This is a genomic window from Paenisporosarcina sp. (assembly GCF_049671445.1).
Classification (GTDB): domain Bacteria; phylum Bacillota; class Bacilli; order Bacillales_A; family Planococcaceae; genus Paenisporosarcina.
In genome coordinates this window covers 1-57,671 of record NZ_JBATUX010000028.1, presented here as the reverse complement: position 1 = coordinate 57,671, position 57,671 = coordinate 1, and the positions used below count along the sequence as shown (strand labels likewise).

Below are 57,671 nucleotides of genomic sequence, written 5' to 3'. Positions count from 1 at the left end.
TTCCTGCGAAGAACTTCTACAGGCCTACTTAAAAGAACGTCAGGATGATCTGCCGTTTGTCTTTTTGAATGCAGGAGGGACAGGTCCAATTAATATTCATTATGTTAAAAATAATTTTAGAAAGTATAGAAAGGAACTGGGTATCCATCTATCCCCCCATACATTAAGTCACACGTTTGCGGCGCACTTAGCCCTTAAAGGGATGCCTTTAGTCGGCATACAAGCTCCTTAGGCCATGTTAAACAGCAAGATACACAGCGGTATGCGCGATTATTCAATCATGCACGAAAAAGATGTATGATGATTGGATGTGAACAATTTTTTGTAGGTAAGGGATAGTGCGCAAAACTACGTTTAACTATACAAATCATCTGTTAATAAAACGGCTAAAACCCTTGATACTAAGGATTTAGCCGTTTTTTTATTTTTTTATGAAGGTACGGAAAGAAGGATTAACGCAAAAAGGTGGGGAAATCCAGCAAAATCAACGGAAGTGATATTAAAGGGCATATTCTAAATAAGAATGTGCCCTTTAATATTATCTTTGGCCTACAGGAATTCTAAATGTCATTACTTTATAATCCAACGAAAAAGATTGTATACCGCGCTTTAATCAACTTGAATTCACTTTCGTTAAACAATACCTTATTTGTGGAATCATGTAATAAAATAACAACGATTTCAAATGGCATTAATTAAAGAAAGGCCCCATCGAAAGAAACCGAAAGGATTGCTAGTAGCAAAGCCTTTTTATTTATTCAATCTTTTAGCAATATAACTAAATAATTCATCATTTTCTTTAATATTAATATTATTATTCCTTATTTGATTTGGATGCACATACCCTTTAGTGGTAATTAAATCAGCGTGACCTAATAACTGTTGAACCTCAGTAATCTGTGCTCCCGATTCGACCATCATAGTTGCAAAAGAATGTCTTAATGAATGAACACTTACTTTAGGTAAATTTGCTTTCTTTAGATACAGATAGAATAACTGTCTTACCTGAGATGAACTAAGACCAAAGAGGGAGCATTCACAGATACTCTTGTTCTTAGTACAATAGACCTTGATAGAGTTTGATAATCCCTCACGTAGTGGGATTATTTTTCCTTTATTGGGCTTAGTTCTAGGAAGGAATATTGAATTGTCTTCGTAGTAAATATCTTTTTCTTTAATGTTTGTAATCTCGGACAAGCGCATTCCTGTTGTCAAAAATAACGTAAATAATAATACATCACGTTCAACATTTTCACTTTCTGAAACAATAAAATGAAAAAATTTCAAAATATCATGTGTGCTTAATATAGGAACTTGGATATTCTTTGGTTTAAAAGATCTTATATTGATATTTACTTCATTCACGATATTAGGGAAGTCATAATTCCTATTTAAGTAATTAAAAAAAGAACCTAATGCATCTCTGTTATCTTTTAATGCGTAATAACCTCCTCGGGTGATAAAAGAAGTAAAGTAAGCATTAATAAATTCTGAGTTTAGGGGTTTATAATTAATGAAATTTCCGTTAATATCATAGGTTTCATAAATTTTTTGTAAATTTAATTCCTCGATTTCAGTGTCGCTATATTCCGCTAGTACTTTTGCGAAATTAAGTAACTTATTTTTATATTTGATTTTTGTTTGCCCAGAGTACGTTGAGTTATTTATAAAAGTGTTAATTTCAATAAGTAGGTTTTCCATCAGTCATTTCCCTCATTTAAAATTTGTTGGATTAATTTTTCTAAAGGGAAAGGGTACTTTTCGTCCACTACTTGTTGCAAATCTCTTGGTAATAATTGAGTATATACTGCTGTTGATGCAGGACTGCTGTGACCTAATATTTGACACAAATATATAGGTTGCATATTCGCTTTTAAACAGTTAACAGCAAAAGTATGTCTAAATGAATGTACAGAAAAGTGATTTTCTAATTGAAGCTTTTCTGTGATTTTTTGAAAGTTGTTTTGAATACATCTAATAGAAATTGGTTTTTTTCGATTATGGCCATACGTTTTACTAAATAAATATTCATCTTTAGCCAAATTTAAATTATTTACTCCAGTTGTTTCTAAATAACTCATTACAGCTTGTTTAACACTTGGATATATGGGGACATATCTTTCTTTTTTTCCTTTCCCTAAAGTGAAAATCAATTTTGTTTCAATATCAAAGTCTTTTATTTTTAACCCCGCTAATTCATGAATTCTTAATCCTGTGCCTAGAAATGTAATAAAAATTGTTCTCCAAAGATGTGGATTTTTCAGTTTGTTAATTTCTATAAAAATGACCGTTAGCTGATTTTTGCTAAAATAACGAGGAAGTGTAGAAGTTCTTAATAGATTAAATCTAAAATTAATATTCTTTGAAATTAAATTTTCTTCAGCTGCAAAAGAACAAAGTCTTCTTACGATTGCAATATAGGTATTAATTGAACCATGAGAAATCTTAATATTTTTATTAATATTTATATCATTAATAAAATCATTAAAAACAACTTCATTAAATTGAGAAAATAACAAATCTTTATTTCTAATGTTAATGAATTGTTTTAACCTGGTTAAAAAGCTTAAGTAATATTTAGTAGTATTTTTAGATTTAATTTGAAGTAAATCATTTTGTTTTAAAACACTAATGTATCTATCAATAACATAAATTAAAGTATTTTGGTCTTTATCTTCAATTATGGATTCATTAGGTTTTTCGGATTTACTATCGATATAAGAGATAAAGTCTGAATAATCTATTCCATTTTCTTTTAATACTTCTTTAATATCATAGGTAGAGGTAATTTTTATGGCCATTTTAATAATCCCCCTCAAGATATTTCATTGGATCGAAACCAATAGTATTTAATATGAGTCTTTTTTTACTCCGATGTAAATAGTGATGTGTAGACACCCAATGTCTATGTCCAACAGCTTCCGATATTTCTTTAAAATCATTTCTATTTTCAATGGCGTTAGTTATATAGGTATGTCTAAGTCCAGTAGCATTGATAACACACTTTCCAAAAGCTTGTTTATTCATTTTTGCAATTAAGTATGTCAAATGTTTTGAAGTGGCAGGTTTACCATTGGAAGTGATAAATAAAGAATCACATTTAGGTGTAAGGAATTCTCTTACTTTGATATACCTTTTTAAAACCTTAATTACCATATCACTTAATACCAAAGTTCTTTTTCCAGATTTAACACAGTATAATGAAACTTTTTTTTCTGTTAAATTTAAATCCCTAAGTTTTACATTACTAGCTTCAATTGGGCGACAGCCAGTATCAATAAATAATAAAAGTAAAGCTAAATTTTTATACTTTAGGTCAGTCGGTTCATTTAATACGCTATTAATTATTTCTATTAGCATTTCCTTTGATATAAATGAGTTTGATCTAGTAGGTTGGACTAAGAATTTCCTAGGGATCTTGTATTTAAAATCAATAACTTTTTTATAAGACAAGAATTGTAGGAACAACCTTACATTCTTAATACAGCTATACGCAGTTTCTTCTTTAATTTCTTTTTTAGTAATGCGTCTTAATAAATAATTTTCGTATATTATTAAGTCTTCTTGATTAAGGTTATTAAAACTATCTACATTATAATAATCCAATCTAAATAATTCGCTCATATTCGTACAAAATTGCTTTGTTCTGGTTAAACATGCGGAAATCGTCGTTAACGAATAATTTCTATGCAAAAGATATTCTCCATATTCCTCTATAAATTGCAAATTTGTTTTTTTCCTTTTTCTTTCAGATGATTTTTTTTTCACATCAATTTTTACTGATTCACGTGGGGGAAAATATTCCTTTTTCTTAGCAATAGCCAATTTTCTTCCTCCTAAAAAGTTGTTGTTTACATCTAATTGAAATCTTAATATAATGAAGATAAGAAAAATTTCTTTTTTTTTTGCTACCTAGTTAAGGTCAGCGGTAATGACTAATTTTTAGCCTTTGGGCTGAATGCGTTTTCACACAACCCGTGTGCGAATACATCAGTTTGAAGGCTTTTTTGTCTTTAACTGGAGTCCTTTCCTACTAGTCACCACTTTATTCAAAATTTGCGTATTTATTTTTAACGTATTATTTGGGTAATACACCCTTTAGTAATACGCATTTTATTTGATAAATGGTCGAGAAAAATCTTAATTTTAACCAAACAAATAAAATCATAAGTATTGTTAAAAGGGGGGGGCTTTCTATTTCTAAATTAAACGTTTTGCAGCTAATTTACGTTGATGTCTATTTGTTCTATAAAAGTCCTTGTATAGTGGTGTAGAAGAATTAATGATCATCTTTTATAGAGCGATACTGGCAATAGACAATGTCGGAAAAAAAGAAAACCATTATAAAAAGTAAACACACTTATTATAGAGACATTGATTTTAATGAGAGAAAAAGTAAAAGAAGCAAATTCACTTTAAAACAACCAAAGATGTTTAAAGAAGTAAGACAAAAGAAGTCTGAGACTATTCTTAGCTCCTTAAATGCATGTCCGAAATATCGGACCTATGACATATCAACTAATAAAAGCTTTAGTATCTTTATCGGAGGTCGATTTAGATGCTAAAGCCCCATAAAGCTAATGAAGAACTGCAAAAAATTGATCCAAATATAAAGTTTTATTTTGAACTAGCTGAGAAACTGAGAAAAGATGAAGTTACAATAGAAGAATATTTCAGTGAGAGAGACATGACACCAAGAACAAAATTAGTTGAATTGGAATTACTATTAAAAGATGAAATAAGATTTAATTTGTTTTTAGATAAATTAACTGTTGGTTCTCGTTGTATAGTAATGAAAAATACTTTCGGGCTATCAACATCACAATTAACTAAAATTACCAAAGTTGCTAGAAGCACTATAAGCGATTTTATTAAAGATTCATTAGTAGTCAGTCAACCAATGGAAGCTAAAAGAAATTATAATGTGCATCTGATATATTACTTAGCAATCATATTTGACATCCCATACAAATACTTGATGTTTAATAAAATTAATGACAAAGACAACAGTGGGTTTGATGAGTATGAACTTGGTGAGAGTGAAACAACTGTGTTAGTTGATCTTGTACAACGTACAAAAACATTAAAGGAAGATTTACGTAATGGAGAACGTAATATTTTTGGGGCGAGAGTATATAATCAATTTTTTGTTGAAGAAAAAAAATACCTATATACAAGAGTGGATATTAAAGAAAGAGACTGGATTATAATTGAATTTTATATTTCAAATCCGTTAAGTTTTAGCCAAGAAGCTCTAATGAAATTAAAAAGTACGTTAAAGGAACAAACTAAAATATTTATACGCAAAGCGTTTTTACGTGATGGGTATAAATTAGTCTTATTAATTACAAAAGAAACATCCAGAGACATCATCAAGGAATATGCCTATCTAAATAAAAATTTAATGTTATAGAATTAATTCTTCGTCCAATTTTTCGGACATTCGAATTAATAATCATATATTAGAGACCCTCTTAAAGATAAATCTTTAGGAGGGTTTTTTATGATTAATAAACAAAAAATTCAACAAAATAAAAATCGTGAAGAAGCTTATCTACTAATTAATTCATGGGAAAAGGAATTGGGGGTAGAAGAAAAAGATATTGGAATAAAAATAAATGATAAAATATCGGATTGCATTGCGAAAGAAAAAAATGAGATGGATTCTTATCCTTTAGTTTTAACTGCAGTTGAAATTAGCGAAATTCTAAAAGTATCAAAACCAAGTGCATATGAGTTGATGAATGGAGCGGACTTTCCATTAATCAAAATCGGAAGATGTAAGAGGGTGTTAAGAGACCAATTCTTTTTGTGGCTAAATACTAAAAAGTAAATTGATCTTCTGAACTTACAATATAAAAAATCGATTTAACCTTAACAAATCTTGTTCAATTTTCATTTTGTTTATTTAATTCATATTATAAAAGAGTAACCAAGTGGTGAGACTGTTAAATGACCACTTGTTTACTCTTTTGTGTGCATTAGAAGAATACTTTGGAGGTAACCATGAATGGCGCACATTAGAAAAAGAGGAAAAACCTATTCTTATACTATTGATATTGAAAGAAATCCAATTTCAGGAAGACGTAAACAAATAAATAAAGGAGGATTCACTCGAAAGAAGGATGCAGAGGCTGCGGCGAGAAAGATTGAATTAGAAATGGATGAAAATCGCTTTATTGAACCAAGCAAAGAAATCTTTAAGACATTTATGGAAAATTGGTTTACAACGCATTATCAAAATCGGATAAAACAGACGACTGTTACAAGTAGAAGGTATATTTTAGAGAAACATTTACTTCATGAAAATCCATTTGCAAATAAGGAGATTTCAAAGATTACGACTGAAGATATTGATGCGTTTTATAATTTAAAGATAAACGGGGATTATAGTTCAAGTTACATTAGAAAAATGCATCAAATGTTAATGCAGGCATTCAATCAAGCAGTGAAATGGAAGAAAATATCGGGTAATCCGTTGGTAGATGCTGATCCTCCACCTGTAAAGACTGGAGAGATGTCCATTTGGTCACTTGAGGATGTTCAAGCATTTCTAAATACGGTTAAAGGGGACCGACATTACCTGACATTCATACTTGCAATTTACACAGGAATGAGAAGAGGAGAAATATTAGGATTAAAGTGGTGTGACATTGACTTCGAGAGAAAATGCATTCATGTAAACAGATCTTTAGCTTATATTCCAAAGAATGGTTATATATTTACGTCATTGAAAACGAAAAAGTCAAAACGACAAATTCCCATTTCCCAATTTGTACTAAATGAGCTTTGTACACATAAAAAATTACAAGAAGATTGGAAAGAACTTGTAGGAGTACTTTATGAAAATCAAGATTTAGTGATTTGTACAAATACTGGAACCATACAAGATCCGCGTAACGTTAACCGTGTGATGAAGCGAATAGTGAAGAGCGCAAATGTAATAAATATTAGATTTCATGATATTCGACATACGCATGCATCAATCCTTATATCTGAAGGTGTTGATATTGTTAAAATCTCTAATAGACTTGGACATTCGAATCCCAAGATTACCTATGAATTTTATGCACATCTCTTACCGAACTTAGATAATGATGTTGCAGACATATTGCATAATGCGATTCAAGGTAGAAGTGGCGGACAAATGGCGGACAAATGATGAATTATTGGTAATTAAGAGGGAAATCCCGACAAAAAAGATAAAAGAAAAAAGCCTGTAAATCGTTAATATATCAACGTTTACAAGCTTTTTAAAAGTATGATCCCGACTGGGCTCGAACCAGCGACCTCCACCCTGTCAAGGTGGCGCTCTCCCAGCTGAGCTACAAGATCGTTTTTCTAGGACAAATTCTATTATAACTCTCACAGAATAATAGTCAATATCCTAGAAAGGAATATGGATATTTTACTGAAGGAAGTGGGTCCATTCAGTTTGAGCACGTCCGTTTATAACAGTCCAACATTCGAGAGCAACGGCTTTTCCGATAACCGGTTCGAAAGCTAAGGCTGCACGTTGGAACAATGGTCCCCAGACTGTCAAAGGGACATTATTAATCAAGGTTGAATGTGGTACCCATTTCCCAGGTAAGTATGGGGAAATTTCATTTGTATGTAAATCCATAATGAGAGAAAACAATTCTCGATGAAACGTTTCTATTTCTTTGGTAACCACAGGCGCAACAAAAAAGGTGCCTTTCTGTTTGAAAAATCCTAGAGAAGATAAGGAAATAGTAAGTTGTTTTTGAGTGTCGCTCCATTTTTCCACACGCTCATTTAAAGTTAAGGGATTGGTTTGTTCGAATGAAAATAAACTAATATGAGGCGGAAGAGGTGTTTCATTGCTTCTACTGGAAGCTAGATGTAAGTCATTACTATCTTGTTCTAATTTTGTTGACAATTTATAGTCAAAGCGTAAAACGAGTACTTGCATGAAAAATGCCCCTTTCTTTATTCGCCAGATATTTTAAATCCAGCATCTAACGCTTGTTGCTCTGTACAAAACCATTTCTCTGGTTTCGTTTGATCATAATATTTTCCAGAGGGAATGTGATAGATTTTTTTATTTTCTCTATTAATATTACCCTTTATTAAGCATTTCTCATTGGTTTTCGTCTCGGAAGTTTTAACTTCCTTAACCTTTGTTTTATCAAATCCACGTTTTGTTACATATTGTTCGTATTGCCAAATGTTTAAGTCAGCTTGACGAGCAATCGTCTCAGCTTCTTCGAAAGAACCTAAATGACGCGTATTAGGTGCGAAAACATAAGCAACACGCGCTAATCCTTCTTGTAACAGTACTTGCTGGACAGATTCGCCATCTGCATAAACATATGCCAACAAACGACCAAAGTCATCGTATCGATCACCTACGTCGAATTCAAGAGAAACTGTTGCATCTTCTAACAATTGTTTATTGCGTGAACTTGCTTCATCACCTAAAGGCTGGTTTCCAAGAGTTTGATGTCTAACTTCAGGTGTATCTATTAATAAATACCGAATCGTTTCTGTCTTACCGTTATACTTTACTTTGATGGTATCGCCATCGATGACATTTAAAAGTTCAACTTCAATTAAATCCTCAGTTCCACCGGTAGAGGTAGGTGGATTCTCTTCAACACAGCCTGAGGAAAGAAAAACAATCAATCCAAGCAACCAAAACCATTTTTTCATTTGTCATCACCTCGATATATCGTATCATAATAGTAAACTCAAATATAACCGAATAGGGAGAATATAACCATGATCAAAACAATCAATTTAGATTTCCTATACGATTTCGAGCGTGTACTCGATCGACTGTCAATGGATCCGTTGATTTCTTTAAATAAAGAAGAACGTTATGTTCTTGTACCTACAGATGAGCAAGTAGTTTATAAAGTTCAAGCTTCCGGAACAACTGAATCGCCGACATTTAAAATAGAAGGACCAAAAAATGAACAACAGCTACAAAAAATCAAAGAGATTTTCCATTTTGATCGTTCACTTGAACCAATTCATAGCCATTTCGCTGAAACTAATTTAGCGTCCATTTTTATAGAACATCGAGGGACGCCCATCATACGAGAGTTTTCGTTATACGCAACGTTAATGAAAAGTATTATTCATCAACAATTAAATCTATCATTTGCCCATACTCTTACGACTCGCTTTGTGCATACATTTGGTGAGCAAATAGATGGTGTTTGGTTTTACCCGAAACCTGAAATCATTGGAAAACTTCAAGTAGAAAATTTACGAGAACTACAATTTAGTACAAGAAAAGCAGAATATGTTATCGGTGTGTCTCAAGCGATTGCAAGTGGCGAACTCAATCTTGAAGCCCTTGATCTTCTAGACGATGAAACAATTATTCAAACACTAGTGAAATATCGAGGAATTGGACCATGGACGGCGGGGAGCTTTCTATTGTTCGGTTTAGGTAGACCAAATCTATTCCCGCTTGCGGATATCGGATTACAAAATGCTTTGAAAAAGCTTTGGACAACTGCTGAAAAACCAAAGGCACATGAAATTTCAAGTCACTTTCCTCAGTGGTCACCTTATTTAAGTTACGCGTCTCTGTATTTATGGAGAAGTATTGAATAATCTCAGACTAAATATGTATGTCAAACTAACTAGTTCGAGTGTTACAATAATATGGTAAATATAAGATAAGCAGCATGGGGAGCAAACATCATGAGAATTAGAGATTGGGATAAAAGTTTAAAAGCAAGGTTAATTGGTGAAGCGTTTATGAATATTACGTTCTGGATGTTTTTCCCGTTCCTTGCCATTTATTTTGCTGAAGAGTTCGGTAAAACGACAGCTGGATTGCTACTTATTGTGTCGCAAGTTTTTTCAGTTGCAGCCAATTTAGTTGGTGGTTATTGTGCAGACCAATTTGGTCGACGTACGATGATGGTTTTGTCCTCTTTTGGACAAGGAGCTGCATTTTTCTTATTTGCATTGGCAAACTCGCCAATCTTAGATTCTCCAAGTTTAGGATTTATTGCGTTTTCGATCGCAAGTGTATTTGGTTCTTTGTATTGGCCTGCTAGTCAAGCAATGGTGGCTGATGTGGTTGCTGAAGAACATAGAAGTGAAGTCTTTGCGGTTTTTTATACTTCGATGAACATTGCAGTAGTTATTGGACCGATACTTGGTGGGATTTTCTTCTTCAGCTATCGATTTGGATTAATGATAACTGCAGGATTGGTCTGTATTTTATTAGCTTGGATACTGATTAAGTTTACCAAGGAAACAAATCCAGCTAATTCCGACACCTCTATAAACAATACGTCAAAAGGATTTATGTACGCCATTCAATCTCAAGTAAAAGATTATGGCCTGATCTTAAAAGATAAACTGTTTTTACTTTTCATCATTGCAGGAATTTTAGGTGCTCAAACGTTTATGCAATTGGATTTGTTGTTGCCTATTTACGTAAAAGAAGTAATCGGAAATCAATCCCTAGGTACTTGGTTCGGTAGCGAAGTGAAACTAACTGGGGAGCTTGCTTTTAGTATTTTGATCTCAGAGAACGGATTGCTTGTTGCTTTATTGACGGTTGCTGTTACAAAATTCGTTGTGTCATTCAAAGAGAAAAATACATTCTTTGTATCATCGGTTTTATATGCTCTTGCAATGGTGGTTTTTTCATTGTTTGATTCGTTCTGGATTTTCATTTTGGCAATGGCGATTTTTACGTTTGGTGAATTAATGACTGTAGGTATACAACAGAGCTTTATTTCGAAGTTAGCACCTGAACATATGCGTGGCCAATACTTTGCAGCAGCTAGTCTTAGATACACAGTGGGACGCATGATTGCACCGATTTCCATTCCTATGACGGTTTGGTTTGGATTCTTTTGGACATTTACGATAATTGCGTTATTAGCATTGGTAAGTGCTTTTGTGTATTACCTCATGTTTTATTTATTTGAACAAAAAAAGACAGCTTCTCCTAGACTTTAAAGGGAGAGCTGTTTTTATGTTGGATATCGTTTTATTTTTTTTTTCAAAGTTATTGTTCCTGTGGTTCGATTTCTTCAGTATCATTAAAGTAAATGAAGGATTCTTCTTCTAATTCAGCTAAACGCTCTTTGTTTAGTCCTAAGCTTAAATGACCTGAAAATATAGGTTCCCACCATGTTTCTGTTTTCGTCATGTTTGTATCCTCCTTTAAAATTCTCTTAATTATTTGTAAGTTCTTTACCCTTCAAAGGTACACCTTGAAACAAATATTTTCAAGATTTAAATTAATAAGTTTTTATTTATTTAGAAAATCCAAATCAAATTAAGGAAGTGTGTATTATGAATCAAACAACCTTTGCAATAATTGGAACTGGAATTGTCGGAGAACGTATTATTCAACAACTTTTGGCTAATAATAATTGTAAGATTATTGGGATATTTGATGAAAATAAACAACGTTTACAAGAAATATCTGATAAATATGTGTTACCTATTGCGTCTTCGTTAGAGGAATTATTCAACACCCAACCACACTGGGTCTATATCGGAACACCTCCTAATAGTCATGCACATTTAACTTTGGAAGCTGCCAAAAAAGGATGTAAGGTATTGTCAGAAAAGCCCCTTGCCCACGATGTGGAAAGTGGAAAGTTAATGGTTGATAGCACGAAACAAGCGAATATTTTAACGGCAATGCATTTTCCACTCATGTATAGCCCAGCTATTCAAACTCTTATGAGTGAAGTTCGGAACCATAACCTTGGTGACATACTGCGAGTGGAACTTCATACATATTTTCCACATTGGCCAAGGAAGTGGCAACAAAATCCCTGGATTGGATCAAGAGCTCAAGGTGGCTTTATAAGAGAAGTATTTCCACATTACTTTCAAATCATGTACCGACTTTTCGGTAATTTCTCTTTTTCAGCACATCAAACCAATTATCCGAAAGATCAACAATTATCAGAAATTGGATCATCGGCAATCGGCAAAACTGACACGGGTATTCCTTTAGTTATCAATGGTTTATGTGGAATGGGTCAACAAGAAATCCTGTTATTTAAAGTGTTTGGAACTAAAAAGGTAATGACAATAAAAAACTGGTCAGAGCTATGGGTGAGTGAATGTGATCAACCTGAAATAAAAGTCGAGTTAAAGGACCATCCTACAACGTTATGGGATGCATGCCATGATGCACAAAATGGACGTGAAGCAACTCTCGTATCATTTGAAGAAGGCTTGATCGTGCAACAATGGATTGATGAGTTATTAACTTAAAAAGCTTATTATGTGTAAATTTTTAAAATCTAAACATAAATAATTGGAGAAAAAACCTAGACACCGATTTTTAGGTGTCTATTTTTGCATGGCAAGATACATCTCGTTACAATAAAGAAATAAATGACAGGAGTGATGACATGAATTTCACGTCTCAAGATGTTGAACAGATGATTCGATTGCAGCATGATTTTTATTACACGGGTGCCACAAAATCAGCATCATTTAGAAAACAACAATTAGCTAAATTAAAACATGCGATTCAACTACATGAAGAAGAAATCATGCAAGCTCTCTATAAAGATTTACGTAAAAGTGGATTTGAAGCATACGCAACTGAAGTAGGGTTTGTGCTTGATAGTATCGGCTTTATGACCAAGCATCTAGATGACTGGATGAAGCCAGAAGCAGTTAAAACTGCTATTCATTTACAACCCGCAAAAAGTTTTATTGTTCGAGAACCATACGGATCTGCATTGATTATTGGACCGTTTAACTATCCATTCCAACTCGTCATGGAACCACTTATTGGGGCTATTATCGGAGGGAATTGTGCCATTGTGAAACCTTCAGAATCAGCAGTCCATACGGCTGCAGTCATTCGGAAAGTGCTCGAATCAGCGTTCACATACGAATATATTCGTGTTGTAGAAGGAGAACGGGAAGAAACTACCGCACTTATCCATGCACCGTTTGATACTATTTTCTTTACAGGCAGTGTTGCCGTTGGAAAAGTGGTGATGAAAGCTGCATCTGAGAGATTGACACCTGTTACGTTGGAACTTGGCGGTAAAAGCCCAGCAATTATTGATCATACAGCGAATTTAGAAGTTGCAGCAAAACGTATTGCTTGGGGCAAGTTTGTAAATGCAGGTCAAACTTGTGTAGCACCTGATTATTTACTTGTCCATCACGAAGTTAAGGATTATTTTATTAAATTATTAAAACAAACGCTTAAAGATTTTTACGGGAAAGACGTACAATCTAGTCCGGATTATGGACGGATCATTAATGCCAAACAATTTGATCGTTTAGAGCAATTAATTTGCCAAGAAGGTCATCATATCGTTGCTGGTGGCCATATGGATAAAGAAGATCTCTATATTGAGCCGACTATACTTGAAGGAGTTTCATGGAATAGTCCATCGATGGAAGATGAAATATTTGGACCTATTTTACCGATATTATCGTATGATCGTTTAGAAACGGCAATTCGCCAAATTCGTAAACTACCTAAGCCGCTATCAGCCTATTTATTTAGTGAAAACGACAATGCGATTCAATACTTTTTAGAAGAATTACCATTTGGCGGTGGCTGTATAAACGATACGGTTTCTCATGTAGGCAGTGCTCATATGCCATTTGGCGGAGTTGGTTCTTCAGGAATGAATGGGTATCATGGGAAGTATAGTTTTGAAGCATTTACACATGCCAAGTCAATTTTAAAGAAAAGTACAAAACTGCCACTTAATCTCGTATTTCCTCCATATAAAAATAAAGTTAAACTTGTAAAGTCGCTACTCCGTTAAGGAGAGCGACTTTTTTGAAAAAGATAATAAAGTATGTAATTTTAGTTTCATAAATTCAGTGTTTCAGGTGTTTTGGACAAAAAGATTGATTCATTTATATTGATAATTTCCGTTTCAACGCCCTTTCATGTTTCGAAGCTAGCGTAGCGATGCAGAAAACAGGCGGACACTTTCCGCGGGGCGGGCGGTGAGCCTCCTCGGTCGCTTCGCGATCTGCGGGGTCTCACCTGTCCCGCTAATCCCGCTGGAAAGATATTGGAGGAACTGTAATTCGTCCAATATCTTTGCGACGAGTAACCGCAGGAGCACATGTTTTCTCACCGCCTTCCACTACAATCCATGAAGTGAGTAGTAACCCAACAAGAAAATCTATCAATTGCTTATTGCTAAGACACGAATGATTCTAAGTTAAGCGAGAGATAGAACCAACCTATAATCGTAGTTGCCGTCTATATCAGTTGACTGGAGCGCAGGTGGCGACTTCTGCGGGAATAGCATGAGCTGAAGGCCCCGCAGGAACGCAGTGACGAGGAGACTGAAGCCATGCCCGCGAAAAGCGTCCACCGTAGCGGAAATCAACAGGCTACTATGGTTACTCTTCTTAAAAGGACCGGGCAAACTTTGCCAGGATTTTCTTAGCTTTTTTGATAGAATGAAGGAAAAATTTGGAGGAGAACACACAATGAGTGAACGAATCTTAATTATTGAAGACGAAGAGAATATCGCCCGTGTTCTCCAGCTGGAGTTAGAGTTTGAAGGGTACATAACGGGCATAGCTTATTCTGGTACGGATGGGTTAATCACCTATCGTGAGCAGGAGTGGGATTTAGTGTTACTTGACTTAATGCTACCAGGTTTGCCTGGACTTGATGTACTTCGCCGTATTCGAGCAGACGATAGGGCAGTTCCGGTCATTTTGTTAACTGCTAAAAATAGTGTTGAGGATAAAGTGGCGGGTCTTGATTTAGGGGCAAATGATTACGTAACAAAGCCTTTTCAAATGGAAGAATTACTCGCGCGTATTCGGGCTAACTTGCGGATGAAAAAACACGAACACAATCATGAAGTGGAAGAAGTAGACGACAAGTTTAACCATCTTTATAGAGACTTAACTCTTCATGAACAAACACGTGAAGTGAAAAGGAAAGAACGTAAGATTGATTTAACCCCAAGAGAATTTGATTTATTGCTCCATTTAATGAAACATCCCAATCAAGTATTGTCGCGTGAACAGCTTCTGGACTCGGTATGGGGCTACCATTATTACGGGGAAACGAATGTAGTAGACGTCTATATACGTTATTTGCGTAAGAAAATTGATTTTAATGAAACTCACAAATATATTCAAACTGTTCGAGGAGTAGGCTATGTATTAAAGGAGCAAATAGATGAAGTTAAGAACTAAAATACATCTCTACTCGACACTATTAATGTTGTTAGTTTTGAGCATTACGAACGTTGGAATATATTTAATTTATAGCCAAAATACGTACGAAACAGAGCTCCAACAACTAACAACGGAATCTGAGAGTTTAATACATGCCTTAAGTCAAATGAACGAATCTACAAACCCTGCGACGATTTTACGTGCTTATTCTCCAGGTAATGGAGGAGTTAGAATTGTAAATACTTCGGGTGAAATAGAAGTTGCAGTAAATACCACAGATCGCATTAATGAAGTGAAAGTCGAATCAGTCACCAAAGAAAAACACGAAGTAAATACCATTAATGGTTCAAAAATGTTGACCATCTCCATCCCATTCATTGACTCAACAGGTTCAATTTCACAATTACAAGTTATTCAAGTATTAACTGATGTTGAACGAAATTTGAGTGAATTAAAGCTGATTTTAATTAGCATAACGCTAGTCGGGGCTATCCCAATCCTAATCTCGAGTATGGTACTTGGAAGAATTGTTATCCAACCCATCCAACATTTAATTGGAGCTATGAAACGGATTCAAAATAGTGGAAACTACGAACAAATCAAAACGACAGAACATCGTAAAGATGAACTTGCACAACTAGAACATACGTTTAACGATACGATGACCTTGTTGGAACGAAATTATAAAAAACAAGAACAGTTCGTGTCAGATGCATCGCATGAATTAAAGACACCATTAACAGTGATTGAAAGCTATGCAAGTCTTGTTAATCGTCGAGGGATTAGTGATCCTAAGATCATCCATGAAGCTACTGAAGCTATCCTACAAGAATCGGTTCGAATGCGTGATATGATTGAACAAATGTTGCAACTTGCTCGTTATGACGAGGAAATGGTATTTAATCGAGAGGAAACAGATCTAGTAACAGTAATAGAACAGACGTTGCGTTCAATGAAGCAAGCGTACCATCGTGAAATTAATTTAATCATAGAATCAACTTTTGAAACTCACATCTACAATACAGATGAGAAAAAGTTGAAGCAATTGTTGTTTATTTTACTTGATAATGCTCGGAAATATAGTGAGGACGAAATAGATATAACTATTACAGAGGCTCCCAGCTTGATAAAAATTTCAATTATAGATAGAGGCATTGGTATTCCTAGTGATTCCATCCCTAAAGTATTTGATCGTTTTTATAGAGTAGATGAAGCACGTAATCGTAAAACGGGTGGTACAGGATTAGGTTTATCATTAGCCAAAGAAATGGCAGAAGGTCTTGGTATTAAGCTAGATATTAATAGTGTTTTGCATGTTGGAACCACTATAACGCTTGAATTGCCTAAAAAATAATCCCTTTTCTCATTCAATTTTAATGTTCATCCATTATCCTTAAAGGAAAGGAGGCGTACTTATGACATTTTTCGGGAAAGCTTGGTTTTTCCCGCTCGTAATCACACTAATTATATTTGTAGTCGGTAGTATATTTGTGATGAAACTGACGAGTGGAGAAGAAACAGTATCCAAGGAAGACATACAGTCTCGTATCGTAGAAATGTATGGAGGGTCCGTCTCTAATCTGATTCAAAAAAATAGCCAGTATATTGCAAAGTTAGAACGTCCAGGTGGCTTATATGAGGTAGTTGCAGATTCGAATGGCAATATTATATCAATTACAATACTAGAACAAACTGCCAATCAACAACTTCCGATTAAGTCTAAGGAGTCTATTCAAGCGATTATTTCTAAAGAATATAAAGGGACGATTGAACGAATCGTTTTGAGTAGTGATTCTGAGAAACCGCTTTATTCAGTTGACATTGCAAAAGACGAAACGCTAATCACTCTTAGTGTTGACGCTATAACAGGGACTATTTTAGATAGCCAAGAAAAGCAAAGCACCGCTGAGCAAGCTTTAATAAAAAAGCAACAAGCAATAACGATTGCAAAAACACAGTTAAATGGAGAAGTACAATACACCACTTATGAAGAAACAGCGGATGGTGGTTATTATTTAATTGAAATCGAATCGGAAGATGACAGGGAAGCCGTCATCCAGGTACATGGTGTTTCTGGTGAAATTTTATCCGTTACATGGGATGATCAAGACGACGATGATGATGATTCGGATGACGATTAAATTTCTCATCAATTTCTCATAATTCTCTCCGAGTTCTCTCATGTTGGTCATATAACATGAAAGTATCAAACAAAGGAGGAATTATTAATGAAAAACAAATGGATGACTGTCCCAATCGTCGCAGGAGCTTTGGTACTTGGAAGTGTTGCAATGGTAGCAGGAGCAAATCAGAATTTAGATCAAGCAAGTGTCAATGGAAAAGAGAAAACCAGCATATTAACAAATGAAGAAATAACAGAAAAAGCCTTAGCAAAAGTTGACGGTACTGTGACCGAAGTTGAACTTGAAAGAAAATTATCAGGTTCTGTTTATGAAGTCGAGATTAAAAAAGATGGATATGAATATGATTTAGACTTGGATGCCGTTACAGGGGAAGTAATAAAGGAAGATAAATCAAAAGATGATGACGAAGCAGGTCTTGATGATAACAGTACGAAAAGTGATTCAAGTGATGTAGCTATTACTCATGAAGCAGCAATTGAAATAGCACTAAAAGAAGCAGCTGGAACTGTAACCGAAATTGAACTTGAAAGAGACAATGGTCGAACGTATTATGAAATAGAACTTGAAGAAGGCAATAAAGAAGTAGATATTGAAGTAGACGCGAATTCCGGAGCTGTGTTATCAGTTGTTAAAGATGATGACGACGATAGTGATGATGATAACGAAGAATGATAATAGAAAAATCAGCGTCTCCATTTAAATGGACGACGCTGATTTTTTTGGTGATTTATAGGGTAATAATATAGATACTAGAGTTCCATTATTTAAGCGACTATTTATCATGATTTTTCCACCATGCTCTTGGATGATTTTCTGGGAAATCATCATGCCAAGACCTGTTCCAGTTGTTTTGGTAGTGAAAAAAGGTTCAAAGATTTGTTTTTGTACTTCTTTCGTCATACCAGGTCCATTGTCTCGAATGTGAATGCCTATAAAACCATCATTTTCAAGTTTTGAAGATATATGAAGTGAACCTTCTTTTTCTAATGCCTCCACAGCATTTTTAACTATATTAATAAACACTTGTTTAATTTGGTTTTGTTCACCAGCCACCACAACATTGGATGCATTCCAAGACTCTGTTAACAAGATTCCTCTCATATTCAGTTCTGGAGTATACAATAACACAACATCTTGGATGATTTTCTCCAAATCGAATTCTTTTATTGTCGTAACATGAGGTTTTGCAAGAATTAAAAACTCACTAATAATCAAATTAATTCGTTCAAGTTCAGATTCAATTAATTTTGTGTAGGATTGATAAGGGTGATTATTATCCTCATTCATCATTTGAATGAAACCTGAAATCACTGTCATTGGATTTCTTATTTCATGCGCAACGCCTGCTGCGATTTCTCCTGCTAACTTTAATTTTTCTGCTTGAATGATGAGTTTTTCTGCTTCTTTTCGATACGAAATGTCTCGCGTAATGACGGACATCGCGACCATATCACCACATTTATTGAAAATTGGACTAAGTGTTAACTGAGCATCGAAGAAAGTACCATCTTTCTTCATATCTTTTGTCTCAAATGAATAGAAACTTTCACCACTTAAGATTTTTTTCATACGGTCTTTAGCTGCTTCAGAGTTTTCAGGTGGAACAAGTGGAACGCGGTTGCCAATACATTCTTCACGACTCCATCCATATAATAATTCAAATGCTGGGTTAACTTCTATGATACGAGCATCTAAATCAAAAACAGCTATGCCATCCTTTGCATTTTCAAAAAACATGTGTAAATAACCTTCTTTAGAATCAAGAGCTCGTTCTAGAGAAATCTGTTGTTCCTCTAAATTAGACCAGGTTTTTCGGACTAATAGAGAATGGAAAATTGCTGTTACACTAATTAAGATAACGATTAACAAGACAACATATAAATCAACAAATTCAATTGTTTTTTTAAACTGATCAAAGTAAGTGAAAAATAAAAAAAGAATTTCCATAATTGTTATCGGTAAAAGAATCAAACTTGCTGTAATTGAATGGTATAATGAAGCTACAATTAAAGGGAAAACAAAGAGCATAATATGTATATAGTAAGGTGTATCAATGATTATATATAAGATGTATCCGTTCAAGCCAGCTATTAAAAGTATTTGCAACAATTGACTGTTAATTTTTAGCTTTAAAAGAATAAATAACGAGATACAAAATAGAATAGCGATAATGGGTACAGAAGTTGCGTGTTCATAAGGGATAAATAAACTTAATAACGTATGAAATAATAAACCAATTGCAAATAATTGTATAAACAATCGATTCCTTTTATGTAGGAGAAGCGTTTTGTCCATTTTTCACCTCAGTCGGAAAGTTATCGTACTTATATCATACATGATTTGTCAGTGTCGCAACATGCTGAATTTTGGTATGATATTTATCATATAGGGGGTTTACTATGTCAAGCACATTTAAAGAGAAAGAAACAGTGCAGCTACTTAAAGAACTTGTAGAAATTGCAAGTCCTTCAGGATATACCAAAGAAATTATGAAATACATGGCTTCAATTTTGGATAAATTGAATGTACCTTATATACAAACCAATAAAGGGGCATTAATTGCAACTATAGCTGGCAACGATACAACTAAACATAGACTATTAACAGCGCATACCGATACACTGGGTGCAATGGTAAAAGACGTAAAAGGAAGCGGTCGTCTTAAGTTATCTATGGTTGGCGGTTTTAACTGGAATTCTGTTGAAGGTGAGTATTGTTATATACATACAGCTTCTGGTAAGAAAGTTCGCGGAACCATTCTTATGCACCAAACAACTGTTCATGTATACAAAAATGCCAGTGCTCTAGAGCGCAATGTAGAAAATATAGAAGTTCGTTTAGATGAAAAAGTTATGAATTCGGAGGAAACAAGAGCTCTAGGGATAGAAGTAGGAGATTTTGTATCTTTTGATCCTAGATTTGAACAAACGGATTCAGGCTTTATTAAATCTCGTCATTTAGATGACAAAGCAAGTACGGCATTATTATTACAACTAATCTCTTCAATAATAGATAATAAACTTAAGCTCCCACACACGACTCATTTTTATATTTCGAACAATGAAGAAATTGGTTTTGGAGGAAATTCAAATATTCCTTCAGAAGTTGTAGAATATATAGCAGTAGATATGGGTGCTATCGGGGATGGACAAACATCTGATGAATATACCGTATCGATTTGTGCGAAAGATTCTTCTGGTCCATACCACTATGATTTAACACGTAAGTTGGTTGACTTAGCAAAAGACAATAATATTGCATATAAATTGGATATTTATCCTTACTACGGATCAGATGCTTCAGCTGCAATACGAGCAGGTTTTGATGTTAAACATGCCTTATTCGGTCCTGGTATCGAATCATCACATTCTTTAGAACGAACACATATTGATTCATTGAAACATTCTGCAGCACTATTAGAAGCATATGTGCTCTCTCCAATGGAGACGGAATAGGAGGAAAGCAAATGCAGTCATCTGATTTAATTAGTTGCTTGCCTATTAAAAAAATTCACGGAACACTTCCGATAGAAATTTACGATATCGCGATTGACTCACGAAGCGTGCAACCCGAAAGTGTTTTTATCTGTATAAAAGGATATACCGTGGATGGACATGATTACGCATTGCAGGCAATTGAAAGTGGAGCGAAAATAATAGTTACAGAAAAATATCTTGAATTAGATTACAGTCGTGTAGCTTGTATTATTGTTGACGATACGTCACGAGCAGTTGGATTATTAGCTTCGAAATTTTATGATTTCCCTTCAAAAGACATGACGATGATCGGGGTCACTGGAACGAATGGTAAAACAAGTGTAAGTGGAATTTTACAAAACATGCTACAAGGTTTACAAGTGAAATCCGCATTGACGGGTACAATAGGTTTTAATTTAAATGGCGTACTTTATGATTCTGCAAATACTACAAGTGATGCACTTAGTACACAACAAATGATTCAGCGAGCAAAAAATGAAGGCTGTAAGTCAATGATAATGGAAGTATCTTCTCATGGTTTGGTTCTTGGTCGTTTAACAGGGGTGGATTTCGACATAGCTATCTTTACTAATTTGACACATGATCATTTAGATTTCCACGGGACAATGGAACAGTATGGACAAGCAAAAGGTTTATTATTTTCCCAACTCGGTCAAGATTTACAACGTGCAAAACATGCTGTTGTTAATTCAGATGATAAGTGGTCTAACCGTCTTAAAGAAATGACCGGTTATCCTGTTTGGACATATGCTATTCACCAAGATGCTCATTTCCAAGGACTAAATATTCAACTGCAAGCAGAGTGTACACAGTTTGACATGAAGACTCCTGAAGGGACCTTTTCAGTGCGAATGAATTTGCTTGGAGAGTTCAATGTCTATAATGCATTAGCAGCAACAACTGCTCTATATACACAAGGTTATACAGTTCATCAAATCCTGGAACAACTTGAAAAAATTCCTCCAGTAAAAGGAAGAATGGAAAAGTTGGATAGTGAATTACCGATATCCATATTTATTGATTATGCACATACTCCTGATGCCATTGAAAAGGCTATTTCGTCTGTGTTACCTTACAAGACACAACGACTAATCTTTTTGGTAGGAACAGGCGGAAATAGAGATCGCTCTAAACGTCCTTCTATGGCCGAAAAGGCTTCGGTTGCTGATTATGTAATACTGACGACAGACGACCCTCGTGATGAGCCTTATGAATCAATTCTAAGCGATTTAGAAAAGGGCATGCTTCATGACAGTTATGCTTGTATTGGGGATCGTGAAGAGGCTGTTAAGCATGCTATAGCAATGGCTGAACCAGGAGATATTATTATTTTTGCAGGAAAAGGGCACGAAGATTATCAAATCATTGGACGCAAAAAATATCCACATAGTGATGGGGATATTGCCTTAGTAGCTGGTAAGTTGAAATTTCAAGATTCGCCATCTCGCTCATAATCTAGAAATAATGAAATGATGAAATTTAACATACAACACTTTATTTAAACTGAATTAATACATCTTTTTTTAAACAAAGAACCGATCACAATTTGGCGATCGGTTCTTTCGACTTTTACCGCACTTGTAATTTATTCGAAAAATCCATATGATAGTAAAGGAAAAACGAAGGAGAATACCTATTTATGACTACTCAAATTCAAGATCAAATACAAGCAAGAAGAACGTTTGCTATCATTTCACATCCAGATGCTGGTAAAACAACAATGACAGAAAAACTATTGTTTTTTGGCGGTGCCATTCGCGATGCTGGTACTGTTAAAGCGAAAAAAACAGGTAAATTCGCTACATCTGACTGGATGGAAATTGAAAAGCAACGTGGGATATCAGTTACTTCATCAGTAATGCAATTTGATTACGATGACTGTCGCATTAATATTTTAGATACACCTGGTCACCAAGATTTCAGTGAAGATACGTACCGTACATTGATGGCTGTTGATAGTGCAGTGATGATTGTGGATGCTGCAAAAGGTATAGAAGCCCAAACAATTAAATTATTTAAAGTATGTCGCTTACGTGGTATACCTATCTTTACTTTTATTAATAAATTAGACCGTCAAGGGAAAGAGCCACTTGAGCTAATGGAAGAATTAGAAGAAGTACTTGGCATTGAATCATATGCGATGAATTGGCCGATTGGTATGGGGAAAGAGTTTTTAGGAATCTATGATCGGTTTAATAACCGTATCGAGCAATTCCGTAAAGATGGAGCTGACCGCTTTTTACCATTGAATGAAGATGGCGGATTAGCAGTTGATCACTCGATGATAAAGACTTCTTACTACACACAAGCATTAGAAGATATTATGTTACTGAATGAAGCGGGCAATGATTTTGATCATGAAAAAGTGAAAAATGGTAAAATGACACCCGTGTTTTTCGGAAGTGCTTTAACCAATTTTGGTGTACAAACATTTTTGGAAACCTATCTACAATTTGCACCGACTCCGCAACCACGTAAAACAGATGCGGATGTTGAAATTAATCCTGTTACAGATGAATTTTCTGGATTTATTTTTAAAATTCAAGCGAATATGAATCCTGCCCACCGTGACCGTATTGCCTTTGTGCGTATTGTTTCAGGGAAATTCGAGCGAGGAATGACCGTGACGTTAGCTCGTACAGGAAAGACTTTTAAATTAACTCAATCAACACAGTTCCTAGCTGACGAACGTGAAACAGTCGAGATTGCAGTAGCTGGTGACATTATTGGTCTGCACGACACAGGAAGTTATCAAATCGGCGACACAATTGTGGGTGGTAAGAAAACGTTCAACTATGAGAAATTGCCACAATTTACTCCTGAATTATTTGTCCGTGTTACAGCGAAGAATGTCATGAAGTCAAAGCATTTTAATAAAGGTATTATGCAATTGGTGCAAGAAGGTGCCATTCAATATTACAAAACTTTGCATACTGAAGACGTGATATTAGGTGCAGTTGGTCAACTTCAGTTCGAAGTGTTTGAGCACCGGATGAAAAATGAATATAACGTTGAAGTACGTATGGAATCAATCGGCAACAAAATTGCTCGTTGGATTCAAAATGAAGGTGATGTAAAAGAATCCATGTCAAGCCCACGAAGCATGCTTGTGCGTGATCGATATGATCGCTATGTCTTCTTGTTTGAAAATGATTTTGCGATGCGTTGGTTCCAAGATAAAAATGATAATATCGAACTGTATAGTTTGTTATAAGGAAAGAGGGGCTGTCCTAGATGTCATAAAATATGACTAAGGGCAGTTCCCTTTTTTTATTAAGTAGAGGTTGATTTCCTCTTCAAACGGAAGCTTTCAGCGGGCGAGGTCGAGCTATTCCCGCTGGAGTCGCCGTCTTCCACTTCAATCAACTATTTTCTTTATAAAGATTTTTACAAAGAAGTGGTGCTTTTTGCAATACAGTTGTGTATCGGACATTTCCTCATGTTCTGTATGAGCCAACAAGTTTGAAAATCACTTAGTTGTTGGCTCATTTCACGCTCTTGAGACATGCTAGGAGCAAATGCACTCTTTGTAAGTTCAACAATATAAACAGTATTCTTTAATATGACTCATTCTTAATAGTGGTTGGAAATAAATGAAGCAGGAAGAGACCGAAATAGTATCTTCGGTCGAATATCTACTTAAAGAAACCTCCTAATCTTTAATAAACCAAAGCAATATTACTGTGGATTTACAGGTTGCAAGAGCGCGAAGGATGCACATCCGCCGCACGATAATCTATAAAAAGAGGATGGGCGAGTGACGTAGTCACAAGCCCATCCTCTTTATTCTCTAGATTATGTTGCATTAGGTATCGTCCATAGCGAACTGAAAACCATTCTATCCTCTGCGACGAGAATCAAGTATTCGTGTCTAAAACCATTTGCGCTGCCTAACGTATTGCATGTACCAACAAGAATGAAAATTACTCGAGATCCACGTAATTGCGATATTCTAGGTGCAAATGTTTACTTTGTATATTATTCAATATCATAAGCATTCTTTATTTATTTTAAGAAACAATTGGAATCCACATTCTGTATCCACGTAGAAATATTGTCAATCTTGTGTCAGTGTAACTTTAAGGACGATTCATGTTTGAAGTAACTGTGCGTAACGAATATGATAGAGGTAGAAGTTAGTGCAAGAAAGGAATCCATCATATGAAAATTAGCGATTTTTCAATAAAACGCCCCGTTTTTACTACTGTTATCATGTTTTTGGTCATTATTTTAGGAGTAGTATCCTTTTTAAAAATACCTGTTACGTTAATTCCTGAGTTGAATCCACCAATCGGTGTAGTTGTAACTAGTTATCCTGGGGCAAGCCCGACGGAAGTTAGTGAAAAAGTGACAAAACCGTTGGAAGCAAGTTTATCAACTTTACCGGGTATCAAAACCTTGCAATCTTCTTCACGAGAAGGTGCAAACTTTATTGTATTACAATTTGATTGGGCAACCGACATTGATGATGTACAGACGGATATTATGCAACGTATTGATCAAACGCCTGTTCCTGATGAATCACAGAAACCTCGCTTTTTAAAATTTGATCCTGCACAGTTTCCAGTCATTCAACTATCACTCCGTGCTCCTGAAAATAGGGGAGACGTTCGAGTAATTGCAGAGCAATTAGAAAAAGAACTACGTCGAACTGAAGGTGTAGCAAGTGTCAACGTTTCGGGTGAATTAATTGAGGAAGTACAAATATTACTTGATCAACAAAAGCTAGAAGATAAAGGCTTAGCTCAATCTGATATTGTGCAACTGATTCAAGCTAACAATGTATCTTTCCCTGGAGACCCCATTGAAACGGAAGATGGTAAGCAATTAACAACTCGTATTGTCAGCACTTTAACTACAGTCGAAGATATTCAAAAACTTGTAGTTACAGTAAATCCGTTAGATGGTAAAAACATACTTGTCGAAGATGTAGCAACGGTTGCATTAGCTGAACAAGAAACATCAATTGAAACACGTGCTAATGAAGAACCAGCCGTTTTAATGTCTGTGCTGCAAGAATCGGGTGCAAACACAGCGGATGTGTCTACCTCTTTTAAAGAATCATTGGATGACCTTTTACAAAAGGACGAGTTTAAAGGTGTAGAAGCTGATATTTTATTTGATCAAGGAGATTACGTAAAATTAGCCATTGGCAATATTGGTTCTTCTTTAATATTTGGTGGCCTTTTTGCTATGTTAGTGTTATTTGTCTTTTTACGTGGAATAAAGAGCCCTATTATTATAGGGATTGCCATTCCATACTCGGTCATCGTGACATTTGTATTAATGTATTTTGCTGATTTCGCACTAAATATCATGACATTGGGAGCGCTTGCTCTCGGTATTGGTATGTTAGTTGATAATGCTATAGTCGTAATCGAAAATATTGAACGCCATCTAGGCATGGGCAAAGATTCTAAAACTGCAGCTTCAGAAGGAACAAAAGAAGTAGCCGGAGCGATCATTGCTTCAACCTTAACGACGGTAGCTGTTTTCGTCCCAGTTATTTTTATTACCGGATTAATTGGTCAGATATTTACTGAGTTTGCTTTAACAATTTCATTTAGTTTAATCGCTTCGTTGGTTGTGGCTTTAACCGTTATTCCTATGCTTGCCAGTCGAATGTTGAAGAAACCGAAAGGCGATTCTGAAGCAAAAAGAAGGCGTTCAAAATCATATAATAAATTTGAACGTTCGGTAAAATGGGCACTTGGACATCGTCTAATCGTGATGGGCGTCACAACTATCATGCTAGGAGCCGGAGCATTTGGTTTATTCCAAGTCGGAACTGAATTTTTACCAGCAACAGATGAAGGATTTGTAAGTGTCAACGTAGAACTTGAAAATGGCTCATCTACAAGTGCTACAAAAGAAGTTGTTGAAAGTATAGAAGAAGTTTTGAAGAAACAAAAAGATGTTGATGTCTACGTAAGCTTGGTAGGAGGCACTCAACAAGGTCAATCACAAGGATCTTCTGAATCCAATCGAGCTGAAATGTACGTGAAGCTTATTCCTTTAGATGACCGTGACCGCTCAGTGTTTGAGTTTGTAGATGAAGTACAACCAGAAGTATTGGATATTGTAGGAGAACAAGCCGAAGTTAGCTTCAACTTACAAACTGCAGCTGGCTCAACACCAAATTCATTATCATTTACTGTGACAGATACTGATAACCAGCGATTAGAAAAAGCAGTGACAGATATCTCATCGTCTTTAAGTAAATTTGATTCAGTTACAGAGATTTCAAATGACCTGGAAGATACGATTGATGAAATACAAATGACAGTTAATAAAGAAGCGGCAACTGAGTATGGTATGGCTCCAGCTCAGATAGCACAAACGGTAAATAGTGTGACACGTGGTGCGTTTGCTACTCAAATTATTTCTGAGAATGATGATGTGTATGGTGTCTATGTAAAATACGACGAAAAGTACCGTAGTAGCATAGAGCAGCTAAAACAATTAAAGCTACGTACACCCTCAGGACAATTTGTTGAACTTCAAGAATTAGCAGATATTGAAATTGCACAAGGTCCAGTTTCTATTCGTCGAGTTGATCAAGCGAGTTCAGTTAATTTTACGATTAAATATAAGTCGAGCTATTCTTTAGGTGAAATGTCTGATCAAGTAGACGAAGTGATTGAAGAACTGAATTTGCCAGAAGAAGTTGACATAACTTTTGGTGGGGATCGAGAGCTATTTGAAAGTGCAATTAACGATATGTTGCTTGCGGTTATTCTCGCAGTTGTCTTGGTTTATATTGTGATGGCGGCTCAGTTTGAATCGTTTAAATACCCGTTTGTCATTATGTTCTCAGTACCATTAATGATTATTGGCGTGTCGCTAGGCTTATTTGTCACTCAAACTCCAGTGAGCATAACAGCAGTCATTGGGTTATTGGTGCTAGTCGGCATTGTAGTAAACAATGGGATTATGTTAGTTGATTTTATTAATCAACGAAAAGAAGAGGGATATTCTTCATATGAAGCCATTGTTTCTTCTACTCGAGATCGTGTTAGACCGATATTAATGACTGCTTTAACAACAATTCTTGGGCTATTACCCCTAGCAGTAGGTATTGGTCAAGGGACCGAAATTAATCAACCTATGGGGATTGTTGTAATCGGAGGATTAATAAGTTCTACATTATTAACTCTATACGTAATTCCCGTTATATATAGTTTATTCGACCGAGAAACACGTCGAAGTTCATAACTTTTAATATCGAAAAAATGTAACGTCTATTCTGCATCAAGAATAGGCGTTGTTTTTTTATCCATATTTTTGTATTATTCAGTAAACAAAGGATTTGGAGGATACTTATGCATATTCCGTTCATTACTGGATTTCCCGGATTTATCTCAAGACAAATCATCGTGGAATTAATTCAGCAGAAAAAAGTTGAAATTATCTATGCTGTTGTCCTACCAACACAATTAGCAATTGCTAAAGAAGTAGCTAAGGAGTTAGTTAAAGAATCACAAAACGTCAATATTGTGATTGTTGAAGGAGATATCACATTACCAAACATGGGAATGTCGGACGAAACTTTACAACAAGTCCGTAAACAAGTTACGGTAGTTTGGCATTTAGCAGCTCTGTATGATTTAGCAGTGCCAAGAGACATTGCGTGGAGAGTCAATGTACATGGCACTCAAATGGTTAATGAATTTGTTCAAACTCTGCCGAGAATTACGAGATATATGTACTTCAGTACTGCCTATGTCGCAGGAACACGCGAGGGCATCTTGCGAGAAGATGAATTAATCCGTCCTACTGCATTTAAAAATTATTATGAAGAAACAAAGTTTGAGGCTGAGCTGCTGGTAGAAAAGATGAAAACTATCGTTCCTACGACTATTATTCGACCTGGAATTGTGCGAGGGCATTCAAGAACAGGTGAAACTATCAAATTTGATGGACCTTATTTCTTTATCAATATGATTGATAAATTAAGTAAACTTCCGGTAATTCCATACGTTGGTAAGTCAACTGCGTATATTAATGTTGTGCCAATTGATTTTATTATTAAAGCAGTTGTTTATTGCAGCGAAAGTGCACGAGCAGCTGGCAAAACTATACATTTAACTGATCCCCATCCTCATCCGGTTGAAGAAGTGTATCGTCATATGGTGTGGGAAGTAACAGGTAAATTGCCAAAAGGCCGATTTCCTCTAGTATTAGCAAGAAAAGGACTTGACCTAAAATTTGTTAGACAGAGATTAGGTGTGGAAAAAGAAACATTGGATTATCTAACGTGGGCAGCTCAGTTCGATACAGCGGTAGCCAATGAAGTGCTAAAAGATAGTGATATTGAATGTGCTGATTTTATTGATTCGTTACCATCGATGATTGCATTTTATCAAATGCATAAAAAGGACGAACATTATCATGTTCAAATAAAGTAGTCCATTGTTTACAACTTTAAGGATTATGATATAATTAGGATACATGAAAACTTAATAGACTTTTGACTGTTGTCAAAGGGGAGTAGCTATAGGGAGACCTATTTCATAGTCGTCATTACGTGGGTAAAACCATCGGTTATGATAGCCATTTATAATGAGCTTAGCAAGACCTTTGCCTTTTATTAGGTGATAGGTCTTTTTTGTTTTCAAAAAAAAGAAGGTAGTTCAAAAAGTCAGTTAAAAATTGCTGTCGGATCTCGTCGTTGTCTTGTTTTTCCGCTGCTCACCAAATGTACTAGAAGGAACTTCTGCAGAAAGCGCTCACGTCCTGTGAGGCGCAACCTATCATGCGACAAATAACCGCAGGAATCAAATCAGAAGTCAGCACATCCTATACATGTCCGGTGCTCAAAGACAGCGTCGTCTCAGGCAAGTACCGTCGGTCAGTCAGATCCATGCCACTATAAGTGGTATCATCTGAGTTCCTCAAAACGGCTCTTTTTATGCTCTTTATGAACATTCATTTAAAGGAGAAAAACATGGATATTTTTACAGTAGAATTTTTAGTGGCATTGTTATCAATCATTATGATTGATTTAGTTTTAGCAGGAGACAATGCAATTGTTATCGGTATGTCTGCAAAGAACCTACCAGAACATCACCGAAAGAAGGCAATTATTTGGGGGACTGTAGGAGCAGTTGTTGTAAGGGTTCTTGCAACACTAGCGATTGTTTGGTTATTGAAAATTCCAGGTTTACAACTTGTGGGTGGGATTATTCTTATTGGGATTGCTTACAAATTATTAATTGATGAAAGTGATTTAGGCGATCACAAAGCTTCAACCAATTTATGGTCTGCAATTGGTACCATTATTGTTGCTGATACCATTATGGGACTAGACAATGTATTGGCTGTTGCTGGAGCAGCACATGGTAGTTTCCTATTAGTCGTTTTAGGATTAATTATAAGTGTTCCGATTATGGTTTGGGGAAGTACACTATTTGTTAAATTAATCGACAAATACCCTGTTATCATCTATATTGGTTCAGGTGTATTAGCGTTTACAGCAGCTAGAATGATTACTCATGAAGGCTTTTTGAAAGATTTCTTTGATGCTAATCCGATTATTACTTGGACAATGATTATTGTTATTACCGTTGGAGTTGTTCTTGCTGGCCGCTATAAAAACCGAAAATTGCTTGTTATAGCTGACCATGAACTTGAAGATGAAGAAAATATTAATAAATAAAAATTAAAAAACTGCTAATAATCATACTGATTATTAGCAGTTTTTTTTTGGTACCCCCACAAAAGATTGGAAACTCTTCGAATAGTTAGAAGAACGAGATTACGTTCAAAAAAATTATAAGAGGTGTAGCACATTGAAAAAAATTAGTGCAGCATTACTAGCTACAGGTTTACTTGCATCAACTTCAATCCAAGTCTTTGCAAATGATACTGAAAAAGTAGACACATCAACTTTCGAAACCGTAAATCTCCAAGATGCTTTGAAGAATGTGAAAAATGAAACTACATCACTTGAAGATTTGCAAATGATTGTAGCAAATATCCCTGTAGGTTTAACTGCTAATAATATTTTTGCCCTATCGACAAACATTGAAAAAATTAGCAATCCACAAGCTAAGTCAGCTCTTTATAAGAATCTTGAAAATGCGCTAGCGAAATATGAAGAAAAAAATAAACCAGAAGAATCAACAGAAACTCCAGTTGAAGATGAAACAGAAGTAGAAAAGAACATTCCGGAAACAGACGAAACTGAAGTAGTGAAAGACGCTCCTAAATCACAAGAAAACGAATCTGAAAAGACAGAAAAACAAGTTGGTCATGAGTTGAAAAAGGCTGAAAGAGAAGCAGCAAAAGAAGCTCAAAAAGCGACTAAATTAGTAGAAAAACAAGAACGCACAGCAGCACAGCAAGCGAAAAAAGAAGAGCATAAAGCAGCACAACTAGTAAAAAAACAAGAGCGCAAAGCCGCACAACAAGTAAAAAAAGATGAGCACAAAGCAACGCAACAAGTAAAAAAAGAAGAACGAAAAACCTCTGATAAAATGAAAAAAGATGATCAAAAAGCAAAACATCAAGGAAAAAAAGAAGAAAAAGATAAGAAATAAGGCTAGAAAATGTAAAGAAAATGACATGCAAATTGCCTTTTCATTTTCACAAGAACCCGTTACAATCGATAGGACTTAACTATTGTGCAAGAACGGGGTGAGCTTGTGATTCTAGCTTCAATTCAAGGGATTTTCTTAAAAAAACAAACAAAACAAAATGTTGAAGCGCTTGTAATCCAAGCGAAAAATGGGAACAAGGAAGTTCATCATGAACTTCTTTCTTCCTATACACCATTTATGAAAAAAACTGCATCTTTTGTGTGCAAACGCTATATTAGCGAACAAGATGATGAATACAGTATAGCAATGCTAGCTTTTAATGAAGCCATTGAGCATTATGAATTAGGTAAAAATGCCTCTTTTTTAACTTTCGCACATCTGCTGATTCGGCGTAAATTGATCGACTTTATTCGTAAAGAATCTAGAAGAAAAGAAATTCATATAGGACAAATACCGTTTGAAAATAAAGATCTTCAGGATTCATTTGACATCCTAGAGTCTTCACATTCTTTTGAACAATTTACAGCGAAGCAGCAGGCAGAGGAAAGAAGGCACCAAATAGCAGTATTTGAATCATTGCTAAAGCCCTATGGATTAAGTTTTCAAGAACTTGTTAAGGTCTCACCATCTCACGAAGACTCTCGTCAAACAGCTATACAAATTGCTCAAATCATTGTGGAAACAGATGAGTTTTACGAGATGTTACTAACGAAGAAAAGGTTACCTATGAAAGAACTTGAGGAGTTAGTAAATGTCTCACGTAAGACAATTGAACGACATCGCAAATATATTGTGGCAATCGTTATTTTGCTAAAAAGTGATTTGCATTATATTAAAGATTACTTAAAAGGGAGAATGTCATAATGAACACGCATAAAGGGATTGTCTTTGAGACAACAACTGCATATAGCATTTTCTTAACGTCTGATGGACTTTTTGAAAAAGGCATTCCCCTTACATCCTCTGTTCAAATAGGGGAAGAAGTTTATTTTCGACCTTATCAAAACATGAAACAACAAAAAGCTAAATACTCATTTAAATCACGATGGACGACTCCGATTCTTTCCGTTGTTGCTACAATTGTTTTATTATTCTCTGTATTGTTACCTGCACAATCAAATGTTTCTGCCTATGTGCAAATCGATATCAATCCAAGTATTGAACTGGGTATTAATAAAGCTGGTAATGTGTATTCTTTTAAAGGACTAAATGACGATGGTGTAGGAATTAAACGAGATATTTCATTTTGGAAAGGGAAGCCTTTGTCATGGGTTTTACTACAAATAGTTGATCGAACTGAATCACTTATTGAAGAAACAGAAGTGGTTGAGATAACAACAATCTATCAAAATGATATGGATCATGAAACATTAGAAAAAGTCATTGAAACGGCTGTAGCCACTTCAGCAAGTCAAGCTTTACCCAAGAAACAAGCGATAAAAGTGACAGAAGCAACAGTATCTGACTGGAAATCCGCAACAAATAAAGGGGTTTCTGTACAAAAGTATCAAGACGAATTAAAAAAGAAAAATAAAGATAAACTTGAAAAAGTGAAAGATAAAGTAAAAGGTAAAGTAAAGTCCGAAACAAAAAATAGAGAAACTAATAAAAAACAAGACAATTCAAAAGTAATTGAAAAAGACCTGGAAGAGAAAAAAGAACCTAAAAATGAGAAAATTAACCTTCATAATAAATCATTGAAAACAGATAAACCAAACGATAAAAAGGTACAAGAAAAACAAAAAGTGAACCAAAATAAAGTCAATAATGAAAAATCGAAAGAAAAACAAAAAATAAATGAAAAAAATAATAAAAAAGAGCATCTAAAAACTAAGAACAAAAGTAAACAACTAGCTAATAAACAAAGCAACTCTACAAATACAAAAGATTCCAACTCACATATCGTTAAAAAAGATAATAAAGTTAAAGGAAACGAAAAAAAAGATAAGCTTGAAAAAGTGAAGAAAAAAGTAAAAAAAGAAAAGATTAAACAGGAAAAACGAGGCAATGCTAAGGGAAAGATCCTAAAAGATGATAAACCAAAACGTTAAATAAAGTGAGTGCTTCTCCAGAGAGAAGCACTTTTTTATGGAGAAAATAGACTACCTCTTTCTTTTTCTTCAAATGTTTCTTAGAATAGGAAGATGATCTAACTGTTTTTCGAAAGGACTTGAGCTATTTATGAATCCAATCATTCGTCGTATTCGAAATTTAACACCTGCTCAAGCTATCGTCTCTTATTATTTTTTAGCCATTGGGATTTCTGTTGGGTTATTAAATTTGCCAGGTGTACATCAGCAAGGAGTGAACGTATCATTTATTGATAGTTTATTTACGACAGTAAGTGCAGTGAGTGTTACAGGCTTAACGGTATTAAACATTGCCGATACATATTCTACGTTTGGGATTGGTATGTTAATGGTTATTCTTCAACTTGGAGGAATCGGGATCATGTCACTCGGTACTTTCATTTGGTTAATTGTAGGGAAAAAAATTGGTTTACGTGAACGTCAATTGATAATGATGGATCATAATCAGCATTCATTATCTGGAGTCGTTAACTTGATTATTGAAATCATAAAGATTCTATTACTTATTGAGTTAATCGGTGCTCTTATTCTGACATTTTATTTTACCCAATATTATGACACGTTCTCTGAAGCATTATTACATGGCTTGTTTGCATCCGTTTCTGCTACAACGAACGGTGGCTTTGATATAACAGGTGAGTCGATGATTCCATATCATAATGATTATTTTGTTCAAATCATTAATATGATTTTAATCATTCTAGGAGCAATAGGTTTTCCCGTGTTAATCGAACTTAAAGCGTTTTTATCCAATAAAAATAAAAGCTTTAGATTTTCACTTTTCACAAAAATAACTACAGCAACTTTTGGATTATTGCTTTTGGTTGGAACTGTAGTTATTTTAGCATTAGAAATGTTTAATTCATTTAAAGGGATGTCTTGGCATGAAGCATTATTCACAGCGATGTTCCATTCGGTATCTTCTCGTTCAGGGGGGCTTGTTACCGTTGATATTACAGAATTTGCTGATGGTACAAATATTTTCATGAGTGCACTGATGTTTATAGGAGCATCCCCGAGTTCAGTAGGCGGGGGAATTCGAACCACAACATTTGCCATCGCTATTCTTTTCTTAATCAATTTCGCACGTGGAAAAAATGAAATACAAATCTTTAATCGAGAAATTCAATTAATTGATGTATTTCGATCCTACGCTGTCATTATTTTAGCGTTATTTATGGTGTTGTTTGCTACAATCGCACTTTCAATTTCAGAACCATCGTTATCAATGGCAGCCATTGTTTTTGAAATAACCTCTGCATTCGGGACGTGTGGAATGTCTTTAGGTATTACGGATGACTTGTCGAATTTCGGTAAATCTCTCATTATGATTCTCATGTTTGTAGGTCGTGTTGGATTAATTTCATTCCTCTTCACTATCGGTGGTCGAACGACTAAGACCAAATTCCATTATCCAAAAGAACGAGTTATAATTGGCTGAAAAAAAGAGCAGGTCCTGAAAATCAGGATACCTGCTCTTTTGCTATGAAGGAGAATTGAGGTGCTTGTCCAGGCTTGAAGAAAGTGAGTAAATACCCATCCTTAGCTACCACATGCTCCTGTGTAAGTTCTTTTAAATCAAGTGAGAAGGGTACCAGTAGTGTCTGTTTATATACTTCACGTTCATGGAGCTGAAGTTGTGCGAATGACTCTCCAGCAATGCTTGGATTTTCAATTATTTTTCGATAAATAGCAGACTGTGCATCTTTTTCCATTTCTTTTTCCCAGTATGGTTTACGAGGCTGGAATTGATGATGTGCTAAATAATCGAATTTCATTAAACTTCTTACGATGTTCATGTTTGCACGTCCGTCTTGAATTAGAAACTCTTCAAGTCGTTTAAACAAATCTTCCAGTTGATGGCCAATTCGAGACCAGCCTTTGAGCTCCCAATAAGTCCCAAAGTCTTGGAAGAAATCAAAAGGTGTTTCAAATGTTTCACTAACTAAATAGCCGACCGTGTAATCAAGTCTATGGTCATTCCAGTACTTTTCAAGGACATCTTCAGCTTGTTTTATACGTAACATATCGTCAAAGCTTAACACATTATTCGCAAATATCTCGTAAGGGGCTTGATCAACGTATACGTAGCCATATTCCTCAGCTTGTACGCGAAGACCAGTTCCACGTAAAAGTTTTAAGAAGCCTAACTGTAACTCTTCAGGACCCATTGCAAAGACATCATTAAACGTTTGTTTGAACGAAGTGTAGTCTTCTTCCGGTAGACCGGCAATCAAGTCTAAATGTTGGGCAATTTTTCCACCTTCTTTTACCATTGTCACCGTCCGTGTTAATTTAGCAAAGTTCTGCTTTCTTTTAACGAGTTCATTGGTTAAATCATTGGTCGATTGAACACCAATTTCAAAACGGAATAACCCAGCAGGAGCGTTGTCGTTCAAGAATTGAATAACCTCAGGTCTCATGATATCTGCTGTTATTTCAAACTGGAAAACTACACCTGGACGATGCTCATCAATTAAGAACTGAAACATTTCCATTGCGTAGCTACGACTAATATTAAACGTACGGTCGACAAATTTAATGATTTTTGCATCATGATCCATTAAATATCGGATATCTTCTTTCACTTTTTCACGATTGAAATAGCGTACACCAACTTCAATGGATGATAAACAAAACTGGCATGAGAAAGGGCAACCTCTACTCGTTTCTATATAAGTAATCCGTTTAGACAAGTGAGGGATATCTTCCTCAAAACGATAAGGTGATGGCATTTCACGTAAGTCGATTTTGGGACCTTGTGGATGAAGAACAAATTTGTCTTCTTGCATATAACAAATTCCTAAAACATCTTTAAGTGGAAGATTTCCATCCAAGTGAAGTAGTAATTGCTTAAATGAAATTTCACCTTCGCCCATTACAATATAATCAATTTCTTCAATGCGTCTTAACCAGTAGTTCGAGTCATAAGAAACTTCAGGACCACCAAGAACAATAATCGTTTCGGGACTGACTTTTTTCAGCAATCTGACGACTTTAATGGTCTCTTCAATATTCCAAATGTAACAACTAAAACCAACTACTTGTGGTTTTTTTAAGTAAATGTCAGACACAATATTGAAAGAAGGATCTTTTATTGTATATTCAGAGATTATCGGATTAAATTCAGGCTGTACGCTAGCTTTAAGGCATCTGAGTGCCAAGTTTGTGTGAATATACTTTGCATTTAATGTTGCTAAAACGATGTTCATTAAGCATTCTCCTTTTTTACATCATTCTATTTTAACAAGGATTAGTGTTTCAAACAATATGAGTCTAAATATCTACGTTAATTGTTTAAATACGATAAAATAATCTGAATTAAGTGTGTATTTTACTTTTTGATCATAAAAAGGATATTCATGGCATATAATGCATGAAAAGTACACGAAAGGGTAGGTGAATGACATGTTTGGAGATCAAATACCGGAGATATTCGATTTTTTATTTTGGGATGATGAAGACTCAGTGATTATTTTAGAGAATAAAGAAATTATTAAAATGAACCCAATGGCAAGAGATATTTTCTTGCTGCGTAATATTGATGAATTTACCCGAAAAATGGACAAGCCATCTAAAGAAATTTGGGAGAATTTCTTACACGATACGAATATCTGCAAGCTCGCAACATGTCAAATTACTGTTTCCGACTCATACGAATGTAATACTGTCTACGATATAGAGGGCTGTTACAATGATACAACTTCGCAATACATTATTCGCTTGAAGCAAGTCCAAGATCCGCGAAGTCTTAGTTTTAACGAAGAACTGAAATATGAAACCATTTTCCAATATGCCTCTCAAGGAATTATATTAACTTCTACTTCTGGGACGATTCTAGAAGCCAATCAGATGATTGAAACTTTTTTTGATATTCCCACAAGTGAATTAATGGGAGAAAATGCTAAGTTAATCTTTTCATTGTTACCAGATTATCAAAATGAACTTAGTCAATTTTTTAAAGATGTTCAATCAAAAGGAACCGCTAAAATAGTAACTTCTAAAGTAAACGCTGATGGGGAAGTGAAGTTTTATGAATTTAATTCTTTCTTCAATAATAGCGTAAATATGTATGTGACCATAATGCGAGATGAAACGGAAAAGATCCAATTAAAAAAGCAAGTTGAACATAGTAGGTCTCTATCAACACTCGGACAATTAGCAGCAAGTATTGCCCATGAAATTCGTAATCCCTTGACCTCTCTAAAAGGCTTCACACAATTACTTTCTCATCAAGTTACAAAAGAAGGTAGTCAATACCTTGAAATTATCAACAGTGAGCTAAATCGAATGGAATCTATCCTTAATGAATTTCTAGTATTATCTAAACCATCCGAACGATCTTTTGAGTTTTTCTCATTGTCATCATTAATCTCACAAGTTGTAGATTTTATGTATCCACAAGGGAAAATGCAAAATATTGAACTTGATTTTGTTTCATGGAATAGTGAATCAGACGGTATTTTTGGCGATCCTTATGAATTTAAAAAAGTGTTCATGAATATTTTTAAAAATGCTATTGAAGTTATGCCTCATGGAGGGAAAGTGGAAATTACTCAAACTTGGACAGATGATAAACAACTATGTGTGTCGATCAATGATCAAGGATCCGGCTTGACTTCAGAACAAATGCATAAAATATTTTTACCTTTTTACACGTCAAAAGAAGGCGGTACCGGTTTGGGACTAGCACATGCAGTTCAAACAATAGAGAATCACGGGGGTAGCATTGAAGTTGAGAGTGAGCTTAATCATGGAACCACGTTTTATATTTACCTTCCCGTCTATCATTTAGATGCCAAGAATGAAAAGACAGATCGTCACCAACCTGATAAAAAGCCAGTATGGGAAGTGATAACTTCAAATTGAAGAAGAATGTACCTATATTTATTTATTTATTTATTTATTTTTAAAGGCTCTGCTAAAAGATAAGATTGTTTATTGTGCATTTGTGCTTGCCGCACGTTCCGTATAAGCCAACAAGTATGAAAATTAAATACGAACGATCTAAAAACAGAAATTCTATCGATTTCCGCACTCCATTGACAACATTATTTGAAAGTTAGCATTTCTATAGCTTTAAGTAAATTAGATAGTAAGGGAATATGCGACTCCCCTCGAAAAACGGACTGGCAAGACCCCGCAACGAGGTACGAGTGAGGAGGCTTTCCTGTTCGTTCGCGGAAAGGGAGCCAATTCCCACCTGCTTTATAACAGGAAAAGTTAACCTATGCTATTTTTTATCGTGCAATTGCGCTTGCCGCACGTTCCGAATGAGCCAACAAGAATGAAAACCACATCCTTGTGGGTCTCATTCTTCAAATAGCTACTCCTTCGGTTACTCTTCGCAAAGAATACTGAACAAACTACCTTTGGTCATATTCTTTCTTGCGGCTTGCTAGGCGCAAATATACCCTTCATATCAATTTAATATCAACCACATTAATTAATTTGGGTTTTCTATAGTCTTTTAACCATATTGAATATAAAAAGGAATCTGCGTCCCTCCTGCGGAAAAACGGGCAGTCAAGACCCCGCAGCCGCAGAGAGGAACGAGTGAAGAGGCTTGCCTGTTCGTCCGCGAAGATGGTGCAGATACCTTCTTTTTTATAAAATCAACCATAAAAGTTAACATAGCCTGTTTAAATAAGCACGAATAGAATAATCGATTACTACTAAAGAAAAGCTACGATCGCACCTTGGAAATAATCATCATCCTAAGCATTTTGACAAACTTCTTCTATTCCCTATATACTAGCTTTAACTAGAGATATTGGGAATAAAGGTGATATTGATGAAATCTGAAGAACTAGCACAATCCTTAAAATTATTTATTGTGCTTTCTAGAGCAAATAAATCATTGCATGAATGTACAAATCAATTTTTTCAAGAGAACGGCTTAAACCCTACTGAATTTGCTGTTTTAGAGTTATTGTTCCATAAGGGAAGACAACCTTTACAAAAAATCGGTAATAAAATCTTATTAGCTAGTGGGTCAATTACGTATGTAATTGATAAGCTTGAGAAAAGAGGCTTTATACACCGAGTGTCTTGTCCATCTGACCGAAGAGTGACATTTGCTGAGATTACACCTGAAGGGGAAGCCTTTATGAATGAACTGTTTCCCGAGCATGAGAAACAGTTACATGAAATAATGAGTGCTCTTGATTCAGAAGAAAAGCAGCAAGCGATTGTTTTGCTGAAAAAGTTGGGTTTATCGATTAAAGATTTATCTTATTAACATAAAAATTCCGGCTCATCTAAGTGAGCCGGAATTTTTTATTATTTTGAGGCTATTGTTTCGCCCATTTTCAAGAACGCATCTGTTAAGTTCACGCTCTTTTGATCGAAAATGGTAAGACGCACAATAAGATTTCCTTGTTCAAACACATATCCAGATACTGTACCCAATTCAAAAGTTGTTTGAAATCCACTTGTATTTAATACACCTTCGCCTTGTGGTAATTTATCTTTACCAATCTCTATTGGCTCTTTGTTAATACTGACAGATGCAATTGATTCCTTCATATTTTTAGCGATGATTTCTACAGAAGCTTCATCCTTTGAGATGGTTTCAACTTTCATAAATACAGCTGGATTATCATCTAAGTAAAGTGAATCCATACTAGGCTCATCACCTTTTAAACTAAAACCATCTAGTTTATATAGCGAAAAATTTTGATCGTCACTTTCTGTTAAGATAGCAGTATCTTCTTTTACTTCCTTTTTAACTGAATAAGTAAGAGTCTTTTCAGAATCCCTCTTTTTGGTAGTCTTTTGTTCTGCTTCAGTTCCCTCACCAGTTGTCTCATCAGTAGTTTCTACTTGAGAATCTGTTTTATCCTCATTGTCGTTTGCTTTATCCGTTGAATTGCATGCAGTTAGCATGGAAATAGCAAGTGTAATTGATGCAAATAAAAGCCATGTTTTTTTCATTTTACTAGTTCTCCTTTAAGTCATAATCATGATGTAATTGAACAATGTTTCAGGTATTAAGAGGAAGAATGAGAAATAATAGGATGGTCATTGTGATATGAGCAATGATGATAAGTGGCATACTTTTTTTCCATTCGTATAAAATTCCCCATAGCATCCCAGAAGTAACTGCTGCAACGACGCCTAACCAAAATCCACTAAAAGCCATAGACAATCCGAAAAGTAATGAAGCGACTAATACAGCAAAGAATGGACTCATGTAATCCTTTAACTTCTGTTGGATAAAACCACGCCAAAATAATTCTTCACCTGGTGCAATAATTAACATCAATAATAAATAGTGCCACACTGTGGTTGGACCATAATCAGTTAAAAATCGCTCGACTGAAATCGCTGCAGCATCAGTGAAAATAGACGCAAACCGATAAGCGGTTGCAATAAGTCCATAGGTGAGTGTACCATATCCTATACCAAATACTAAGTACTCCCATGTTTGTACTTCGTCTTCCATTTTAACAAGGACGAAAGATAAGGCCATAAATAATAGCATGGTAAATGTATACATATACCAAAAAATAGTTTCGTTAAAAAACGTGAATGAAAGTAATACATAGACGCCAATAAGTAAGGCAATCCATCGTAAATTAGGAGCTAAAATATTCAATACTGAAAACCTCCTGTACACCGTATTAAAAAGATTCACTCTTGTTCTTCATCTGTCATGGGTGAAGACTCTTGCTCTTTAAGGTATACTATTTTATACCGTTTGTGATTGACAACAGTCTTTTCTTCAACCTCGAGTTCCTCAAAGTTTTCCATTATGGAAACATTTACGATAACCGAGTTTTCATTTACTTTTTCTACTATTCCTTGCAATCCATCTTTAAACTCAATAATAGATCCAACCGTTGCGATTACCACAAACTTCAGCTCCTTCATGCGCTCATATCAATAGTTTGCATGAAATTTTTTGTAACGTAAAGTATTTTCTGAAAACATCATTAAATCATAATTATTTTTAACAATAAAGGGGTCTTAAAATGAATACATATGAACAACAATTAGAAGGTTTAAAAGAAGGAAATATTACTTCAATTACAATAGAAAAAGAACATTTTTTAGAGTTTCGTAAAATTCTTATTCAAAGAAAAGATTTTAAGCATTTTCGCGGCATTGCAAAACAAGGTGGAGTCGTTATTTATACATATGAAAATGATGCGAGAAGCTGAAAAATGTCGTATTTTGTCGCAATGAAAATGTGTTATTTCGCTAATCTTAGTGTATAATAATGGATAAAAAGGTTCGTTAAAGGAGGTATAATGTGACAGAATCAATTCTTGATGAATTAGAACTTACTAGGGAAAAGATGATTAAGTCTGCGCTAGAGAATGGTTTTGGAAACGTTAATACCATCCAACTAAGTGAAAAGCTAGATCAACTATTAAATGCATATCATAGGAAAAATTATCCTGAAAATCCTACATACAACATGAAACTAATCAAAAACTAAGCAAATGATTGCTTAGTTTTTTTTATTAGTAATTATCAGATTAATTTCTATATTCTTAATATATTTTTAAATTTGGTATACTTATACAATTGGAATTGGGGGAGTTACATTGTCAAAATTAAATCAATTAAGAAAAACATTAAATGATGCAATCATTGGGCGTGAAAAAGAAATAGATTTTATGATCATTGCATTAATTCAAGGAGGTCACGTTTTACTTGAAAGTGTTCCTGGTTCTGGTAAGACAATGATGGCCAAATCGTTTGCCCATTCGTTTAAAGGTAAGTTTAAACGTCTACAATTTACTCCAGACGTATTACCTTCTGATGTAACTGGAATTAGTTATTTTGATCCTAAGTCGCAAGAATTTATCATGCGACCGGGTCCTGTGGTTACGAATATCTTACTTGCAGATGAAATTAATCGAGCTACTCCAAGGACACAGTCAAGTCTTCTTGAATCCATGGAGGAGAAGCAAGTGACAATTGATGGGGAAACGATACAATTGCCAGAACCTTTCATGGTTATTGCCACTCAAAATCCAGTTGAGTCCCAGCAAGGAACTTTTTCATTGCCTGCAGCTCAGCTAGATCGCTTTTTGTTCCGAATTGAAATTAAATATCCAAGCTTTGAAGAAGAGAGAAAGATATTGAAAGAATTTAGTCAAGCGCCTGGTGAAGTTAAAACTTTATCCATAATTGATATCGAAGACGTTCAACAATGGCGTAGTGCTGTCAGAAAAGTGGTCGTCCATGAAGATATTGAGACGTATATTTTACAAATCATCCATGCATCTCGGCTGCATCCCCATGTCGAATTGGGTTTGAGTTCCCGAGCTGCGCTTGCGCTTCTTCATGCTGCTCAAGGGCATGCTTTTATAAAAGGTCGTTCTTATGTTATCCCAGATGATGTTAAATTAATGGTAGAACCACTATCTACTCATCGTCTTATGCTGACAGCAGAAGGCATGTTAATACGTGAGCCCGCAGATATTTTGAGAGAAATCATTCAATCAGTTCAAGCGCCTGTAGAGGCTATGGCAAGATGACTTGGCAACGTGATTACTATGGGTCCACAAAAACGAATTGGGTTCTTACCATTATTTTTCTATGTTTTATCATGTCAGTGATCCTTGTGCAGTATATTGCGGCAGGTGTTTTTTGTTTTTTCGCTGTTATAACTTTCATGCAAATCCTTTATTTTAAACAGGTTGGTCAGAAATTGACGTTGCTAAACAATAAGAAAAGAGGCCGGTTGCTAAAAGGCGGTCAATCAAATTGGGAATTAACTTTTGAAAATAAGGGAGTACCTATTTGGAATGGACAACTGAGATTGCAATTTCAAGATGCGGTGAAACCACTTGTGAATGTACATGTGGGTCATACTCAGCTCATTGAAATTGTGGTTCCATTAACGATTGGAACAAATGAAGTTGTGACAGTAACAATACCAATCGAAGGTCAAAAAAGAGGATTGTCCAGATTAAAAAAACTGGAATTAACTGTCCCTCACTTATTCGGTGAAGGATCAGTTGTATTATTACATAAACCTCTAATATTAATGGAGCAATTGGTCTATCCGAATATGTATCCGTTAAAAAACATGCGTAAAGCTTCACCATTAAAACCAGGGGACAGTGAGTATAAACATTCGTTATTTCAAGACTTGTTTTCTCCTGTAGGTACGAGAGATTATGGGCCAGCAGATCAATTCCATCATATTCACTGGAAAGCCAGCGCAAGAATGCAAAAGCTGCAAACAAAAGTTTTTACTCAAGTAGCAAATGAATCCGCATTACTCGTATTGAACGTGGTCAATCGATACTCCATTATTGCGGATCTAGAAGAGCGCATTGAGGATATTGCCTCTTTTGTTGACTACTTCTATCGCGAGGGAATTCCGTTTGCGCTCTCTGTCAATGTCAGGTCCTTTGGGGTTACGCCTTATTTGTATTTACCTATTGGAGATGGACAAAAGCAACATCAAAAAGCAATGGAGTTGCTTTCAATCCTATCAAAAAATGATAATACAATTCCTTTTAACCTAATGTTGTCACATATGGATATGCATGAGAACTTGCCAGTATCGGTTGTAATTTTCACGCATGATGTAAAAGAGATGGCATCTTACGTCGCGAAATGGTCCAAAGATATTCATGTGAACGTCAGATTAAATCAAAGTCTTGGAGGTGAAGTACCGTGGAAAGAACTGCCCCTTCAAGGTCGTTAGTGCAATATGAATCATTTGGAAAGTTTTTGCAAGATGCGTGGTTGGTTTCCTTTGTGTTGTTATTTATTCCGAGTGAAACTTTAATGCATCCTGCTTTCTTATGGCTAGCAGTATTGTTTAGTATTGCTTTTGCCGTTAATTTGTTATTTCTAAAAACCGGATACCAAATTGCTATTACCCTAGTTGTTTCTGTGGTTGTTGGATTGACTATATTTTTATTTGGTGCGCCCTTTTGGCTCCTTGTGGTTATTATTGCCTTCTCAGTGTGGCGAGTTCAAGAGAGATATGCCAAACTGCAAGAAGATGCAACTCATGATGGACCTTTCTTTACTTTGTTAGTGGTGATGTTTGCATTATCATATTTTTTAATAACGGTTTTAAATATGGCTCAACTTCTTCGAGATTTAGTCATACTTGCGATTGTTGGCTCCGTATTGTTCTTGTTAGATCGAATCGTCGTCCAGTGGTTGCGATCAAAAGTTGCACATCATGTACCTTTTTCGAAAGTGCTTTTCATTTACTTCAGTATCATCAGTTTTGCAGCAGTTACCTTTGCTTTAATGGTTGGAATAGGTAGCAAGGCTCGAGAATGGTTTGTTATGTTATTCGGGAACATTATCGAATTTATTTTGTATCCAGTTGGTCTGTTGTTTGTATGGTTACAAAACACCTTTCTGCAATCCACTAATCCACCAGAAATTTTTAAAACCGCTCGAAAAGGTAAAGTAGAAGTAAAACAGGCTCAAACACAACAAGCGGAATGGCTAGATGCACCTGCTAATTTTCCTTGGTTTGCCATCCTTGTTTGTGTCAGTATCCTTGGAATTGGAATACTTGTTTGGCGTTTATCAAAGAATAAAACTGAAAAGATTGAAGTTGCAAAAGAAAAAATTCAATATGACCGTAGTGGCAGTGAACTTTCTAAAGAAGGAAAAGTGTTATCAACCACATGGCTTTACTCGATGGATACGAACTTAGTTCGTGAAAAATATCGTGACTTTGAAAGCAACGTAGGACAAATGGGATATAGCAGGAAACAAAACGAAACCGTTCGAGAATGGTTTACCAGAGAACAGTGGCAGGTTCCTGAAAGCTTCTATGAGGTTTATGATTTGGTGCGTTATAGTGGACAACAAATGGACGCAAAAGACGGGGAATGGTTTATGAATGAATTAAAAAAAGTTTTATTAAAATATTTTGATAAAGAGGTTTAGATAAAAAGAATTGTGGGCATATTATAATTGAACACAGCAACATTCTCATTTCCCCCTTTTTATAGGACACATTTCCCGAGAGGAATGTGTCCTACTTTTTTTTGTGCATATGTTTTCCCCTGCGCTTTTATCACACTTCAACATATGAAATTTAGCCAAGAACAAGAAAAGAATTTTTCTATTTTCGGAATGTTCCGATGCTTAAATCTATGAACTTTGATAAACTAATAATAATAGAAATTATTAACAACTTGGAGGTTACATAATGAGTCAAAAAGCAAAAGTTGGTTTTGTAGGCACTGGGGTCATGGGGAAAAGTATCGTCAAGCATATACTTTCGGCAGGTCATGAAGTAACAATTTATACACGTACTAAAGAAAAGGCACAAGATTTACTAGATTTAGGTGCAACGTGGGCAGAGTCTCCTGGTGAAGTTGCTGCGCAAGTAGAAGTTATTTTCACGATGGTGGGTTATCCAACAGACGTTGAAGAAGTTTATTATGGAAAGAATGGCATTTTTGAAAACGGCAAATTTAGTCTAATTGTTATCGATTTAACTACATCTACACCCACTCTTGCAATCGAACTATACAATAAAGCACAAAAAGTTGGTATGAGTTCACTTGATGCACCCGTCTCAGGTGGGGATGTTGGAGCGAAGTCAGGTTTATTATCGATTATGGTTGGTGGAGACAAAGAAGTTTTCGATAAAATTCAACCGTTGTTTTCTTTGTTCGGTCAGAACGTTGTATATCAAGGTAAAGCTGGAGCGGGTCAACATACAAAAATGGCGAATCAAATCGGCATAGCGTCAACCATGATTGCCGCATGTGAAGCGATTACGTATGCAAGAGAGGCTAAGCTAGATCCAGAATTGGTTTTAAAATCAATTACTACAGGTGCTGCAGGATCGTGGTCATTAACTAATTTAGCGCCAAGAATGTTAAACGATGATTATGAAGCTGGTTTTTACATGAAACACTTCATAAAAGACATGGGCATTGCTTTAGATGAATCCCGAAAAATGAATTTAACTTTACCTGGTTTGGAAATGGCTTATTCAATGTATAGGAACTTAGCGGAGCAAGGATTTGAAAATGAAGGGACTCAAAGTTTGATAAAAGCGTACGATAAATAGAATAAAAAATAGTGGGGTGTGTTAGAGTGGACCATCAACAAACGACTCCTCGGAGTCCAATAGCTCTTTACCTATCATTACCGATTTTATCTTGGGCTTTTTATGATTTTGCTAACACAATCTTTTCGTCCAATATTAACACTATTTTTTTCCCTTTCTACACGGATGAAGTCATTGGAACCAGTGAGGCAAGACAACAAGTAGCTAGCACGTTTGTGTCTTATGCGAATGCAATTGCAAGCTTTTTCTTAGTTATGTTTTCTCCTTTATTCGGTGTGTGGATTGATCGAACAGGATACAAAAAGAGATTTATCGTGTGGTTTGCCTCAATATCCATCATCGCCACTTTTATGATGGGGGTTTTTGGTGGAATTGAAAGCGAGTCTCTTTTGTGGGGAGTCCCTCTGTCTTATGCCTTAGTTGTTATAAGTTTTGTTATAGCAAAATTCTTTTTTAACTCGAGTCTAGTCTTTTATGATTCCATGATGAGTGATTTAGGCACAAAGCAAGAGATGCCTTTAATATCCGGGTTTGGAGTAGCAGTTGGGTATATTGGAACAATCCTTGGATTGCTTGTTTATTTGCTTGTAAGTGATGGTGAATTTCATCGAGCATTCATTCCTACAGCGATTTTATATTTGTTATTTTCATTGCCATTATTTTTTATAAATAAAGATACTCCTATACCTAAAAATCAACGAATCCAAGGGTCATTCTTTGATGGCTACAAAGAGATTATCAATACTTTCAAAGACATGAAGTCTCATAAATCTGTTTTCACATTTATGATTGCTTACTTCTTTATTAACGATGCCATTGCTACAACAATTGCAATGATGGCGATTTATGCCACTGTCATAGTTGGTTTCTCATCTGGGCAATTTATTGTTCTATACCTTGTATCTACGATTTCAACCGTTATTGGTTCGTTTGTTTTTGGCTATATCACTAAACGTATTGGAGCTAAGAATGCTGTCAGTATAGTTGCGATTCTTATGATAGTCTCTTTATTTGTAGCAGTTTTTGCTTATGATCAATGGATGTTTTGGATCGCTGGAAGCATGTTTGGTGTATCTTTAGGTTCAATGTGGGTTACATCTCGTACACTTATTATTGAATTGTCACCAGAAGACAAGAGAGGACAATTCTTTGGACTCTTTGCATTCTCCGGTAAAGTATCCTCCATCATTGGGCCAGTCCTGTACGGGACCATTACGTATCAATTACAAGATTATGGACCCCTTGCAAGTCGGATTGCTCTATCGACCCTAATTGTCATGACGGTCATTGGATTAATCATTCATTTACGAGTAAAACATGATTCAAATGACTATAAAATGGGATAACTTAAACTAAGGCTCAGTTAGATTATGTTTATCGTACATTTTCGCTAGTAGCACGTTCAGAAAGAGCCAACTATTCTTCTGCAAAGAAAAGAGTTTGCTGCTGCGGTTACTCGTCGCAACCAACAAAAAGTGGGACATCCAGCTTTGAAGGATGTCTTTAACAATTCAAGTTATTGGTTTTGGAAATATTTAGAGTGATTCTTTTATGCTTTGAGCGGTTTTGTGTTGACTATCAGCGGATCTCTGTCGACTATGAGCGCAAAAGATGTGGCTATCGGCGAATCTTTGTCGTCTATGAGCGGTTTAACAAATTTGGGACATCCAGCTTTGAAAAGATGTCTTTAACAAATTACTTGGTTTAAAGTCTTTCTAAAGGCATGTCGGGGGCTTATAAAGTCTTTCGTTTGTTCTTCAATAACAATAGCATTCTTTCACATAATTTTGTTTTAAAAGAAATGCCGGAACCACTTTGATGGGTTCCGGCATTTTGTAAATATAAATTAATCTAAATAAGAGCTTCCAAACGTATACGATCGATTTTTTACAGGTTGTTTTTTAGACATAGGGGTGGGAGCATATGTGGGTTTTTTCTTTATAATTGTTTGAGATAAGCCAGTATACTCACTAAGTAGTTGCTTGGCCATATTCAAACTCATTCTTCTTTGCGGATTACGGTAATTTTCATCTAAATGGCCCAAATGAGTTAGACTTTGGAAATCTTCTTTTTTGGGTAATAAATGGAAGTAGTAATCGGCACATTGGACTAATACAGAAGATTGTTGTTGACTATATCGAGGATTTTTCACAAAGTGTAGTCCCAATTTTTTAGCACGCCCGGTTTCAATCATCTTTTCAATGGTTAGTCTTTTTAATTCATAAAGAAATTTATTATCAGTTGCTGTCTTTGCATGACGATTAACAGAATAAATAGCGGCAGCTAATTGTTCATCAGTCCTATTTGGTTTCATGAAATCCCACCCTTCGTGTCGTATAAACCGAGAAATTATACAAGAATATAGAAAAATTCAGAGCATTCAATTAAATATTATCATACCAATTTCTTCCCAATTTGTATAGAAGAAATCAAAAAAACATGGAAAAAGGTGATACAAATGAAAAAACCAAAAACAGCTATTCTTGATATTGGCTCTAATACAATTCGCTTAGTTATATATTCCTATGATGAAAGAAGAGGCCTTCGCGAATTCGAAAATATAAAAACTGTGGCACGTTTGCGTACTTATATTCAAGCTACAGGAGAAATGTCTGAAGAGGGTATTGAATTACTTCAAAAGATTTTACTATCTTTCCGACAAATGCTAGAAGATTATGATGTGCACGAAGTTCTCGTAACTGCGACAGCTGCTATTCGTCAAGCATCCAATCAGAAAGAAATTATTGTTCGAATGAAGAAAGAGACTAACTTAGATATAGATGTTTTAACGGAAGAAGAAGAAGCATATTTTGGTTTTGTTGCAGTAGCCCATTCTGTTCCAACTGAGTCTGCAGTAACGATTGATATTGGTGGAGGAAGTACTGAGATTACATATTTTAAAAACAAGAAATTGCAGTACACTCATAGCTTTCCTTTTGGAGTTGTTTCACTTCAACAACAGTTTATGAAAGGGGACAGAATGTCATCTGTAGAAAAAGAACAATTGGCTTTGTTTACAGAAGCTCAATTTCGTTCCTTGCCTTGGTTAAGCGGGTTGAAATTACCTGTCATTGGAATAGGGGGTAGCGCTCGTAACATTGCTCAAATTGATCAGCAAAGAAAAGAATATCCGATTTCGAGCGTTCATCAATATAAAATGGATGTGCATGATGTTTATACACTGAGTGACACATTATCAGATTTATCAATTCAAGAATTGAAGAAAATTGAAGGTTTATCGAGTGATCGAGCGGACATTATTTTACCTGCGCTTGAAGTTTTCCGAGTATTGATGAAAGTGGTTAAAGCAGAAGAGTTTATGTTCAGTGGTAAAGGATTAAGAGAAGGTATTATGTTAAATCGTATTTTACAAACGCATCCAGAAGAATTAAATAAACATGAAGTGTTTAAACATAGCAGTGATACATTAGCTGCAGAATATGAAATTAACCTTCATGAAGCGGAACATCTCCAATTTTTATCACGAAAAATTTATTTAGAGTGCGTGAAGAATGGCATTATTGAACAGTCGCCTGCAAGTTTGCTATTGCTTGAAAGAGCGGCAGCCCTTTTCTATTTAGGAGAATATATTGATGCGGATTCGGCTAGTCAACATACATTTTATATCCTATCAAATCGTTCAATTGATGGGTTAGAGCATTTAGATCGATTGAGGCTAGCATTGGTAGCCTCGTATAAAAATAAAGATACATTCAAAGGGTATGCTGCTCCATTTGATCAATGGATTGAGAAAGCAGAACTAAAACATTTGAGAGAGTTAGGGGCAATATTGAAATTTGCCTATGGACTAAATGGTTCAAAACGCTCAATCGTCAATGACTTATCAATGGAATCTTCTAAGGACGGTGTTCGAATGAAGATTTTTGTTAGTGGAAATGCTATGGCTGAGGAATATCAAGCAGGCAAACAGAAGAAACATTTAGAACGATTATGTAAGTGTGAAGTCAGTCTGCAATTTGTTGAGAAGGATGTAGATACGAATGACTGAAAAACAAACACTATTTGAAAAAGATAACCCTGCGTATTATAACAATCGTGAATTAAGTTGGTTAGCTTTTAATGAACGTGTTTTACAGGAAGCAGAAGATGAACGCAATCCTTTAGCTGAACGCTTGAAATTCTTAGCCATTTTCAGCTCCAATTTGGATGAATTTTTTATGGTGCGCGTTGCAGGACTTCAAGATCAAGTGCGAGTGGGGTTTCAAAAACCTGAAAATAAAGCTGGATTGACTCCGAAACAACAGCTTGAAAAAATCGCTCAAAAAACTCATGCATTGGTTAAACGACAATCAAGCGTTTATCAGGAACTCGTTTATGAGCAATTAAAACAACAAGATGTACAAGTATTAATGATGGATGAACTTTCTAAAACGCAAAAAATATTTACACAACATTTTTTTGAAGAACATGTTTTCCCTGTGTTAACGCCGGTCGCTGTGGATGCATATCGACCTTTTCCAACACTTTTAAGTAAAACTATGAATATTATTGTCATTCTTGAACAGCAAAGTGAAGATGAAATCAATGAAAAAGTTGCAATCGTTCAAGTTCCTTCCGTTTTGACTAGAATGATTAAAGTCCCTTCTAAAAAAGGAGATACTTTTGTATATTTGGAAGACTTGATTATTGATCAAATAAACACGTTATTTTATGGATATAAAGTTAAATCAGCCACTGCTTTTAGGATGACTCGAAACGCTGATTTAACAATTCACGAAGAAGGCGCACGTGACTTGTTAGTGGAAATTGAAAGAGAGTTAAAAAAACGTAAGTGGGGTGCAGCAAGTCGTTTAGAAGTTCGCGCAAATGAAATTAATCAACAAGTATTAAATTATTTACTTAATGAACTAGAGATACATAAAGACGATGTCTTTAAACTTGAATCCCCGATTGATTTGACATTTTTATTTACATTTATTAAAGAAATAAGAGTTGGACGGGAACAATTAGAATTTGAAAATTTCATCCCTCAACCACCTGTTGATTTGACATCAGATGAAGATATATTTGAAAAAGCATTGCAACAGGATTTATTTTTCCATCATCCGTATGAATCTTTTGCCCCGATTATTGAATTTGTAGCTGAAGCTGCAGAGGATCCAAATGTGCTGGCGATTAAACAGACTTTATATCGAGTAAGCGGGAACTCTCCGATGATTCATGCGCTCAAAAAAGCTGCAGAGAATGGCAAGCAAGTTACTGTATTAGTTGAATTGAAAGCAAGATTTGATGAAGAGAATAACGTTCATTGGGCAAAAGAATTAGAACAAGCTGGATGTCTTGTTATTTATGGTATGCATAATTTAAAAACGCATTCAAAAATCACATTAGTCGTCAGAAATCAAAATGGACGAATAGAACGCTTTGTTCATTTAGGAACAGGAAACTACAACGATCAAACTGCTAAAGTATATACAGATATGGGGATTATCACGACAAAGAAAAACTTTGGAATCGATGCAACCAATTTTTTTAACTATTTAAGTGGCTATACAGAAAAACCTGTTTTTCATCATCTTGTGGTCGCTCCTTATGATATTAGAGATGAATTTATAAAATTGATTGATCAGGAAATTATCTTTCATAAAAAACATGGCAATGGCTATATACGTGCAAAAATGAATTCTCTTACGGATAAAGAACTCATCATAAAAATGTACGAGGCTTCAATTGCTGGAGTTAAAATTGACTTAATTATTCGTGGCATTTGCTGTTTACGTCCTCAAATTAAAGGGATTAGTGAACATATTCGTGTCATTAGTATTGTTGGGCGTTTTCTCGAACACTCAAGGATTTATTGGTTCCATCAAAATGGAGATAATCAAGTTTTTCTATCGTCAGCAGATATGATGACAAGAAATATGATTAAACGTGTGGAGATTCTTTTTCCCATAGTCGACACATTTATTAAACAACGAATCATGAATGTTATCTTACTTCAAATGCAAGATACGGCGAAGTTACGGGAGCAAGATGAACACGGTGAGTACCACTATCGTTTCCCGAAAAAAAATGACGAAATGATAAACAGTCAGGAAGAATTATTGAATTTGGTCTATCGTGTTTCAAAGGATGAAGAATAAAGCATTTTACTCTTTTCCTATATACTTTTGTGGAATAGTAATGGCATAATATAATTATGAACGAATATTCAGAAATATTATAGGGGGTATTAAAATGTTACTAAAAGACCAAACAATTATTATTACTGGCGGTTCAAGTGGAATGGGATTTTATATGGCTAAGCGTTTTGTGGAAGAAGGAGCAAACGTAGTTATTACTGGTCGTGATTTAGAACGTTTAGAAACTGCACAAAAAGCAATTTCTCATGATTTTAGTCATGTAGGCATTTTTCAAATGGATGTTCGTGAACCTGAACACGTGAAAGCTATGGTCAATTACACACACGAAATGTTTGGGCGAATTGATGGACTTGTAAACAATGCGGCAGGTAATTTCATCGTTCATGCGGAAAAACTCTCACCAAATGGCTGGAAATCAGTAATTGATATCGTTTTGAACGGTACTTTTTATTGTTCTCAAGCTGTAGGGAATTATTGGATTGAAAAAGAACAAAAAGGATCCATTTTAAATATGTTAGCAACGTATGCTTGGAATGCAGGAGCGGGCGTTGCTCACTCTGCAGCTGCTAAAGCTGGAGTTATGTCTTTAACACGCACCTTGGCAGTTGAATGGGGAACTCAATATGGCATTCGAGTAAATGGAATTGCTCCAGGACCTATTGAACGTACTGGCGGTGCTGATAAGTTGTGGGAATCTGAAGAGGCTGCTGCACGAACATTAAAGTCTGTTCCATTAGGACGACTAGGCAAGCCAGAAGAAATTGCAGATCTTGCTGCGTTTATGCTTTCTGACAAAGCGGCTTATATGAATGGCGAGATTGTCACTTTAGATGGTGGACAATGGTTAAATAAATTTCCTTTTTAAGCTTAAATTTTAGAAGTTAACCCATACTAACTCTACTCCACTGAAAGGATAGGATGAAAATGGGTTTATGGACGTGGCCGTTATTCGGTGTAATAATTTTCATTTGCGCAGTTGGATTTTATACGACCAAAAGAATTATGGTATTTGAAAGAAAAAGAGACCAAACAAACGATTCACCAATCCCAGTAGCAATTAAAGACCATCCGTTTACACTCAATCCAATCATCTGGGTCTATATTGCTGCATTAGTGTTTGTCACCATACTAGTCGGATATTTTTATGCAACTTCTTCACCGTATTAGGTGAAGAAGTTTTTTTATAGGTAAAGGTTTACATCAGTGTTTTTATTCGGAATATGATATGATAAACGAGTAGTATGCTGTTCACTAGTAGAACAGAAAAAGGAGTAGAAGTGTATGATTTCGGTTACAAGCAGAGATTTTTTAGAAATGCAAATCGAAGAATTCATCATCTCATCAGAAAAAGTAGCTCATGTGCAAATGGGAAATAGTGCAGAACATGCTTTACTAGTATTAACCAAAACAGGGTATTCATCCATTCCTGTATTAGATACTAAATACCGCTTAAAAGGTTTAGTTAGTACTCAGATGATAACAGATGCCATTTTAGGATTAGACCACATTGAATACGAACGTTTGCCGGATTTAAAAGTTGATTCTTTAATGCAATCACCGGTTCCATCCATTCATATTAATGAAAAGTTTAAAAAAGGGCTTGACCTATTAATCAATCATCCTTTCTTATGCGTAGTAGATGATGAAGAAACATTTGTAGGCATTTTAACAAGACGAGTTGTCTTAAAACAATTAAAAAAACATATCTATCAAAATAATTAGTAATATGCAAAAATGAAAGAAGATTTCCACACTGGAGGTCTTCTTTTTGTTTAGAGTTATTGTTTATCTTATATTTGCAGTGAAGTAGTAACAAGCCCATTCTCTTTATTCAAGTGAACATCTTGCAACAGGCAAAGCGTAGGAAGCAGACCGGGAACCTGTACTACCAAATAAATTCAATCAAGGCTACAAAAATGTTGTTGTCATGATGATTACTTAAAAAAAATTTTTCTTAGATTAGTTTTGGAAGGGAGCGAAATGAGTGACAACCAATGAATTTCAAATCATTAAAATTTTAGCTGAAGAGCGCAATATGAGAAAATCTGCAGAACGACTTTTCCTGTCTCAGCCAGCACTATCTCAACGATTGCAATCGATTGAAAAAGAATGGGGAGCTCAACTTTTTCTTCGTTCACAAAAGGGCTTAACGTCAACACCAGCTGGAGAAATCATCATTCAATTCGCTATTGATACACTTGCAAAACAAGAAGAAATCTTTGAAATCCTACAATCTTTGACCTCGAAAGTTCATGGAACACTAAAAATTGCATGCGCTTCAATTGTCGGACAGAACTGGCTACCAATGGTGTTGAAAGATTTTGTTACGAAATATCCAGAAGCAAAAATTTCGCTCATTACAGGTTGGAGTTCAGAAATTGTCAAAGCTTTATATGATGGGGAAGCTCATATTGGAATTGTTCGTGGTCACACTGAATGGAAAGGTACAAAAATCCATTTATTCCGTGATACCTTATATTTGGTAGACCAAGAATTAAAAGAACTTGAAGATGTTTTGTCAACGGACCGACCTTTCATTCAATTTAAAAGCGACTCCAACTATTATCAAGAAATTCAAGCATGGTGGCAACGTCATTTCGCCTCTAGTCCAAGACGTCAAATCACAGTTGATCAAATTGAAACATGCAAGCAAATGGCTTTAAATGGAATAGGGTATGCTATTCTACCTTCTATTACTTTAAGTGGATTAGAGAAGGTTAATAAAATAGCCTTAACGAACCAAGCAGAAGAATTTGAATTAACTCGTGATACTTGGTTAATAGGGTATGAATCAGCATTTGAACTAAGACAAGTTGAAGCATTTGTCGAGGTTGTGAAAGAACATGCAAAGAAACTGCATGATTATACAAATTAAATACGTGTATTGTGATTCGATTTGCTGTACAATTAGTCCATATTTTGCAAGATTGAAAGGAGTTCATCAAAGATGAAACAAATGGATGCATATGAAATTATTTCTTATATTCAACACGCTAAAAAGTCAACACCAGTAAAGGTTTATGTTAATGGTGAAAACTTAAAAGACCTTTCTTTTGGAGATCAAACGAAAGTATTTGGAGAAGGGAATTCTCTAGTGTTATTCGGTGAATGGTCTGAAATTGAAACAGCATTAGCTATTTATAAAGATCAAATTACAGATGTTGTGGTTGAAAATGATCGTCGTAACTCGGCTATTCCATTAGTAGATTTAAAAGGGGTCAACTCTCGAATTGAGCCAGGTGCATTTATCCGTGACCAAGTAGAAATCGGTAACAATTGCATCATTATGATGGGTGCTGTAATTAATATTGGAGCTGTTATTGGTGATGGTTCAATGATTGATATGGGTGCCATTTTAGGTGGACGAGCTACAGTAGGTAAAAACTGTCATATAGGCGCAGGCGCTGTATTAGCAGGTGTTATTGAGCCACCTTCAGCTATGCCAGTAATTGTTGAAGATGATGTATTGATCGGCGCTAACGCAGTAGTCTTAGAAGGCGTGAAGATAGGGAAAGGTTCGGTTGTTGCAGCTGGGGCAATCGTTACAAAAGATGTTCCTCCGTATACTGTAGTTGCAGGTATGCCCGCTAAAGTTATCAAAGAGATCGATGATAAAACAAAGTCAAAAACAGAAATCATGCAAGAACTTCGTCAATTGTAGGAGTCACTGATGAAAACTCTTCAACAAATACGACGTGATTTACATCAGATTCCTGAAATTGGATTCCAAGAATTTAAAACACAAGCTTATTTATTAGAAGAAATATATGCTTTGAATCAACAGCGTTTAACAGTTGTGAAGTGGAAAACTGGAGTTCTAGTTCATGTGAAAGGATTAAATCCAACCAAAACGATTGGTTGGAGAACAGATATCGATGGTCTTCCTATAGATGAACAAACAACCATTTCGTTCCCGTCAAAACATGAAGGTTTTATGCATGCATGTGGTCACGATATTCACATGACAGTTGCTCTTGGATTGTTGAGACGAATGACTGAGTTGCCGATGGATGATTCCATAGTGTTTCTTTTCCAACCAGCAGAAGAGGGTCCAGGCGGTGCTTTGCCGATGCGAGAATGGTTGAAAAAAGATCACCCTGAATTTATTCCGGATGTGATATATGCTTTTCATATCGCACCAGAGTATCCAGTAGGTACTATCGCAACTCGTCCAGGTTTACTTTTTGCTAACACCTCAGAGTTATTTATCGATCTCCATGGCGTAGAAGGACATGCAGCGTTTCCACATCGCACAAAAGATATGTCGGTTGCAGCTGCAAGTTTGTTATTACAACTTCAAACGATTGTTAGTCGTTCGATTAACCCACTAGATTCAGCAGTAGTAACAATTGGTAAGATGACTTCTGGAACAGTTCAAAATATTATTTCAGGTCATGCAAGATTAGAAGGAACTATTCGTACAATGGATGCACAGACGATGATTCATGTGAAAAATAGAATTGAAGCATTATGTAAGGCAACTGAAATGGCATTTGAATGCAAAGTTGAAATTGATTATGGCTCAGGATACTATCAAGTCTTTAATACTCCAAAGATTACTTCGAATTTTATGGAATTCGCGGAACAAGATGTAGCAACTAATTTAATAGAATGTGATGCAGCGATGACCGGAGAGGATTTTGGCTATTTCCTTCAAGAAATTCCTGGCTTGCTATTTTGGGCTGGTGTCGATTCATCATATGGACTACACAATGCCAAACTGAATCCTGATGAAAAAGTTATTGAGTATCTCGTACCATTTGTTGAGTCTTATATACGTTCACTCTAAAAATTATGAAAACTTTTTAAGCGAAGGTGAATTTTTCTTGAGCTAAGACACTACTTTGTTTGATGTGTGATAGTATATATAGCTACTGCTCAAGACGTGTTCAGAACTCGTGTGAAAATAAAAGTAATTAGATTATCGGAGAGTGAAGGAATGACAAGATATTTTTATTTAGATTACTTACGTATTTATGCAACTATTGCAGTTGTAGCTATCCATGTTTCGGCAATGAAAGTTTCGGAAGATACATTTAAAACGGATTTATTTGGTTGGTTTTCAGGGAATTTCTATGAGACACTTTCTCGAGCTTCAGTCCCTATTTTTATCATGAT

The 57,671-nt window shown here is 35.4% G+C and carries 51 protein-coding genes, 1 tRNA gene and 2 pseudogenes (1 of these 54 running past the window's edge); 41 read left to right on the top strand and 13 right to left on the bottom strand.

The window, feature by feature from the left end:
* Positions 1-232, top strand: partial view of a tyrosine-type recombinase/integrase gene (locus WBG45_RS04450; RefSeq protein ID WP_424412578.1) — the 3' portion only. Its footprint begins 68 nt before the window's first position; only the last 232 of its 300 coding nucleotides appear in the window; the start codon falls outside the window, past its left edge; its stop codon occupies positions 230-232.
* A gap of 518 nt (positions 233-750) precedes the next feature.
* On the opposite strand, the gene WBG45_RS04445 is transcribed toward WBG45_RS04450, so the two are convergent.
* The 3 genes from WBG45_RS04445 to WBG45_RS04435 are packed head-to-tail and all read right to left on the bottom strand — an operon-like array spanning position 751 to position 3,825.
* On the bottom strand, positions 751-1,701 hold the full coding sequence (locus WBG45_RS04445; protein WP_424412577.1) for a tyrosine-type recombinase/integrase: 951 nt from the start codon (positions 1,699-1,701) through the stop codon (positions 751-753).
* A complete protein-coding gene (locus tag WBG45_RS04440) occupies positions 1,701-2,801 on the bottom strand; it encodes a tyrosine-type recombinase/integrase (RefSeq protein WP_424412576.1) in 1,101 nt (366 codons plus the stop codon). The genes WBG45_RS04445 and WBG45_RS04440 overlap by 1 nt, the downstream gene beginning before the upstream one ends.
* A 1-nt stretch (position 2,802) precedes the next feature.
* On the bottom strand, positions 2,803-3,825 hold the full coding sequence (locus WBG45_RS04435; protein WP_424412575.1) for a tyrosine-type recombinase/integrase: 1,023 nt from the start codon (positions 3,823-3,825) through the stop codon (positions 2,803-2,805).
* A 733-nt stretch (positions 3,826-4,558) separates the two neighbouring features.
* Between WBG45_RS04435 and WBG45_RS04430 the strand changes: the two genes are divergently transcribed.
* The 3 genes from WBG45_RS04430 to WBG45_RS04420 all read left to right on the top strand — a co-directional run bounded on the left by WBG45_RS04430 (position 4,559) and on the right by WBG45_RS04420 (position 7,162).
* The gene (locus WBG45_RS04430; RefSeq protein ID WP_424412574.1) at positions 4,559-5,413 is read left to right on the top strand and encodes a hypothetical protein; all 855 of its coding nucleotides are present in this window, start codon (positions 4,559-4,561) and stop codon (positions 5,411-5,413) included.
* Positions 5,414-5,503: 90 nt separating this feature from the next.
* Complete coding sequence (locus tag WBG45_RS04425) at positions 5,504-5,833, top strand: helix-turn-helix domain-containing protein (protein ID WP_424412573.1); 330 nt, start codon at positions 5,504-5,506, stop codon at positions 5,831-5,833.
* A 177-nt stretch (positions 5,834-6,010) separates the two neighbouring features.
* Entirely contained in the window at positions 6,011-7,162 is a 1,152-nt protein-coding gene (locus tag WBG45_RS04420) for a tyrosine-type recombinase/integrase (RefSeq protein WP_424412572.1), read from the top strand.
* A 100-nt stretch (positions 7,163-7,262) separates the two neighbouring features.
* On the opposite strand, the gene WBG45_RS04415 is transcribed toward WBG45_RS04420, so the two are convergent.
* The 3 genes from WBG45_RS04415 to WBG45_RS04405 all read right to left on the bottom strand — a co-directional run bounded on the left by WBG45_RS04415 (position 7,263) and on the right by WBG45_RS04405 (position 8,673).
* A tRNA-Val gene (locus WBG45_RS04415) sits at positions 7,263-7,335 on the bottom strand.
* 73 nt (positions 7,336-7,408) lie between these two features.
* Positions 7,409-7,933 (bottom strand): 2'-5' RNA ligase family protein, encoded by a 525-nt coding sequence (locus WBG45_RS04410; RefSeq protein ID WP_424412571.1) that lies wholly within the window; start codon positions 7,931-7,933, stop codon positions 7,409-7,411.
* Between the two features lie 17 nt (positions 7,934-7,950).
* Entirely contained in the window at positions 7,951-8,673 is a 723-nt protein-coding gene (locus WBG45_RS04405) for a thermonuclease family protein (protein ID WP_424412570.1), read from the bottom strand.
* Positions 8,674-8,742: 69 nt separating this feature from the next.
* Between WBG45_RS04405 and WBG45_RS04400 the strand changes: the two genes are divergently transcribed.
* On the top strand, positions 8,743-9,588 hold the full coding sequence (locus WBG45_RS04400; RefSeq protein ID WP_424412569.1) for a DNA-3-methyladenine glycosylase family protein: 846 nt from the start codon (positions 8,743-8,745) through the stop codon (positions 9,586-9,588).
* Positions 9,589-9,678: 90 nt separating this feature from the next.
* The gene (locus WBG45_RS04395; protein WP_424412568.1) at positions 9,679-10,956 is read left to right on the top strand and encodes an MDR family MFS transporter; all 1,278 of its coding nucleotides are present in this window, start codon (positions 9,679-9,681) and stop codon (positions 10,954-10,956) included.
* Between the two features lie 49 nt (positions 10,957-11,005).
* On the opposite strand, the gene WBG45_RS04390 is transcribed toward WBG45_RS04395, so the two are convergent.
* Positions 11,006-11,149 carry a hypothetical protein gene (locus tag WBG45_RS04390; protein WP_424412567.1) on the bottom strand — a complete coding sequence of 48 codons (144 nt, stop codon included), beginning with the start codon at positions 11,147-11,149 and terminating at the stop codon, positions 11,006-11,008.
* A 146-nt stretch (positions 11,150-11,295) separates the two neighbouring features.
* Here WBG45_RS04390 and WBG45_RS04385 point away from each other — a divergent pair, with 146 nt between their 5' ends.
* The 6 genes from WBG45_RS04385 (at position 11,296) to WBG45_RS04360 (ending at position 17,966) form a co-directional block, all read left to right on the top strand.
* Positions 11,296-12,234, top strand: coding sequence for a Gfo/Idh/MocA family protein (locus tag WBG45_RS04385; RefSeq protein WP_424412566.1), 939 nt, complete (start codon positions 11,296-11,298; stop codon positions 12,232-12,234).
* Between the two features lie 140 nt (positions 12,235-12,374).
* Complete coding sequence (locus WBG45_RS04380) at positions 12,375-13,763, top strand: aldehyde dehydrogenase (RefSeq protein WP_424412565.1); 1,389 nt, start codon at positions 12,375-12,377, stop codon at positions 13,761-13,763.
* Between the two features lie 682 nt (positions 13,764-14,445).
* The gene (locus tag WBG45_RS04375) at positions 14,446-15,168 is read left to right on the top strand and encodes a response regulator transcription factor (RefSeq protein WP_424412564.1); all 723 of its coding nucleotides are present in this window, start codon (positions 14,446-14,448) and stop codon (positions 15,166-15,168) included.
* A complete protein-coding gene (locus WBG45_RS04370; RefSeq protein ID WP_424412563.1) occupies positions 15,152-16,504 on the top strand; it encodes an ATP-binding protein in 1,353 nt (450 codons plus the stop codon). The genes WBG45_RS04375 and WBG45_RS04370 overlap by 17 nt, the downstream gene beginning before the upstream one ends.
* Before the next feature lie 61 nt (positions 16,505-16,565).
* The gene (locus WBG45_RS04365) at positions 16,566-17,291 is read left to right on the top strand and encodes a PepSY domain-containing protein (RefSeq protein ID WP_424412562.1); all 726 of its coding nucleotides are present in this window, start codon (positions 16,566-16,568) and stop codon (positions 17,289-17,291) included.
* An 87-nt stretch (positions 17,292-17,378) separates the two neighbouring features.
* The gene (locus WBG45_RS04360; RefSeq protein ID WP_424412561.1) at positions 17,379-17,966 is read left to right on the top strand and encodes a PepSY domain-containing protein; all 588 of its coding nucleotides are present in this window, start codon (positions 17,379-17,381) and stop codon (positions 17,964-17,966) included.
* A 24-nt stretch (positions 17,967-17,990) separates the two neighbouring features.
* On the opposite strand, the gene WBG45_RS04355 is transcribed toward WBG45_RS04360, so the two are convergent.
* On the bottom strand, positions 17,991-19,553 hold the full coding sequence (locus tag WBG45_RS04355) for an ATP-binding protein (RefSeq protein WP_424412560.1): 1,563 nt from the start codon (positions 19,551-19,553) through the stop codon (positions 17,991-17,993).
* A gap of 140 nt (positions 19,554-19,693) precedes the next feature.
* On the opposite strand from WBG45_RS04355, the gene WBG45_RS04350 reads away from it, so the two are divergent.
* The 11 genes and pseudogenes from WBG45_RS04350 (at position 19,694) to WBG45_RS04300 (ending at position 34,863) form a co-directional block, all read left to right on the top strand.
* Complete coding sequence (locus WBG45_RS04350) at positions 19,694-20,749, top strand: M42 family metallopeptidase (protein ID WP_424412559.1); 1,056 nt, start codon at positions 19,694-19,696, stop codon at positions 20,747-20,749.
* Positions 20,750-20,760: 11 nt separating this feature from the next.
* The gene (locus WBG45_RS04345) at positions 20,761-22,245 is read left to right on the top strand and encodes a UDP-N-acetylmuramoyl-L-alanyl-D-glutamate--2,6-diaminopimelate ligase (protein WP_424412558.1); all 1,485 of its coding nucleotides are present in this window, start codon (positions 20,761-20,763) and stop codon (positions 22,243-22,245) included.
* 185 nt (positions 22,246-22,430) lie between these two features.
* Positions 22,431-24,005, top strand: a complete 1,575-nt coding sequence (locus WBG45_RS04340; protein WP_424412557.1) for a peptide chain release factor 3 — start codon at positions 22,431-22,433, stop codon at positions 24,003-24,005.
* A 947-nt stretch (positions 24,006-24,952) separates the two neighbouring features.
* Positions 24,953-28,006 carry an efflux RND transporter permease subunit gene (locus WBG45_RS04335; RefSeq protein ID WP_424412556.1) on the top strand — a complete coding sequence of 1,018 codons (3,054 nt, stop codon included), beginning with the start codon at positions 24,953-24,955 and terminating at the stop codon, positions 28,004-28,006.
* 107 nt (positions 28,007-28,113) lie between these two features.
* Complete coding sequence (locus tag WBG45_RS04330) at positions 28,114-29,199, top strand: SDR family oxidoreductase (protein ID WP_424412555.1); 1,086 nt, start codon at positions 28,114-28,116, stop codon at positions 29,197-29,199.
* Between the two features lie 539 nt (positions 29,200-29,738).
* On the top strand, positions 29,739-30,449 hold the full coding sequence (locus tag WBG45_RS04325) for a TerC family protein (RefSeq protein WP_424412554.1): 711 nt from the start codon (positions 29,739-29,741) through the stop codon (positions 30,447-30,449).
* A 133-nt stretch (positions 30,450-30,582) separates the two neighbouring features.
* The gene (locus WBG45_RS04320) at positions 30,583-31,332 is read left to right on the top strand and encodes a hypothetical protein (RefSeq protein WP_424412553.1); all 750 of its coding nucleotides are present in this window, start codon (positions 30,583-30,585) and stop codon (positions 31,330-31,332) included.
* 84 nt (positions 31,333-31,416) lie between these two features.
* Positions 31,417-32,196 carry an RNA polymerase sigma-I factor gene (gene sigI / locus WBG45_RS04315; protein WP_424412552.1) on the top strand — a complete coding sequence of 260 codons (780 nt, stop codon included), beginning with the start codon at positions 31,417-31,419 and terminating at the stop codon, positions 32,194-32,196.
* Positions 32,196-32,315 (top strand): annotated as a pseudogene (locus WBG45_RS04310) (anti-sigma factor domain-containing protein); the annotation flags it as partial. The gene sigI and the pseudogene WBG45_RS04310, both read left to right, overlap by 1 nt.
* A 24-nt stretch (positions 32,316-32,339) precedes the next feature.
* Positions 32,340-33,383, top strand: coding sequence for an anti-sigma-I factor RsgI family protein (locus WBG45_RS04305; RefSeq protein WP_424412636.1), 1,044 nt, complete (start codon positions 32,340-32,342; stop codon positions 33,381-33,383).
* Between the two features lie 130 nt (positions 33,384-33,513).
* A complete protein-coding gene (locus WBG45_RS04300) occupies positions 33,514-34,863 on the top strand; it encodes a TrkH family potassium uptake protein (protein ID WP_424412551.1) in 1,350 nt (449 codons plus the stop codon).
* A 22-nt stretch (positions 34,864-34,885) separates the two neighbouring features.
* Here the strand turns inward: WBG45_RS04300 and WBG45_RS04295 are convergent, their stop codons facing one another.
* Positions 34,886-36,634, bottom strand: coding sequence for a B12-binding domain-containing radical SAM protein (locus tag WBG45_RS04295; protein ID WP_424412550.1), 1,749 nt, complete (start codon positions 36,632-36,634; stop codon positions 34,886-34,888).
* A gap of 196 nt (positions 36,635-36,830) precedes the next feature.
* Here WBG45_RS04295 and WBG45_RS04290 point away from each other — a divergent pair, with 196 nt between their 5' ends.
* Positions 36,831-38,291 carry an ATP-binding protein gene (locus WBG45_RS04290; protein WP_424412549.1) on the top strand — a complete coding sequence of 487 codons (1,461 nt, stop codon included), beginning with the start codon at positions 36,831-36,833 and terminating at the stop codon, positions 38,289-38,291.
* Between the two features lie 925 nt (positions 38,292-39,216).
* Positions 39,217-39,663: a MarR family winged helix-turn-helix transcriptional regulator gene (locus WBG45_RS04285; RefSeq protein WP_424412548.1), complete on the top strand. Its 447-nt coding sequence runs from the start codon at positions 39,217-39,219 to the stop codon at positions 39,661-39,663.
* 41 nt (positions 39,664-39,704) lie between these two features.
* On the opposite strand, the gene WBG45_RS04280 is transcribed toward WBG45_RS04285, so the two are convergent.
* From WBG45_RS04280 to WBG45_RS04270, 3 genes are read right to left on the bottom strand one after another with little or no spacing between them, the layout of a single operon-like run.
* A complete protein-coding gene (locus WBG45_RS04280) occupies positions 39,705-40,358 on the bottom strand; it encodes a hypothetical protein (protein ID WP_424412547.1) in 654 nt (217 codons plus the stop codon).
* 49 nt (positions 40,359-40,407) lie between these two features.
* Entirely contained in the window at positions 40,408-41,022 is a 615-nt protein-coding gene (locus WBG45_RS04275; protein ID WP_424412546.1) for a lysostaphin resistance A-like protein, read from the bottom strand.
* A gap of 35 nt (positions 41,023-41,057) precedes the next feature.
* Entirely contained in the window at positions 41,058-41,279 is a 222-nt protein-coding gene (locus WBG45_RS04270; RefSeq protein WP_424412545.1) for a DUF2187 family protein, read from the bottom strand.
* A 119-nt stretch (positions 41,280-41,398) separates the two neighbouring features.
* On the opposite strand from WBG45_RS04270, the gene WBG45_RS04265 reads away from it, so the two are divergent.
* The 7 genes from WBG45_RS04265 to WBG45_RS04235 all read left to right on the top strand — a co-directional run bounded on the left by WBG45_RS04265 (position 41,399) and on the right by WBG45_RS04235 (position 47,795).
* Positions 41,399-41,587 carry a hypothetical protein gene (locus tag WBG45_RS04265; RefSeq protein ID WP_424412544.1) on the top strand — a complete coding sequence of 63 codons (189 nt, stop codon included), beginning with the start codon at positions 41,399-41,401 and terminating at the stop codon, positions 41,585-41,587.
* A gap of 92 nt (positions 41,588-41,679) precedes the next feature.
* Positions 41,680-41,868: a Spo0E family sporulation regulatory protein-aspartic acid phosphatase gene (locus WBG45_RS04260; RefSeq protein ID WP_424412543.1), complete on the top strand. Its 189-nt coding sequence runs from the start codon at positions 41,680-41,682 to the stop codon at positions 41,866-41,868.
* 109 nt (positions 41,869-41,977) lie between these two features.
* Entirely contained in the window at positions 41,978-42,916 is a 939-nt protein-coding gene (locus WBG45_RS04255; protein ID WP_424412542.1) for an AAA family ATPase, read from the top strand.
* Positions 42,917-43,053: 137 nt separating this feature from the next.
* Complete coding sequence (locus WBG45_RS04250) at positions 43,054-44,097, top strand: DUF58 domain-containing protein (RefSeq protein WP_424412541.1); 1,044 nt, start codon at positions 43,054-43,056, stop codon at positions 44,095-44,097.
* Positions 44,067-45,311, top strand: coding sequence for a hypothetical protein (locus WBG45_RS04245; protein WP_424412540.1), 1,245 nt, complete (start codon positions 44,067-44,069; stop codon positions 45,309-45,311). Before WBG45_RS04250 ends, WBG45_RS04245 begins: the two co-directional genes overlap by 31 nt.
* Before the next feature lie 265 nt (positions 45,312-45,576).
* Positions 45,577-46,449, top strand: coding sequence for an NAD(P)-dependent oxidoreductase (locus WBG45_RS04240; RefSeq protein ID WP_424412539.1), 873 nt, complete (start codon positions 45,577-45,579; stop codon positions 46,447-46,449).
* A 26-nt stretch (positions 46,450-46,475) separates the two neighbouring features.
* A complete protein-coding gene (locus WBG45_RS04235) occupies positions 46,476-47,795 on the top strand; it encodes an MFS transporter (RefSeq protein WP_424412538.1) in 1,320 nt (439 codons plus the stop codon).
* 500 nt (positions 47,796-48,295) lie between these two features.
* Here the strand turns inward: WBG45_RS04235 and WBG45_RS04230 are convergent, their stop codons facing one another.
* Positions 48,296-48,763: a YkyB family protein gene (locus WBG45_RS04230; RefSeq protein ID WP_424412537.1), complete on the bottom strand. Its 468-nt coding sequence runs from the start codon at positions 48,761-48,763 to the stop codon at positions 48,296-48,298.
* Positions 48,764-48,907: 144 nt separating this feature from the next.
* Between WBG45_RS04230 and WBG45_RS04225 the strand changes: the two genes are divergently transcribed.
* The 9 genes and pseudogenes from WBG45_RS04225 to WBG45_RS04185 all read left to right on the top strand — a co-directional run.
* Complete coding sequence (locus WBG45_RS04225) at positions 48,908-50,458, top strand: Ppx/GppA family phosphatase (protein WP_424412536.1); 1,551 nt, start codon at positions 48,908-48,910, stop codon at positions 50,456-50,458.
* Positions 50,451-52,553, top strand: coding sequence for an RNA degradosome polyphosphate kinase (locus tag WBG45_RS04220; protein ID WP_424412535.1), 2,103 nt, complete (start codon positions 50,451-50,453; stop codon positions 52,551-52,553). The genes WBG45_RS04225 and WBG45_RS04220 overlap by 8 nt, the downstream gene beginning before the upstream one ends.
* A gap of 94 nt (positions 52,554-52,647) precedes the next feature.
* On the top strand, positions 52,648-53,418 hold the full coding sequence (gene fadH, locus WBG45_RS04215) for a 2,4-dienoyl-CoA reductase (protein WP_024535184.1): 771 nt from the start codon (positions 52,648-52,650) through the stop codon (positions 53,416-53,418).
* A gap of 59 nt (positions 53,419-53,477) precedes the next feature.
* Positions 53,478-53,720 carry a hypothetical protein gene (locus WBG45_RS04210; RefSeq protein ID WP_424412534.1) on the top strand — a complete coding sequence of 81 codons (243 nt, stop codon included), beginning with the start codon at positions 53,478-53,480 and terminating at the stop codon, positions 53,718-53,720.
* A gap of 114 nt (positions 53,721-53,834) precedes the next feature.
* Entirely contained in the window at positions 53,835-54,275 is a 441-nt protein-coding gene (gene cbpB, locus WBG45_RS04205) for a cyclic-di-AMP-binding protein CbpB (RefSeq protein ID WP_024535182.1), read from the top strand.
* A 262-nt stretch (positions 54,276-54,537) separates the two neighbouring features.
* A complete protein-coding gene (locus WBG45_RS04200; RefSeq protein ID WP_424412533.1) occupies positions 54,538-55,428 on the top strand; it encodes a LysR family transcriptional regulator in 891 nt (296 codons plus the stop codon).
* Between the two features lie 72 nt (positions 55,429-55,500).
* Positions 55,501-56,214 (top strand): 2,3,4,5-tetrahydropyridine-2,6-dicarboxylate N-acetyltransferase, encoded by a 714-nt coding sequence (gene dapD / locus WBG45_RS04195; RefSeq protein WP_424412532.1) that lies wholly within the window; start codon positions 55,501-55,503, stop codon positions 56,212-56,214.
* A gap of 9 nt (positions 56,215-56,223) precedes the next feature.
* Positions 56,224-57,342: an N-acetyldiaminopimelate deacetylase gene (locus WBG45_RS04190; protein WP_424412531.1), complete on the top strand. Its 1,119-nt coding sequence runs from the start codon at positions 56,224-56,226 to the stop codon at positions 57,340-57,342.
* A gap of 66 nt (positions 57,343-57,408) precedes the next feature.
* Positions 57,409-57,671, top strand: a pseudogene (locus WBG45_RS04185) (hypothetical protein); the annotation flags it as partial.

Excerpts from the sequence above, each read along its gene's own strand:
- WBG45_RS04445 (WP_424412577.1), bottom strand. The coding sequence starts at position 1,701 with ATGGAAAACCTACTTATTGAAATTAACACTTTTATAAATAACTCAACG.
- WBG45_RS04370 (WP_424412563.1), top strand. The coding sequence starts at position 15,152 with ATGAAGTTAAGAACTAAAATACATCTCTACTCGACACTATTAATGTTG.
- WBG45_RS04330 (WP_424412555.1), top strand. The coding sequence starts at position 28,114 with ATGCATATTCCGTTCATTACTGGATTTCCCGGATTTATCTCAAGACAA.
- WBG45_RS04375 (WP_424412564.1), top strand. The coding sequence starts at position 14,446 with ATGAGTGAACGAATCTTAATTATTGAAGACGAAGAGAATATCGCCCGT.
- dapD (WP_424412532.1), top strand. The coding sequence starts at position 55,501 with ATGAAACAAATGGATGCATATGAAATTATTTCTTATATTCAACACGCT.
- WBG45_RS04410 (WP_424412571.1), bottom strand. The coding sequence starts at position 7,933 with ATGCAAGTACTCGTTTTACGCTTTGACTATAAATTGTCAACAAAATTA.
- WBG45_RS04340 (WP_424412557.1), top strand. The coding sequence starts at position 22,431 with ATGACTACTCAAATTCAAGATCAAATACAAGCAAGAAGAACGTTTGCT.
- WBG45_RS04345 (WP_424412558.1), top strand. The coding sequence starts at position 20,761 with ATGCAGTCATCTGATTTAATTAGTTGCTTGCCTATTAAAAAAATTCAC.
- WBG45_RS04440 (WP_424412576.1), bottom strand. The coding sequence starts at position 2,801 with ATGGCCATAAAAATTACCTCTACCTATGATATTAAAGAAGTATTAAAA.
- WBG45_RS04220 (WP_424412535.1), top strand. The coding sequence starts at position 50,451 with ATGACTGAAAAACAAACACTATTTGAAAAAGATAACCCTGCGTATTAT.
- WBG45_RS04225 (WP_424412536.1), top strand. The coding sequence starts at position 48,908 with ATGAAAAAACCAAAAACAGCTATTCTTGATATTGGCTCTAATACAATT.
- WBG45_RS04400 (WP_424412569.1), top strand. The coding sequence starts at position 8,743 with ATGATCAAAACAATCAATTTAGATTTCCTATACGATTTCGAGCGTGTA.
- WBG45_RS04210 (WP_424412534.1), top strand. The coding sequence starts at position 53,478 with ATGGGTTTATGGACGTGGCCGTTATTCGGTGTAATAATTTTCATTTGC.
- WBG45_RS04300 (WP_424412551.1), top strand. The coding sequence starts at position 33,514 with ATGAATCCAATCATTCGTCGTATTCGAAATTTAACACCTGCTCAAGCT.
- WBG45_RS04280 (WP_424412547.1), bottom strand. The coding sequence starts at position 40,358 with ATGAAAAAAACATGGCTTTTATTTGCATCAATTACACTTGCTATTTCC.
- WBG45_RS04335 (WP_424412556.1), top strand. The coding sequence starts at position 24,953 with ATGAAAATTAGCGATTTTTCAATAAAACGCCCCGTTTTTACTACTGTT.
- WBG45_RS04360 (WP_424412561.1), top strand. The coding sequence starts at position 17,379 with ATGAAAAACAAATGGATGACTGTCCCAATCGTCGCAGGAGCTTTGGTA.
- WBG45_RS04240 (WP_424412539.1), top strand. The coding sequence starts at position 45,577 with ATGAGTCAAAAAGCAAAAGTTGGTTTTGTAGGCACTGGGGTCATGGGG.
- WBG45_RS04250 (WP_424412541.1), top strand. The coding sequence starts at position 43,054 with ATGCAAATCCTTTATTTTAAACAGGTTGGTCAGAAATTGACGTTGCTA.
- WBG45_RS04325 (WP_424412554.1), top strand. The coding sequence starts at position 29,739 with ATGGATATTTTTACAGTAGAATTTTTAGTGGCATTGTTATCAATCATT.
- WBG45_RS04385 (WP_424412566.1), top strand. The coding sequence starts at position 11,296 with ATGAATCAAACAACCTTTGCAATAATTGGAACTGGAATTGTCGGAGAA.
- WBG45_RS04380 (WP_424412565.1), top strand. The coding sequence starts at position 12,375 with ATGAATTTCACGTCTCAAGATGTTGAACAGATGATTCGATTGCAGCAT.
- cbpB (WP_024535182.1), top strand. The coding sequence starts at position 53,835 with ATGATTTCGGTTACAAGCAGAGATTTTTTAGAAATGCAAATCGAAGAA.
- WBG45_RS04395 (WP_424412568.1), top strand. The coding sequence starts at position 9,679 with ATGAGAATTAGAGATTGGGATAAAAGTTTAAAAGCAAGGTTAATTGGT.
- WBG45_RS04405 (WP_424412570.1), bottom strand. The coding sequence starts at position 8,673 with ATGAAAAAATGGTTTTGGTTGCTTGGATTGATTGTTTTTCTTTCCTCA.
- WBG45_RS04265 (WP_424412544.1), top strand. The coding sequence starts at position 41,399 with ATGAATACATATGAACAACAATTAGAAGGTTTAAAAGAAGGAAATATT.
- fadH (WP_024535184.1), top strand. The coding sequence starts at position 52,648 with ATGTTACTAAAAGACCAAACAATTATTATTACTGGCGGTTCAAGTGGA.
- WBG45_RS04305 (WP_424412636.1), top strand. The coding sequence starts at position 32,340 with ATGAAACAACAAAAAGCTAAATACTCATTTAAATCACGATGGACGACT.
- WBG45_RS04190 (WP_424412531.1), top strand. The coding sequence starts at position 56,224 with ATGAAAACTCTTCAACAAATACGACGTGATTTACATCAGATTCCTGAA.
- WBG45_RS04290 (WP_424412549.1), top strand. The coding sequence starts at position 36,831 with ATGTTTGGAGATCAAATACCGGAGATATTCGATTTTTTATTTTGGGAT.
- WBG45_RS04230 (WP_424412537.1), bottom strand. The coding sequence starts at position 48,763 with ATGAAACCAAATAGGACTGATGAACAATTAGCTGCCGCTATTTATTCT.
- WBG45_RS04350 (WP_424412559.1), top strand. The coding sequence starts at position 19,694 with ATGTCAAGCACATTTAAAGAGAAAGAAACAGTGCAGCTACTTAAAGAA.
- WBG45_RS04420 (WP_424412572.1), top strand. The coding sequence starts at position 6,011 with ATGGCGCACATTAGAAAAAGAGGAAAAACCTATTCTTATACTATTGAT.
- WBG45_RS04285 (WP_424412548.1), top strand. The coding sequence starts at position 39,217 with ATGAAATCTGAAGAACTAGCACAATCCTTAAAATTATTTATTGTGCTT.
- WBG45_RS04295 (WP_424412550.1), bottom strand. The coding sequence starts at position 36,634 with ATGAACATCGTTTTAGCAACATTAAATGCAAAGTATATTCACACAAAC.
- WBG45_RS04390 (WP_424412567.1), bottom strand. The coding sequence starts at position 11,149 with ATGACGAAAACAGAAACATGGTGGGAACCTATATTTTCAGGTCATTTA.
- WBG45_RS04425 (WP_424412573.1), top strand. The coding sequence starts at position 5,504 with ATGATTAATAAACAAAAAATTCAACAAAATAAAAATCGTGAAGAAGCT.
- WBG45_RS04365 (WP_424412562.1), top strand. The coding sequence starts at position 16,566 with ATGACATTTTTCGGGAAAGCTTGGTTTTTCCCGCTCGTAATCACACTA.
- WBG45_RS04430 (WP_424412574.1), top strand. The coding sequence starts at position 4,559 with ATGCTAAAGCCCCATAAAGCTAATGAAGAACTGCAAAAAATTGATCCA.